Source organism: Xanthomonas sp. NCPPB 2866 (assembly GCF_041475745.2).
Taxonomy (GTDB): domain Bacteria; phylum Pseudomonadota; class Gammaproteobacteria; order Xanthomonadales; family Xanthomonadaceae; genus Xanthomonas; species Xanthomonas arboricola.
Window position 1 is genome coordinate 453631 of record NZ_CM192975.1, and the last position, 57671, is coordinate 511301.

The following is a 57671-nucleotide window of genomic DNA, read 5'->3' on the forward strand; positions in this document are numbered from 1 at the left end:
CGCCAACCTGGCGCGGCTGACGCATGCGCCGGATGTCACCCTGATCTACGAATCCGGCCCGATCGGCGCGCGCCCGGAAGTGCTGCCGTTGTCGATCGGCGACGGCGAGCTGGCCGAAACCGCCGACACCGTGGTCTCCACGCCGGAAATCTTCCGCTACTGGCTGCAGGGCGGGCGCGTGGACGTGGGCTTCCTGGGCGCGGCGCAGATCGATCGCCATGCCAACCTCAACACCACGGTGATCGGCCCATACGACGCGCCCAAGACACGGCTGCCCGGCGCGGGCGGCGCGCCGGAGATCGCGGCCAGCGCCAAACAGGTGTTCATCATCATTCGCCAATCCAGACGCAGCTTCGTGCCCGCGCTGGACTTCATCACCACGGTCGGGCATCTGGACGGTGGCGATGCGCGGCAGCGCGCCGGCCTGCCCGGCGCCGGCCCCACCGTGGTGGTCACCGACCTGTGCGTGATGGAGCCCGATCCGGTGACCCGCGAACTCACCGTCACCGCGCTGCACCCCGGCAGCACCCGCGAGCAGGTGAGCGCGGCCACCGGCTGGCCGATCCGCTTCGCCGCCGATCTGGCGCAGACCACCCCGCCCAGCGCTGCGGAACTGCAGGCGCTGCGCGCGCTGCAGGCACGCACCGACGCCGCGCATGGCAAGCAGGCAGCCGGAGCCGAGGCATGAGCGAGGTCTATCTGATCGATGGCATCCGCACGCCGATCGGCCGCTACGGCGGCGCGCTGGCCGGCGTGCGCGCCGACGACCTGGGCGCGATACCGATCGCCGCGTTGATGGCACGCAATCCGCAACTGGGGCCGGCACTGATCGACGATGTGTACCTGGGCTGCGCAAATCAGGCTGGCGAGGACAATCGCAATGTCGCGCGCATGAGTCTGTTGCTGGCGGGGCTGCCCAGCTCTGTGCCAGGCAGCACGCTCAATCGCCTGTGCGGCTCGGGGCTGGATGCGGTCGGCACGGTGGCGCGCGGCATCCGTGCCGGCGAGCTTGGCCTGGCGATCGCCGGCGGGGTCGAATCGATGACCCGCGCGCCGTGGGTCATGGGCAAGGCCGAGAGCGCGTTCGCGCGCACGCAACAGCTGGAAGACACCACCATGGGCTGGCGGTTCATCAATCCGCGCCTGAAGGGTGCCTATGGCGTGGAGCTGATGGGCGAGACCGCGGAGAACGTGGCACAGCGGCACGCCATCGCGCGCGAAGACCAGGATGCGTTCGCGCTGCGTAGCCAGCAACGCGCCGCCGCCGCACAGGCGGCCGGTTTCTTCGATGCAGAAATCACTCCGGTGCCGGTGGCCGCACGCAAAGGGGGCGAGGCGACCGCGGTCGATCGCGACGAGCATCCACGCCCGAACACCACCGCCGAGATGCTGGCCAAGCTCAAGCCGGTGTTCCGCCAGCCCGGCACGGTGACGGCCGGCAATGCGGCCGGTCTCAACGATGGCGCTGCCGCCCTGTTGCTGGCATCTGCGCAGGCCGTGCACGCGCATGGGCTGACCCCGCGTGCACGCGTGCTCGGCTTCGCCTCGGCGGGTGTGGAGCCGGCCTATATGGGCATCGGCCCGGTACCGGCCACGCAGCGCCTGCTGGCGCGCCTGGGCCTGCGCATCGAGCAGTTCGATGCAATCGAGTTCAATGAAGCCTTCGCCGCGCAAGTGCTGGCCTGCACGCGCGCGTTCGGCCTGGCCGACGATGCCGCGCACGTCAACGCCAATGGCGGCGCCATCGCGCTGGGTCATCCGCTGGGCATGAGCGGTACGCGGCTGGCGCTGACCTTGTTGCGGCAACTGGAGGCGGGCAATGGGCGGCTTGGGCTGGCCAGCATGTGCATCGGGGTCGGGCAGGGCGTGGCGCTGGCGATCGAGCGCGTGTAGTGCGCCGATTGCAACCGCCGCCGCCAAGACCGCACACCCACGTTTTGATCCTGCCGTAGCGCAACCGATGGAGATCCCGCATGCGCGACCCCAGCTCTGACACGTCGATCGATCCGCTGCTCGGCTATCGCCGGCCGCGGATCGGCACACAGCCGGCCTACCTGCATCTGCCCTACGCATCCACCGCATTGCGCGGCCCCACGCGTGCGCCGATCGATATCCCGGCCACGCTGTCGGAAGTCACCGGCCCGCAATTGAATCGGCTCACCCTGGGCGAGCATGCCGCCGACCTCACCGCCGGCTTTGCGGGCGAGCCATTGGGCGAGCGCATCATCGTGTCCGGTCGCGTGCTCGACGAAAATGGCAAGCCGGTGCGCAACAGCGTGGTCGAGGTGTGGCAATGCAATGCCGCCGGCCGCTATCAACATGCCGGCGACCGGCATGACGCACCGCTGGATCCCAACTTCCGCGGCACCGGCCAGGTGCTCACCGACGACCATGGCCGCTACGCCTTCAAGACCATCAAGCCGGGCGCGTATCCGTGGCGCAATCACTACAACGCCTGGCGGCCGGCGCATATCCATTTTTCGCTGCATGGCGATGGCATCGGGCAGCGGCTGATCACCCAGATGTACTTCCCCGGCGACCCCTTGCTGGCGCACGACCCGATCTACAACTGCGTGGACGATGCGCAGGCGCGCGAACGCATGGTGTCCAGCTTCGACTGGGAAAACGCGGTGAGCGAATACGCGCTGGCCTACCGCTTCGACATCGTGTTGCGCGGTCGCAAGCAAACGGTCTGGGAGTGAATCGATGAGCCTGCACACCACCCCGTCGCAAACCGTTGGCCCGTATTACCGGCTCGGGCTGGAGCCGCTGTATCGCGCGCAACTCGCGCCTGCGCAGGCCGTGGGTACACACGTGCAGGTCAGTGGTTGCGTGTTCGATGGCGCCGGCGTCCCGGTGGCCGACGCAGTGCTGGAGCTGTGGCAGGCCGATGCGGCCGGCATCTATGCGCATCCCGCCGATACGCGCTGCCAGGCGCACGATCCCGGCTTCGATGGCTGGGGCCGCGTGCCGACCGACGCGCAGGGGCGATTTTCCTTCAGCACCGTCAAGCCGGGCCAGGTCGCCGGGCCGGACGGCAAGCAGCAGGCAGCGCATCTGACCGTGCTGGTCTTCATGCGCGGGCTGTTGCGCGGCGTGTCGACGCGGCTGTACTTCGCCGACGATCCGCAGCTGGGCAGCGACCCCATCCTGGCCCTGGTGCCGGCCGAGCGCCGTAGCACGCTGCTGGCGCATTCGCGCGGTGGCAGCGATTACGTGTGGGACATCCATATGCAGGGCGATGCGGAAACGGTGTTCTTCAACTATTGATCGCGCGGTCGGTGCGCGGGGTGCCATGCATGGTTGTCTCCGTGCGAGCAGCACGCCTGCACCTGCGTGCAGGTGCGGTGCAGCTGTCGCCGCGCGCCGGGCAGGCAGGTGCCAGCGCGCGCTGCCCTCGGTGATCCATCGTGATCGCGTGGTAACCGCGCGCAATGCCGTGATCCCGCCGCGACACGCCTTGTCCAAACGTGCAGCACGCATGACCCGCACCGATCACCACGCGTGCACACCACCCGGCACCGCGCACGCCAGTTGGCACTCTTGCGCATCGGTGCCATGCTGCCGGCACGCCACCAGAGGCCATGCATGACTGCGACGTCTTCCCTGTTGGGATCCCTGTTTGGCGAGCCGGCCTGCGACGCGCTGTTCGACGACGCGGCGCGGGTGCAGGCAATGCTGCACTTCGAATCCGCGCTTGCCCGCGCGCAGGCGCAATGCGGCGTGATTCCCGCCGAGGCCGCGCAGGCCATTGCGGCCGCATGCGACGTGCAGCATTACGATCTGGCCGCGCTGGCCCAGGCCACCGCACTTGCCGGCAACCCCGCCATTCCATTGGTCAAGGCGCTGACCGCGCGCGTGGCCACCCACGATGCGCAGGCCGCGCGCTGGGTGCACTGGGGCGCCACCAGCCAGGACGTCATCGACACCGGCACGGTACTGCAGCTGCGCGCCGCGCTCGACCTGCTGCTGCCACGCCTGCAGGGCCTGTGCGCCGAGTTGGCTGCGCTGGCCGCGCGCGAACGCAACACCGGCCTGCCCGGACGTACCTTGTTGCAGCAGGCGGTGCCGGTCACGTTCGGGCTCAAGGTCGCCGCCTGGCTGGATGCGCTGCAGCGCGCGCACCAGCGCCTGCAGGCCCTGCAGCACGATGGCCTGGTGCTGCAGTTCGGGGGCGCTGCCGGCACGTTGGCGTCGTTGCAGGAGCACGGTCTGGATGTCGCCCAGGCGCTAGCAACCACGCTGGCGCTGCCGTTGCCCGCGATGCCGTGGCATACCGCACGCGATCGCCTCGTCGAGGTCGGCTGCGCGTTCGGCCTGCTGGCCGGCACGTTGGGCAAGATCGGCGGCGATGTGGTGCTGCTGATGCAGTCGGAAGTCGGCGAAGTGTTCGAGCCGGCCGCAGCCGGCAAGGGCGGCTCCTCGGCGATGCCGCACAAGCGCAATCCGGTCTCCAGCGTCGCCGCGGTTGCTGCTGCCACCCGCGTGCCCGGCCTGGTGGCGACCTTGTTCAGCGCGATGGCGCAGCCGCATGAGCGCGCCGCCGGCCAATGGCATGCCGAATGGGAGACCTTGCCGCAGATCGTGTGCCTGACCGCCGGCAGCCTGGCGCAGATGCAAGGCTGCCTGACCGACCTGCAACTGGACCGCGAGGCCATGCGCGCGCACCTGCACAGCCATGGCGGCGCGTTGTATGCCGAGGCAGCGGTGTTTGCGTTGGCACCACGGCTCGGCAAGCCGCAGGCGCATGCGCTGGTCGAACAGGCGGTGGCACGCGCCCAGGCGCAGCAGCGCCATCTGCGCGAGGTGCTCGGCGACGACGCGCAGGTGAGCGCGGTACTCACGCAGGCGCAACTGCAGGCGGTGTTCGATGTGGACAGCTGGCGCGGCATGTCCTCGGTCTGGATCGATCGCGTGCTGGCTGCTTCTTCATCCCGCTGACGGTGCTCCGATGGCTTATCTCCAGTTGCCCACGCATCGCCTGCACTACCGCCTCGACGGCACCGAGGGCCGCCCCTGGCTGACCTTCTGCAACTCGCTGGGCACCGACCTGCACATGTGGGATGTGCAGATCGCCGCGTTTGCGCCGCATTACCGCATCCTGCGCTACGACCGCCGCGGCCATGGCGATTCGGACACGCCGTCCGGCCCGTATCGGGTTGCCGACCTGGGCCAGGACGTGCTGGCGCTGTGGGATGCGTTGCAGATCGCGCAGAGCGACTTCTGCGGCCTGTCGATCGGCGGACTCACCGGGCAATGGCTGGGCCTGCATGCGCCGCAGCGCCTGCGCCGGCTGGTGGTGTGCGCCACCGCGCAGAAGATCGGCAGCAGCGAGAGCTGGAACGCGCGCATCGAGCAGGTGCGCAGCGAAGGCCTGCCGGGGCTGGTCGATGCCACCTTGCAGCGCTGGTTCACGCCACCGTTTGCCATCAGCCATGCGCAGCGCCTGGACATGATCGTGGCCGCCTTCGTCTCGACATCGCCGCAGGGCTATATCGCCTGCTGCCAGGCGGTGGCCGACGCCGATTTCCGCGGCGCGCTGGACACGCTGGAGCTGCCACTGCTCGCACTGGCCGGCGACGACGACCCGGTCTGTCCGCCGGCCGATCTGCGCGAGATCGCCTACGCCGCCCCGCACGGCCACTACGCACAGGTACCCGGCCGGCACATCTGCAACCTGGAGTCGCCGGCCGCGTTCAACCATAGCGTCCTGGGCTTTCTGCAGGCCGACCACGTGTGACCCTCCGCCCGGCCAGGCAGCTGCCGGACGCATGCAGCCGTCACCCCGATCCGGCACACACGACGCTCGGCATTCCCGCTCATGCGTTGCATCTGCGCCAGCTGACCACGGCCAGCTGCCTGTCGCCAGCGACATCAATCGCAACCAATGCCCCTGATATCCCAGCGCTTGCCCTGTGATCGCCGCCAGCACTCCGATTCCCAATTCCCGATTCCCACGCAGGAGAGATTTCCGATGCACGAAGACGAGCGTTACCAGGCGGGCTTGCGCGAGCGCCGCCGCGTCCTGGGCGATGCGCATGTCGAGCGCTCGCTGGCTGCACGCACCGAGTTCACCGACGAGTTCCAGACGCTGATCACCCGCTACGCCTGGGGGACCATCTGGACCCGCGATGGCCTGCCCGCGCACACCCGCTCGCTGCTGACCCTGGCGATGATGGTGGCGCTGGGCCACGACGAGGAGTTCAAGCTGCACGTGCGCGCCGCGCGCAACAACGGCGTCACGCCCGAGCAGATCAAGGAGGTCCTGCTGCAGGCCGCGGTCTATTGCGGCGTGCCTGCCGCCAACCATGCCTTCGCGCTGGCCAAGCCCATCCTCGAGGAGCAGGCCGGCGAAGAACAGCCGGTGCGCGAAGGCTGACGGCCACGGCGACGCGTGAGTGCAGCAGGCACGCTGCGTTGGCGCGGCATGCGGCGCAAATGCGACCGGTTCGGTTGGCTGTGTCCCTGGCCTGCACTCAGGGCACGCCGGGCAGGGTGGCGATCCAGCGCGCGCACTGCGTTGCACCCTGGCCGTCCCGTAGGCACATCGCCGCTGATGACATCGCCCATCTACGACGGGATGATGCACGTGCCGCAACGGACCACCGCTTCCGTTCGCACAGGACATTCCCATGAGGTTGCCGATGCTGCTGCGTACCGTTTGTCTGCTTTTGCTGCTGCTCACCGTATCCGGGCTGCAGGCACAACCGCATCCCGGGCCAGGAACCGAGCTGGCGCAGGTGCGCGCCGACGATGGCCAGACGCTGGCGGTGTGGTCGCGCGTCCCGGCGCAGCCGCGCGGCACGATCCTGCTGGTGCATGGGCGCACCTGGAGTGCGTTGCCCAATTTCGATCTGCAGGTTGCCGACGAGCCGCGCGATGCGCGCTCGGTGCTGGCGGCATTGGCGCAGGCCGGCTATGCCGCCTACGCGGTCGATCTGCGCGGCTACGGCGGCAGTGCGCGCGATCGCAGCGGCTGGAACACGCCCGCGCGCGCCGTGGCCGATGTCGATGCGGTGCTGAGCTGGGTTGCCCACCAGCACCCGCAGCTGCCGCCGCCGGCGCTGGTCGGTTATTCCAATGGTGCGCGGGTGGCGCTGCTGATCGCCCAGCAACATCCGCAGGCAGTGTCGGCGCTGGTGCTGTACGGCTTCCCGGACGATGTCGACGCAGCGCCCGACACCACCCCGGCGCCGGCACAGCCATTGCGTGCGCGTACCACGGCCGCGGCGGCCGGCGAGGATTTCATCACCGCCAACGCCGCACCGCCTAGCGTGCGTGCGGCCTATGTGGCGCAGGCGGTATCGGCCGACCCGGTGCGTACCGACTGGCGCGCGATGGAGCAGTTCGCCTTCCAGCCCGAGCAAGTGACCACGTTGCCGGTCTTGCTGCTGCGTGGCGTCGACGATCCCATCGCGACCCAGGCGGACAACGCGCACCTGTACGCACGCCTGCGCAGCGAAGACCGCAGCTGGGTCACGCTGCCGCACGCCGATCACGTGGCGCATGTCGAGGACACCCATGCCGCCTGGGTGGATGCGGTGGTGAGCTTCCTGCGCCGGCCGCGCTGAGCGCGCCCGCCACCCACTAACTCAACAATGCACCCAGCCGCTGCGCCGCCTGCTTCAACGGCTCCAGCAGCGTCTGCATCGTCTGCAGGCTCACGCGCCCGGCCTGGGCGCCGATGTTGAGCGCGGCGATCACCTCGCCGCGCAGGTTGCGCACCGGCACCGCGATCGAGCGCAGGCCGATTTCCAGTTCCTGGTCGGTCAGGCACATGCCTTCGCGGCGCGTGCGTGCCAGCACTTCCAGCAGTGCAGATGCCTGGGTCACGGTGCGGTCGGTGCGCGGGCGCAGCGTGGTGCGCTCCAGGTACGCCTGCAGAGTGTCGCCGGGCAGGGCGGCCAACAGGACGCGGCCCATCGAGGTGCAGTAGGCCGGCAGGCGTGTGCCCGGGCGCAGCCCGATCGACATGATGCGCACCGTCTCGGCACGCGCCACGTACAGCAGGTCGTCGCCGTCCAGCACGCCCAGCGAGCAGGATTCGTGCAACTGGTCGCGCAGCCCGTCCAGCACCGGCTGCGCCGCCGCGGTCATCGACGAAGACGCCGCATACGCACCGCCGATCCCCAGCACGCGCGGCAGCAGCACGTAGCCGCGGCCCTGCTCGCCGACATAGCCCAGCCTGGCCAGGGTATGCAGCACCCGCCGCACCGCGGCACGCGAGATGCCGGTTTCCAGGCTGATCTGCGACATCGTCACCTCGCGCGCGTGCTGGGCGAACACGCTCAGCACCACCAGCCCGCGGCCCAGCGAGGTCATGAAGTCCGGGTCGCCCTGGGCGGCGGCGATCTGCTGCATCAGCTCATGCGGCAGGCCGCGTTCGCTCCCGGCGGTGGCCACGGTGATGGTGGGTTTGCGGCGGCTGGAGGCGGGCTCGGGCATCGGATCGCAGCTTGGACGGGTCCGTGCATGGTAAGCGCTCACGCCGATACATGCCCCCGGTCGCAGCTTGCGCCTGGACATGTAAGCGCTTCACCCTGGTTGCCGCATAATCGTTGCTGGTTTGTTTCGGATCGGTCTCCTTAGTCCATGAAAACCCCCAAGGGCCTGCAACCGCTGATCGACGACGGCATCATCGACGAAGTGTTGCGACCACTGAAGAGCGGCAAGGAAGCATCCGTCTATGTGGTCAGTACGGGCGCCGACATCCTGTGCGCCAAGGTCTACAAGGACATGGCGCAACGCAGTTTCCAGGCGCGCGTGCAGTATCAGGAAGGCCGCAAGGTGCGTGGCAGCCGCCAGGCGCGCGCGATGGGCAAGGCCACCAAGTTCGGCCGGCGCGAAGCCGAGACCGCATGGAAGAACACCGAAGCCGAGGTGCTCTATCAACTGATGGACGCCAGCGTGCACGTGCCTAAGCCGCGCGGCTATTTCCACGGCGTGCTGCTGATGGACCTGGTCACCGACGAGGCCGGCCACAGCGCACCGCGGCTGGGCGAGGTGGACCTGGAGCCGGAGCAGGCGCGCAGCTTCCACACCAGCCTGATCGGCGATGTGGTCAAGATGCTGTCGCTGGGCCTGGTGCACGGCGACCTGTCCGAATACAACGTGCTGGTCTCGCCCGAGGGCCCGGTGCTGATCGATTTCCCGCAGGTGGTCAGTGCTGCCGGCAACAACGCCGCACGCGACATGCTGCTGCGCGATGTGCACAACCTGCGCGACTGCCTCGGCCGCTTCGCCCCGGAGTTGCTGGACACCCATTACGGCGAAGAGATGTGGGCGCTGTTCGAAAAGGGCGAGCTGCGCCCGGACAGCGTGCTGACCGGCCGCTTCAAGTTCGACACCCGCCGCGCCGACGTGCGTGCCATCCGCGCCTCGATCGAGGACGCACGCCAGGAAAACCTCATCCGTCAGCAGGGCCGCGAGGCCGCTGCCGAGGACGACGACTAGGCCGCTGTTGCGTTCGCGCGCGATGCGGCGTCACAGCAGCGACACAGTTGGCGCGCATGCCGGCATGCATCGCTCACGACTGTCATGCAGGTGCGTGCCGATGCAGGCGCGCAGCCACGATGCAGTGCAGCAAAAAACCAACAGATGCTGATGATGCGACTGTTCGCCAGGCATCGCCATGGCAGGCGCATGCATCGGCAGCACGGGGTTTTTGCGGTACTGCCGCGCATCTCCGGCACCGCCATTGAAATAATTGATGGCGTTGAATGGTGATTGATCATAAGTATCTGGCAGGCTCAGCCATCGTCTCCTGGAGAGTCCGCCATGTCGTTTGATCCCGATGTCGTGCGCCTGTTCGCCCAGCTTCAACACGCCGCTCAACCACCGATGGAAACCCTGCCGATCGAGGGCGCGCGCGCAATGATGCGTGCACTCGGCACGCAGCTGGGCTTTTCGCGTGTGGAGATGGCCGAGGTGCGCGACCTGCAGGCCGGCACCGCTGCCGGCCCGGTGCGTCTGCGTCTGTATCGCCCGTCCGGGCTGGCTGCCGGTCCGGCCCCGACCTGCCTGTTCGTGCACGGCGGCGGCGGTGTGGTGGGCGACCTCGACTCCCACGACGACGTCTGCCGGCAACTGGCGGCGCGCGCCGGCTGCCAGCTGCTGGCGGTCGACTATCGCCTGGCGCCGGAACATCCCGCGCCGGCCGGCGTGGAGGACGTGATTGCGACCCTGCACTGGCTGGTTGCCCAGCCCGATGCGGTCGGTGCCGACGTGCAGCGCCTGGCCGTGGCCGGCGACAGCATCGGCGGGGCCATGGCCGCAGTCGCGGCGCTGGCCGCGCGCGATGCTGGGATCGCGTTGCGCTGCCAGGTGCTGGTGTATCCGCTCACCGATGCGCGCGAGGACAACGGCCAATACCCGTCGCGATCACATAACGCCGGCCTGCCGCCGCTGACCACAGAGGCAGTGCGCTTCTTCAATCGTCATCTGTTGCCCGACCAGGCCATTGCACAGGACTGGCGCGTCTCGCCGATGCTGGTGCCGGAGGTGGCCGGCGTTGCGCCCGCACTGGTCATCGTGGGCGAGCGCGACATGCTCTACGACGAAGGCCGCAGCTATGCCGAACGCCTGCGCGCCGCCGGTGTGGAAGTCACCCTGCACAGCTTTCCCGGCATGATCCACGGCTTCATCAATATGGGCGGCGTCCTGCGCGCCGCCGGCGAAACGCTGGAGATGGCAGCGCTGCTGCTGCGCCAGCGCTTGCTGCCCGCCGTCGAGCGCAGGGCGGCATAAGGGCGTGCGGTAGGCGTGCCATGCGCGCGCTGCCGCAGCGCTGCGGCCATGCCCGCATGTGGATCACCGCGCGAGGGAAAGACGACGATGCAGGCTTGCAGGTACGCAAGTCTTGCGGGCTGCCAGCAGGCTCAGAAGTTGAAGCGGAACGTGGTCATCAGCACGTGGTTTTCGCGGTCCACGGTGCTGGTGTTGACGAACTGATTCAGATAGCCGACGTCGACATTGGCAACGTCGTTGAACTTCCAGTTGATGCCGACGAAGACACGGTTCTGGTCGAGACCGCGTCGGGCGCCCCACTCGGTGTGGTCGAGATTGACGAACAGTTCGTTGAAGGCCACCCACGACAGTTGCGCAGACAATGCGCTGGGCCGGACCGCCCTGATCATCTGGCGCACCCGATACCCCTCGTCGCTGAAACCTTCGCGGTGCCGCTGCTCCAGGCGGGTGCGACTGGTGATGGTGATATTGGCAATCGGATCGAACTGATATTGAAACTGCCCCCACCAGCGATTTTCGCGGTTGGAGGATTGCCCGGCCGGGTGGCTGATGATGGTGTCGTAACCCATCCAGACACTGGCCTTGGGAGTGAACCGGTAAAACACCGCAGGGCGCAGGATCAACTGGTCGAACTGTTCGCCCTCTTCGCGCCAGCGTGGATGCACATCCATGCTCCAGTACAGGTTTTCGACCGGCAGCTTGCCCTGGGCATACACGCTCAGCCAGTAACGCCCGTCTTCCTCGGTCTGCGCGGCCGCTTGCGAGGTGCCGCCCAGCATCAGCAGCAGGGCGGGGCAGGCGATCCGGTAGCTGGCCGTCAGCAGCGCGCGCAGTCTGTTCATCGTCAGGAAGTCGTCGGTGGTGCCGGAGCATACCAACTCGTTCGCGACCTCCATCGCGCTTTTCGGCACCGCCGCTGCGATACCGGCGTGTTGCTTCGCTTGCGGCGACATGCCGTCGCGCCATGACATCCGCTGACAAACATTCACGCGTGTGCCGCGTGTAAACGCATGCGTCCGAACAGGCAGCCGCCATGCAGCTGCCCACGCACCGGCGAGCGCTTACGCCACCTGGCTGCGGCGCGCCCGCTCCAGATGCACCAGCAGCAACGAGATCGCCGCCGGCGTCATGCCGGCAATGCGTTGCGCCTGGCCGATGCTTTGCGGGCGCACGCGCTCGAGTTTCTGCTGCACCTCGATCGACAGCCCGCGCACGCCGGCATAATCGAATCCATCCGGAATCGGCGTGGTTTCGTGGCGCTGCTGGCGTGCGATGTCGTCGCGCTGGCGGTCCAGGTAACCGGCGTATTTGACGCTGATCTCCACCTGCTCGGCCACCTGCGCATCGTCCACGCCCGGTCCCAGCGTCGGCACGCGCATCAGCGCGGCGTAATTGAGTTCGGGGCGCTTGATCAGGTCCAGCACGTTGGTTTCGCGGCTCACCGCCACGCCCAGGGTCTGGGCCACTTCGCGGCCCAGTGCATTACCCGGGGTCGCCCACAGCACCGACAGGCGCGCGCTTTCGCGCTGCACCGCCTCCTGCTTGGCGGAGAAGCGCGCCCAGCGCGCATCGTCGACCAAGCCCATCGCGCGGCCGACGCCGGTGAGGCGCGCATCGGCGTTGTCCTCGCGCAGCTGCAGGCGGTATTCGGCGCGGCTGGTGAACATGCGATACGGCTCGGTGGTGCCGTGGGTGATCAGATCGTCCACCAGCACGCCCAGGTAGGCCTCGTCGCGGCGCGGCGACCACGCCGGCAAGCCCTGCACATGGCGCGCGGCATTGAGCCCGGCCAGCAGGCCCTGTGCGGCGGCCTCCTCGTACCCGGTGGTGCCATTGATCTGCCCGGCGAAGAACAACCCGCCCACCGCCTTGGTTTCCAGCGAGGCCTTGAGCCCGCGCGGGTCGAAGAAGTCGTATTCGATCGCATAGCCGGGGCGGGTGATATGCGCCTGTGCAAACCCGTGGATCGAGCGCACCAATGCCAGCTGCACGTCGAACGGCAACGAGGTGGAGATGCCGTTGGGGTAGATCTCGGCCACTTCCAGGCCTTCGGGCTCGACGAAGATCTGGTGGCTGCTCTTCTCGGCAAAGCGCACCACCTTGTCTTCGATCGACGGGCAGTAACGCGGGCCGATGCCCTCGATCTGCCCGGAATACAGCGGCGAGCGATGCAGCGCGCTGCGGATGATGTCGTGGGTCTGTTCGGTGGTCTGGGTGATCCAGCAGCTGACCTGGCGCGGGTGATCGCCGAGCTGGCCCATGAATGACATCACCGGCAGCGGATCGTCGCCGGGTTGTTCGGCCATCACGCTGTAGTCGAGCGTGCGCCCGTCGATGCGCGGCGGGGTGCCGGTCTTGAGCCGGTCGATCGCGAACGGCCGCTCGCGCAGACGCGCGGCCAGCGTGGTGGCCGGCGGGTCGCCCATGCGTCCGGCCGCGTACTGGGTCTCGCCGACGTGGATCTTGCCGGCCAGGAAGGTGCCGGCGGTCAGCACCACCGAAGGCGCTTCGAAGCGCAGCCCGGTCTGGGTGATCACGCCGCGCACGCTGTCGGCTTCGGCGGCGCCGTTGTGGATGATCAGATCGTCCACCGCCGCCTGGAACACGGTCAGGTTGGGCTGCGCCTCGACGATGCGGCGGATGGCGTTGCGGTAGAGGTTGCGGTCGGCCTGGCAACGGGTGGCGCGCACCGCTGGCCCCTTGGAGGCATTGAGCGTGCGCCACTGGATGCCGGCCTGATCCGCCGCCCGTGCCATCGCCCCGCCCAGCGCGTCGATTTCCTTGACCAGATGGCCCTTGCCGATCCCGCCGATGGCCGGGTTGCAGCTCATCGCGCCCACCGTCTCGATGTTGTGGGTCAGCAGCAAGGTGCGCGCACCGGCGCGCGCGGAGGCCAGCGCCGCCTCGGTGCCGGCATGGCCGCCGCCGATCACGATGACGTCGTAGCGATAGAAGGAGTCGGACATGGGCGTGGACCAGGAGCAGAAGGAGGTTGGCGGCCGCGAAAGTATCGGCTGAAGGGCGATTAAGGTGACTCGACGGATAAAAATGTGATGTAAATCACATTATCGAACACTGGCTCTCAAGTTGGCATGTTCCGTGCGGATATCCCTAGTGCACCCGTCGTGGCATTGCGACATGGGCGCAAGGCTGGAATTGGAACAGGGGCCAGCCACGCGTGCGATGGGGTAGCGTAAGGGTCGGTAGTCGGGGGACTGCCGACCCTTATTTTTTTTCCGCGCTCCACCGCCCGCCGCAGCCCTGGCTGCTCGAACGGGGTGCCCAGGCGCGCCAGAGCGGACCGCACGACAAAAACATAAAGCCCCGGCATGCCGGGGCTTTATGCGTTGGAGGCGCCGATATCCGACAGGGCCGGAACAGGGGGGATCCAGATTTCCCTGTCGGACATCGACATAAGTCGGTCAGTGCGCCCGGCCGGGTCAAAACATGACGTGGCGGGTCACACAGAGCGCCTAGCTTGCGACCAAGTGCCGGCTGAACGCAAGCCCCCAACATCGCCATTTGTGGGCCACGTCGCAGTCAGCAACTCAGGGAATCTGCTCACGCGTATTGCGCGGCGCGGTCTGCCGCTGAATCTCGCGGATCACTCGCGGCGGCGCACCGATACGAGGTGGCCGCGACGGCGGAGCGCCAGTCGCCGGTGGGCGATTGGGCTGTTGCGGGCGCGGGCCGTTGGGACGGGGCCCATTGTTGAACGAGCCGTGCGGACGTGGCGGCCGGTACTGCGGGCGGCGATCGTTCTGGCGGTAGTAATAGCCACCGCGGTAGACCGGATACGCCGGGTAGTCGTACAGCCCGATCGAACCGGCGCCGTAAGGGTAACCGTAGGGGTTGCCGTAGAAATATGGCGAGTACCCCGGCGGGTAGCGGTACTGCACCGCGGGCGCGCCGCGGTAATAGCCGCCCGACCCCGCACCGGTGTAGTCGTAGGTTGCGCAGCCGCCCAGGGCCAATAGCCCGGCGGCGAAGATCAGACGGAATTTCATGGATGGTGCCCTCCTGCAACCATGGTGTCACTTTCGAACCGATGCATTGAATCGGTCCTTAACTGTGCCGCAATGTGGTGCTTCTGCATCGATCCAGCATGCGCGGGTGCCGCGCGTGCAGCCGTGAAGGCGGGGACGATACGTTAATCTTGCAGGCATGATCGAGACGGTCCCGCTTGCCCATTCTGACGTCCTGCAAGCTGCTGCGCGCATCGCGCCGCAGTGCGTGCCGACACCGCTGCTGACCTCGCACAGCCTGGATACCCTCTGCGGTGCGCAGCTGTTCTTCAAGGCCGAACACCTGCAGCGCAGCGGCGCCTTCAAGTTCCGTGGCGCCTGCAACGCGGTGTGGTCGTTGCCGGAGGAGCTGGCCGCGCGTGGGGTGGTCACCCATTCGTCCGGCAATCACGGCGCCGCACTCGCGCTCGCCGCGCGCACGCGCGGGATCGGCTGCCACGTGGTGGTGCCCGAAGGCGCGGTGGCCGCCAAGCTGGCCAATATTTCCCGTCACGGCGCCACGCTGTGGCGTTGCGCGCCCACCATCGCGGCGCGCGAGCAGATGTGTGCCGACGTCCAGGCCGGCAGCGGCGCGACGCTGGTGCATCCGTATACCGACCCGGCGGTGATCGCCGGGCAGGGCACCGCCGCGCTGGAGCTGCTGCTGCAGAGCGGCGGGCTGGATGTGCTGGTGGCACCGGTCGGCGGCGGTGGGCTGGCCGCCGGCACTGCGCTGGCGCTGCAATCGGCGCCGGGCTGTGCGCTGGTGCTGGCCGAGCCGAGCGGGGCGGCCGATACCGCGCGCTCGCTGGCGGCCGGCGAGCGCCTGGTCGACTTCGTGCCCGACACGCTCTGCGACGGCCTGCGCGGCACCCTGGGGGCGCCAAATTTCGCAGTGTTGCAGGCCGCCGGCGCGCAGGTGATCACCGTGGACGATGCGGCGGTGGTGCAGGCGATGCGGCTGATCTGGCAGGTGCTCAAACAGGTGGTGGAGCCGTCCTCGGCGATTGCGCTGGCAGCGGTGCTGGCCGACCCGGCGCGCTTTGCCGGGCGGCGGGTCGGGCTGATCCTGTCCGGGGGCAATGTCGATCTGGATGCGCTGCCGTGGGCCGCGGCGTGAGCAGGCGGTCGCGTGGGATCGGTCTGTGGGGCTGGTGCTGGCGCCTGTGCATGCTGACGCTGATCTGGCTGGTGGGCGTGGCCGGCTGGATCGTCTGGGTCGGCGATCGCGACCAGGCCGCGCCGGCCGACGTGATCATCGTGCTGGGCGCGGCTGCCTACGACGCGCGCCCTTCGCCGGTGTTCGAAGAGCGCATCCGGCATGCGCTGGACCTGTACGCGCAGGGCTACGCGCCGCGGCTGCTGTTCACCGGCGGCTTTGGCAATGGCGCGCGCTTTGCCGAATCGCAGGTGGCGCGGCGCTACGCGCTACGCCACGGCGTACCGCCGGAGGCGATCGTGATCGAGACGGTCTCGCGCACCACCCGGCAGAATCTGCAGCAGGCACGCGCGCTGATGGACCGGCACGGCATGCACCGGGCGATCATCGTCAGCGACCCGTTGCACATGGCGCGCGCGCTGCGGCTGAGCGATGAGCTGGGGATGGACGCGCTGGCCTCTTCCACGCCCAGCACGCGCTTTCGCAGCTTCCACACCAGCTGGCGCTTCCTGCTGCAGGAGGTCTATTACTTCCATCGCGACCTGGTGGTGCAGGGCGCCTGACGCCGGGTATGCCTCAGGGCAGGCGTGTTGAAGCGCAAAACGCGCTCTATGATGCGGCTTTCCCAGCGGCAGGTTCGAGCATGAGCGAGCGCAATCGGCAACACGCCACCGGCCTGGTCCAGGCCTATTACGCGGCATTCAACCGCAGCGATTGGGACGCCATGCTGGCGTTCCTGGCCGAGGACGTCGCGCACGACCTCAACCAGGGCCCGCGCGAGATCGGCCGGGCGGAATTTGCCGCCTTCCTGCAGCGCATGAACGACAGTTACCGCGAGCAGCTGCGCGACATCGTGATCACCGCCAACGAGGATGGCACCCGGGTCGGTGCCGAGTACGTGGTGCACGGGGTTTACCACACCACCGACGAAGGCCTGCCGGAAGCCAATGGGCAGACCTATGTGCTGCCGGGCGGCGCGTTCTTCGATGTGCGCGACGGCAGGATCACCCGCGTCACCAACTACTACAACCTGCAGGAATGGATCGCGCAGGTGTCGCGCTGAGCGCATCGACCGCCACGGCGTAGGCGCGCACCCGGGCGCGATGAGGCGTTACCGGCGATGCCTGGTCGCGCCCGGGTGCGCTCCTACGTGATTGGTGCGGTGTTGCGGCCGGAGCTGTGCCTATGTAGGAGCGCGCTTGCGCGCGATGGGGCGTTACCGGCGATGCCTGGTCGCGCCCAGGTGCGCTCCTACGTGGGTGGGGGTTACAGCAACACGATCCCGACCACCACCAGGATGAAGATGCCCCACTTGAGCGTCTGGTACAGCGGGTTGTTGCGTTCCTTCAACGCCTTGGCCTTCAGGCGCGCGGCATAGAAATAGCGGAACACGCGGTTGATGCCGCCGGTCTTGTCGCCTTCCTGATTGGGCGAGGCACCGGCCGAGAGCAGGCTGCGACCGACGAAGCGGTTCACCGCCGCGGCCCAGCGCCAGCGCATCGGGCGCTCGATGTCGCAGAACAGGATGATGCGGTCCTGGTCGGTGTCGTTGCGCGCGTAGTGGATGTAGGTCTCGTCGAACATCGTCCACTCGCCGTCGCGCCAGCTATGGCGCTGCCCGTCGACATCGATGAAGCAGCGGTCGTCGTTGGGCGTGGCCAGCCCCAGGTGCAGGCGCATGGACCCGGCGAACGGGTCGCGGTGCGGGCGCAGTTCGCTGCCCGGCGGCAACTCGGCGAACATCGCGGCCTTGACCGTGGGGATGGACTTCAGCAACGCAGTGGTCTGCGGGCACAGTTCGGACGCCGACGGGTGCGCGGTGCCGTACCACTTCAGATAGAAGCGCTTCCAGCCACGGCGGAAGAACGAGTTGAAGCCGATGTCGGTGTAGCCGTCGGCAGCGCGGATCTTCTGCATCTGCTGCAGCGCCACCGCTTCATCGCGGATCAGCGGCCAGTTGGCGCGCAGCGGCGCCAGCTCCGGAAATTCCTTGCCGGGATCGATGAACGGCGTGGTCGGCACGCGCGAACACAGATACATCAGCGTGTTGATCGGCGCCATGAAGGTGGAATGGTCCAGCAGCTGCCGGCTGAGCCGGTGCCGCACACGACCGCGGTAATGGATGTACAGCGCCGATGCGATGAACAGCGCGATGATGAGCCACTTCAACATTGGGAAGGCCGATTGGGGAACGGGGGCCGCAAACCTAAGAGCGGCTATCAAAACGTCAGTGCAGCAGCCGGGCGGGGGCGCTGCCGGTACTCGGAACCGGCATGTACCACGCGTACATGCAGATTCCTGCGCGCCGTCTGCAGCTACCTGACGGCTGCGTGCTGCGTTTTGCTAGCCACGCCGGTTCAGGCGTCGAAAAGGCAAGCCGCAACAGGAACATGCGGCCATTGACTGCTGAATTCTACCGGGTGTGGCGACCGAGCCTGACAGGTCCGCATTGGTGCCGTCGCAAAACTGTGTGTCTCGCCGGCAACGGCTGCGTTGCTGCCGGCGATCTGCACCACCGCTAGTCGATGCGGCGGCGGATCGGGATCGAGGCCACCGGGACGCTGGCGACATCGTGTCCCTGCTCGCGGACGGGCGCGCCCGGCGCCGGTGCCCAGGCGTGGGCATAGATCACTTCCCAGGAGCTGGGCAGGGTGCCGTCCGGCCGCCGCAAGGGCTCGTAGGCGGCGCTGGCGGCGGCAAAGCGGCCGCGTCCGGTCAGGGTGGCGCGGCGATTGCTGAGTGCGTTGGTGGCGCCCATTGCGCGTAGCTCGCGCATCAGCGCGGGCAGGTCGCTGTAGGTCAGCGTGAACAGGTCGCGGTCCAGTACCGGGTCGCGGAAGCCGGACATAAGCAAGGCATCGCCGAACTGGGCGATCGGCGGAAAGCGGCTGACATGCGGTGCCGGGTCGGCCTGGGCGAAGGCCTCGCGCAGCTCGATCAGCGTCTCCGGGCCGAAGGTGGAGCACAGCAACAAGCCGCCCGGCCGCAGCGCGCGGCGGAAACCGGCGAATACCGCGGGCAGGTCTTCCACCCACTGCAGGCACAGGTTGCTGAAGATCACGTCCACGCTGCCGTCGGCCACCGGCAAGGCGCGTGCATCGGCGCAGACCTGCGCGAACGGCTTCCACCAGCCCGCCGCCTTGCGCGCCTGGCGCAGCATCGGCATGGCCTGGTCCAGCGCGATCACCTGCGCCTTGGGCCAGCGCTTCTTGATCGCGCCGCTGGCGTGGCCGGGGCCGGCGCCGACATCCAGCACCACCTTGGGCACCTGGTCGCCCAGGTAATCGAGCGATTCGAGCAGGCGCGCTTCGGCTTCGCGCTGTAGCGCGGCGGCGGCGGCATAGCTGCTGGCGGCACGCGCGAAGGCGCGCCGGACGTGGCGGGGGTCGAAAGTACTGTTCATGAGCGGCGCTATTGTCGCCTGTGGCCGGGGCGGAGGGAATCGATGGGTGGCCTGGTATCGGCCTGGCGAGTCTGCAGACGTTCGGTCTGCCGGTGGCTGCGCGGCGAGCGGCAAGGGGCTCAACGGAAAACCCACCGGATGTCCGCGGCGGTCGCCACCACTCGCCGCGTGGCCGAGGCGCTCTAGAACGTGCCGGGATAGCTGCCGCCGTCGATCAGCAGGTTCTGCCCGGTGATGTAGCCGGCCTGCGCGCTGCACAGGAACGCGCAGGCCGCGCCGAATTCGTCCGGCTCGCCGAAGCGTGCGGCGGGAATGCCCGCACGCTTGCGCTCGGCGACATCTTCGGCGCTGCTGCCTTGCTGTTGCGCGATCGCCGCGAAGTTGCCGTGCAGGCGGTCGGTGGCGAACTGGCCGGGCAGCAGATTGTTGATGGTGACGTTGTCGGCCACCGTGCTGCGCGCCAGCCCGGCGACGAAGCCGGTGAGGCCGGCGCGCGCGCCATTGGACAGGCCCAGGATGTCGATCGGCGCCTTCACTGCACTGGAGGTGATGTTGACGATGCGGCCGAAGCGCCGCGCGCGCATCGCATCGACGCTGGCGCTGATCAGTTCGATCGGCGCCAGCATGTTGGCGTCCAGTGCGCGCAGCCAATCGTCGCGTTCCCACTGGCGAAAATCGCCGGGCGGCGGGCCACCGGCATTGTTGATGAGGATATCCAGCTGCGGGCAGGCGGCGAGCGCATCGCTGCGTCCTTGCGGGGTGGCGATATCGGCCACCACACTGCGCACTTCGCCGGCGCCTGGCAGTGCGCGCAATGCCTCGGCGGACTGCTCCAGGGCAGCGCGGCCGCGCGCGACGATCACCACGTTGACGCCTTCGCTGGCCAGCGCGCGTGCGCAGCCCAGCCCCAGGCCCTTGCTGGCGGCGCAGACCAGTGCCCAGCGCCCGGCGATTCCCAGATCCATGCGTGTGTCCTCGATCAGCGATGCCGCATGATCGACGATCCGCTCATGGCACGGACGCAACGAAGCGTTGCAGCGCCTCGGCGACCTGATCGGCATGGCCAAGAAACGGTGCGTGCCCGCCACCGGCGATGGTCAGTGCCTGCGCGTGCGGCGTCAGCGCGGCGGCAGCCTGCATGCCGGCCGCCGGCACCAGCCGGTCGCGCTGGCCGGCGATCCACAGGCTGGGGCGCGCGAGTTGCGGCAGCGCGCGGCGCAGGTCGCTGCGTTCCAGCAGCTGCAGGCCTTGCTGCAGTGCTTCGGCGGCCGGTTCGCCGCGTGCCACCAGCGTCTCGCGCAGGCTGCGCAACTCGCTGCGGGCATGCGCCGAGCCCAGCGTATCCAGCGCCAGAAACCGCTCCAGCGTGCCGCGATAATCCCGCGCCAGGTCCTGGCCGAATTGCACGAACACCTCGCGCTCGACGGCGTCGGGCCAACCGTTGCCACGCACGAAACGCGGCGTGGCCGCGATCATCGCCAGCCCGCGTACCTTGGGCTGGGTGGCCGCGGCATGCAGCGCGAACAGCCCGCCCAACGACCAGCCCACCCACACCGCCGGCGGCGTGGCGGCGGCGATGCCGGCGACCACGTCCGGCAGCGCCAGCGGCGTGCTGTCGTCGCGGCTGAAACCGTGCCCGGGCAGATCCACCAGATGCAGTTGATGCTGCGCGGCCAGGCGTTCCACCAACGGCGCGAACACGCCGCCGTGCAACGCCCAACCGTGCAGAAGAACCAGCGCGGGCCCGTGGCCGATGACATCGATATGCATGCGGGGATTGTCGCTGATGGCGCTGACCGGCGCATGGGTCGGCGTGTGCGGCGCAAGGTGTCTTGCGTCAGCCTGCGCCGCGCGTGGAGCCGATCTGCGCGGCACGCCAAGCCGGTTGCGGACGCGCAGGACCGCACCGACAGCAGCGATCCGGCAACATCAGCGACGCGGACACTGCCACGTCGAGCACGGCCGCCGCCGCGCGGCTACTGCGCAATCGTCTGGATCGTCGCCCTCAGGCAGACGCACGCAGCGGTTGCCGGCTGACCACATCGCGCGCCTGCACGATGGCCTCGATCAAGGCCTGCACCTGCTGCGGTGTATGCAGCGCGGACAGGGTCACACGCAGACGCGCCTTGCCTTCGGGCACGGTGGGTGGGCGGATCGCGCCGACCAGGAAGCCGGCCTGTTCCAGCGCGGCGGACATCGCCATCACCGTGGTTTCTTCGCCGCATAGCAGGGGCTGGATCGGCGTATCCGAGGCCATCAGCTCGAAGCCATGCCGGCGTGCGCCATCGCGAAAACTGCCGATCGACTCGACCAGCTTGGCGCGCCGCCAATCGTCGCGACGTGCCAGCCGCACTGCCGCCAACGTCGCAGCGACCTGCGCCGGCGGCAACGCGGTGGTGTAGATGTAGGGGCGCGCGGTTTCGGCCAGATGGCGCACCAGCGCTGCATCGCCGACCACCACCGCGCCATAGCCGCCGAGCGCCTTGCCCAGGGTCACCAGCTGCAGCGGCACTTCGGCCACGCCCAGTCCGGCATCGGCAACGCAACCGCGCCCCTGCGGGCCGAGCACGCCCACGCCATGTGCGTCGTCGACGTAGAACAGCGCCTGCTGCATGCGCGCCACCAGGCTCAACGCACGCAGCGGCGCGACATCGCCATCCATGCTGAAGACGCCATCGCTGGCCAGCATCGCCGCGCCCTCGGGCGAGCCCTTGAGCTGACGCATCGCGCCTTCCACATCCAGGTGCGGATAACGGCGCAACCGGCAGCCGGCCAGGCGTGTGGCATCGAGCAGGCTGGCGTGGTTGAGCCGGTCCTGCACGCAGACATCGTCGTCCTCGCTGAGCAGGGCCTGCTGCACTGCCAGGTTGGCGATGAAGCCGCTGCCGAACAGCAGCGCCGATGGATAGCCGAGCCACTCGGCGATCTCGCGCTCCAGCGTTTCGTGCGCGGTGTGGTGGCCGCAGATCAGATGCGAGGCGGTGGCGCCGGCACCATCGCGCGCGGCGGCGTCCTGCAACGCGGCGACCACTTCGAACTGCTGCGACAGGCCCAGATAGTCGTTGGAGCAGAAACCGGTCAGCCAGCGGCCATCGACTTCCAGCCGCACGCCATCGCGACGGCCCACCAGCCGCCGTACCCGCACCCGTTCCTGGGCCACGCGCAAGGTGCGCAGCGACGAAATCCGTTCGTGCAGATCGGGGCGGGCCATGGGGGCGTTCAACGGCAGAAGGGGGCGTTAGCGTAGCCTGCCGCGCCCGACACGCCCAGCCGGCACCGACGACCGGTGCCGGGCGTTCGATTCGCGGTTAGGCGGCGTGCTCGCAGGCCGTGCTGCGGGTGATTTCCGCATGCACGGTGCCGGGGTGGTCGTGGTCGGCGGCGTCGACGGTGATCTGCATCGGGCGCAGGCCCAGGCGCTGGAACAGGGCCTGGTCGCGTTCGGTGTCCGGGTTGCCGGTGGTGAGCAGTTTCTCGCCGTAGAAGATCGAGTTGGCGCCGGCCAGGAAGCACAGCGCCTGCAGTTCGTCGCTCATCGCTTCGCGGCCGGCGGACAGGCGCACCATCGAACGCGGCATCGTGATGCGGGCGACCGCGATCATGCGCACGAACTCGAACGGATCCAGTTGCTGGGTGCCGTGCAGCGGGGTGCCGGCAACCTGGACCAGCTGGTTGATCGGGACCGAATCCGGATGCGCCGGCAGCGTGGCCAGCGCCAGCAGCAGGCCGATGCGGTGCTCGCGGGTTTCGCCCATGCCGACGATGCCGCCGCAGCAGGTCTTCAGGCCGACATCGCGCACGTGCTCCAGCGTGTTCAGGCGATCCTGATACTGGCGGGTGTGGATGATCGAGTCGTAGTAATCCGGCGCGGTGTCCAGATTGTGGTTGTAGTAGTCCAGCCCGGCGTCCTTGAGCGCGCGTGCCTGGCCGGCGTCGAGCATGCCGAGCGTGGCGCAGGTTTCCAGGCCCATCGCCTTGACCTCGCGGATCATCGCCGCGACCTTGGGGATGTCGCGCTCCTTGGGCGAGCGCCAGGCCGCGCCCATGCAGAAGCGCGAGGCGCCGGCGGCCTTGGCCTGGCGTGCCTTGGCGACGACCTCTTCGGTCTCCATCAGCTTCTGCGCGGTCACGCCGGTGTCGTAGCGCTGCGCCTGCGGGCAGTACGCGCAGTCTTCCGGGCAGCCGCCGGTCTTGACCGACAGCAGCGTGGACACCTGCACCTGCGCCGGATCGAAATGGGCGCGATGCACGCTGGCGGCGCGGTGCAGCAGCTCCGGAAACGGCAGATCGAACAGCGCCTGCAGCTCGTTGCGATCCCAGTCATGGCGTACGACAACAGACATCGGGGTTTCCTGACAGTCAGCGGCTTGGAAGCCAGGCAGTCTGGTGAGCATGGAAGAGGCTGTCAACTTCGAAGAGGTCAACTCGGTTTACAGGTGGCCGCGCCGGGTGTTGCGGTTGCTGCTGCCGAGCCGGTGCCTGGTGTGCGCGGAACCCGGCAGCGCCGATTGCGATCTGTGCCCGTCGTGTCGCGCCGCATTGCCGGATCACGGGCACGCCTGCCTGCGTTGCGCAACGCAGCTGTACGCCTGCGGTGACGCGCTGCTGTGCGGGCAATGCCTGCTGCATCCGCCAACGCTGCAACGCGTGCATGCGTGTTTCACCTATCGCTGGCCGGTGGATGGCTTGCTGCGGCGTTTCAAGTTCCATCAGGACCTGGCCGCCGGACGCTTGCTCAGCGAGTTGATGGCCAAACGTTGCGCAGGCCTGCCGCGTCCGCAGGCGCTGGTGCCGGTGAGTCTGCACCGGCAGCGCTTGCGCCAGCGTGGTTACGATCAGGCGCTGGAGCTGGCCAGACCGCTCGGCCGCGCGCTGCGGCTGCCCTGCCTGCCATTGCTGCGCCGGGTCCGCGCGACCGCGCCGCAATCGGAGCTGGATGCAGCCGAGCGTCAGCGCAATCTGCGCCAGGCCTTTGTCGCGCGTGGCGCCTTGCCCGCGCATGTGGCCCTGGTGGATGACGTGATGACCACCGGTGCGACGCTGCATGCGGCGGCGCAGGCCTTGCAGCGGGCCGGTGTGCAGCGGGTGGATGCGTGGGTATGCGCGCGGGTGCCGTGAGGCCTGGTGGGCTGCGGGTTGCGAGCTGCAGCGTGGGGCTTCGCCCGTACCCTCACCCCCAACCCCTCTCCCGCGGGGGAGAGGGGCTGAAGCCGAGGCGATTGACCTGTGTGCGCGTCAGCGCATTGCCAGCGCCGCGGCGATGCCGACGAAGATCGCCAGGCCCACCCAGTTGTTGTGCAGGAAGGCGCGGAAGCACGGGCCGCGTTCGCGGTGGCGGGCGAGCCGGAACTCGTAGGCCACCAGCAGTGCGGCCACGCCCAGCCCCGCCCAGTACGCGATACCGAGACCGGCGCGCAGGCCGACCAGCGCCAATGCCGCAAACATCGATGCGTACAGCAGGCCCTGCGCGATCAGGTCGAACCTGCCGAACAGGATGGCGGTGGACTTGCTGCCCATGCGGATGTCGTCCTCGCGGTCGACCATCGCATACCAGGTGTCGTAGGCCGTGGCCCAGAGGATGTTGGCCGCATACAGCAGCCAGCCCAGCAAAGGCACGCTGCCCTGCACCGCGGCGAAGGCCATCGGGATGCCCCAGCCGAAGGCCATGCCCAGATAGACCTGGGGCAGGTGGGTGTGGCGCTTGAGATAGGGATAGCTGGCGGCCAGGAACACGCCCGGCACGCTCAGGGCCACGGTCAGCCAGTTGAGCGTGAGCACCAGCGCGAATGCCACCAGCATCAGCACCACGAACACCCACAGCGCCTCGCGCCCGGACACCGCCCCGGTGGCCAGCGGGCGCGACTTGGTGCGCTCCACGTGCGGGTCCAGCCAGCGGTCGGCATAGTCGTTGATCACGCAGCCGGCCGAGCGGGTCAGCCAGACCCCGGCGGTGAACACGAACAGCGTCCACAGCGGCGGCAGGCCACCGGCGGCCAGCCACAACGCCCACCAGGTGGGCCACAGCAACAGCAGGCTGCCGATCGGACGATCGCCGCGGACCAACGTCCAGTACTGCCCCAGTCGCTGCGGCCAGGTCAGCGCGGGCGCTGTGGGCAGCTGTTCAACACCATGCTTGCTCATGCTGCAAAGGGTAGCAGCGCGGCTCGGCTGCGGTCATGCGCTGGGTGACGATCGAGCCAGGCATCCTCCAACCTTCTGGCGGCTGCGCGAGGTCGCGCAAAGCGGCCCCGCGCTGGCGCAGGCTCCGGGCTGGGGCTCCATCGGCAACGCAGCGGTGTCCGGCCGTTCGGCAGGCTCCGCGTTGCGGGTGTCACGCGCGCGGCGGCGGTTCTGGCATAATGCCCGGCCAGGCGCTCGTAGCTCAGCCGGATAGAGTAGTGGCTTCCGAAGCCATTGGTCGGGGGTTCGAATCCCTCCGGGCGCACCAGATCAAAACCCATCGGCCCGCTGCAGTGACACTGCAGCGGGCCGATGGCGTTTCTGGATCAGGGGTTGGTGCCGGCTGATGTATCAATGCGTCATTGCGCTGCGGTGCCAACGATGCACCGGCTGGCAGGGGGCGCCTGGCGCCACCCTGCCCAGGCGCGGATCAGAGCGCTTCCGGCGGCGGTGTGGTGGCCTTGGCGTGCTGCTTGCCACGTGCGTGTTCGATAGCGGTGCGCAGCTTGCGTGCGGCGCCGGTGACGGCCGAGGCGGTGGTTTCGGCGCTATTGGTGGCTGCGATCGGCGGCAGGCCGGCGACGTGCGCCTCGATGCTGCAGGTTCGATCCGCTGCGCCGCCGCGCTGGCCGTTTTCATCGCGCAAATGCACTTCGACGCGGGTGATGTCGTTGGCGAAATGCGCCAGCTGGGCGGAGCAGGTCTTCTCGACATGCTGCACGACTGAGGGGTCATGCGGCACGTGCTTGTCGGTCTGGATCTGAATCTGCATAGAGTGTTCTCCTTCGCGGTCATCCGCTGCGTCTGCCGTAGCGGTGACTCGATTCTGCGACAGCGCACCGTTGCCGCGAGGTGACAAGCTGCACCGCGTTCATGCTCAGGTCGGGATGACCGGACGGTGCATCCATTGCGACGGGCAGCGCTGTCACCGCAATCGCGAAAGAACCTGCGATCGCGCAGTAACAGCCGCTGCTGGCGAGCTCTGCCAGGCTGAACCCGCACGGCAGCGTCGATCCGCCTGGCTGGAAGCAGTGGATTAAGATGCCGGCACCGCGCTGGTGTGCGCCTGTCCGATCTCTGCCTGTGTCCGAATTCCGAGTTGCCCTGGGTGCCCGTCGCGGCGTGTTGCAGCGTGTGCTGTTGCTGGTCGCGTTGTGGATGGTGTGTGTGGGCGCCGCCGTGGCGCAGGACGACGACACGCTGCTGGAGACCGCACAGACTCAGCTCGACAACATGCAGAAGGTGCTGACCCAGGCCGACGCGGGCATGGAGAAGGCCGACACCGAGCAGCTCGGCAAGCTCACCGACGATGTCGCCGGCGCGCAGCGGCAGGCGCAGGATCTGGTGCGCACGCTGGAGCAACCGCTCAAGGAGCTCAACGGGCGACTGGAGGGGCTCGGTGTCGCGGCGCCGAACGAACTGACCGACCTGGCAAAACAGCGCAAGGCGCTGACCAAGGAGCGCGATCAGCTCAATGCCGAGTTCATCCGGGCCACGCTGCTGGTCTCCAATGCCAAGGACCTGGCCGACCGGCTCGAACGCGAGCGCGTGCAACGCTTCAGCGTGAAGCTCTCCACGCGGGTCGCCTCGCCGCTGTCGCCGACCTTGTGGAAACAGATCGCGCAGCAATGGCCCGACGATCGTGCCCGCCTGCAGGCCTTGTCCGACAAGACGGTGCAGATGGTGCAGGCCGGCATCGCCGCCAGCGGCGTGGGCGGGCTGATGACCGCTGCCGTCATCGCGTTGCTGCTGGCGCTTCCGCTGCGCATCTTCCTGCGCCACCTGGGGCGTCGCTACGCGGCTTCACGTGCGCCCGGCGGACGCCTGCGGCGCTCGGGGCTGGCGCTGTGGTTTCTGCTGGTCGGCACGCTGACTCTGGGGATTGCGGCATTCGTGCTGGTCGAGGGCATCCGCGCGCTCGGCGAGCTGCCGGACGATCTGGACCAGTTGCTGACCGGATTCGTCGCCATCAGCGTGGTGGCTGCATTCGTCGGTTCGCTCAGTGCCAGCCTGTTGATGAAACACCAGCCCAGCTGGCGCCTGTTCCCGTTGGACGATGCCACTGTCGACCGCCTGCGCGTGCATTGCCTGGCCACCGCGGCGGTGATCTGGTTCAGCGGCATGGCGATGAAGATCAACGAGGTGGCCGGCAGCAGCCCCGCACTGACCACCGCCACCGATGCGCTGGCCGCGTTGCTGTACGCAGGGTTGATCCTGTCGGCGCTGGCCGGGCTGAGCCTGTCCTTGCGCGCGCATGCGGCAAATGCCGGTGTGGCCGATCCGGACAGCGATGCGCCGCCGCCGGTGGTCTCGCGTGGTGGCGGCTTCATTGTGCTGATCCGCCTGCTGGGCCATCTGGCGGTGATCTTTGCGCTGATCGCGGCCTTGTTCGGCTATCTCAATCTGGCCTTGTTCGTGGAGCGGCAGATCATCTGGATCACCCTGGTATGCAGCCTGCTCGGCCTGCTGGTGGTCTTTGCCGACGATCTGATGACCTGGCTGTTCAAGCCCGACGGCCGCTTCAGCCGGGCCTTGTCGCATGCGCTCAGCATCGGCAGCGGACGCTTGGTGCAGCTCGGGCTGCTGATATCGGCGGCGACTCGCGTGCTGCTGGTGCTGCTGGGCATCGCGGTGCTGCTGACGCCGTATGGCGCCAACATCAGCGTGGTCACCGACTGGGCGGAGAACATCGCCCACGGCATCACCATCGGCAAGGAGCTGGTGATCACCCCGGGCGATGTGCTCAGGGCGCTATGCGTGTTCCTGCTCGGCATGGGGCTGGTGCACGTGGTGCAGCAGTGGTTGCTCAACACCTATCTGCCCAAGACCGAGCTCGATGACGGTGCACGCAATTCGATCAGTACGGTGGCGCGCTATCTGGGCTGGCTGATCGTGGTGGTGTGGGGCCTGACTGCATTGGGCCTGGATCTGAAGCGGCTTGCGCTGGTGTTGAGCGCGCTGTCGGTGGGTATCGGTTTCGGTCTGCAGGCGATCACGCAGAACTTCGTGTCGGGCCTGATCCTGCTGGCCGAGCGGCCGGTGAAGATCGGCGATTGGGTGCGTATCGGCGACCAGGAAGGCGACGTACGCAAGATCAGCGTGCGTGCGACCGAGATCCAGGTCGGCGACCGCTCCACCCTGATCGTGCCCAACTCGGAATTGATCACCAAGAGCGTGCGCAACATGACCCTGTCCAACCCGATGGGGCGGGTGCAGCTGCAGTTCTCGGTGCCGTTGGAAACCGACGTGGCAAAGGTGCGCAACATGCTGCTGGAGCTGTTTGCCGAGCACACCAAGGTGCTGGCCGATCCGGCCCCCTCGGTGTTCATCGATTCGCTGGCCGGCGGGCACGTCAACTTCAATTCGTTCGCCTATGTGCGCAGCCCGCGCGATTCGTACGGGGTGCGCAGCGAGCTGTTCTTCGCGTTGTTGCAGCGGATGGAAACGGCGGGGATTGCGCTGCAATCGCCGCAGGAAATTCGCTTCAGCCGTGCAGGTGCCGCGGTGGCGCGCGATCCGGCCGATGGCACGCCTGCATCGGAAGATTGAGTCGACACGTGGATGCAGTGCGCGGTAAAGGATGCTGGTCGCACCCACAGTGATCGAACAACGTACGTCTTGCTTTGCCTTCACCACACACACCGACCATCCCGACAGGTCCTTGCCCGCTCACCGTCGCGGGACCTTACGCGGCATGGATGCCGCGTAAGAGCCTACAAGGACGTACTTGCGGCGTGTCCTGCGATGGTGGGCGGGCAAGGACCCCGCAGTCAGGCCGCAAATCGCACGCTTCGACGTTGCTCTTGAGCTTTGCCTTCGCCGTTGCTTCATACAGGGCGACAGCCAGACTCAGGAGCGATCCGCGACCTGGGTCTGCTTCACCAGGGCCAGGTCGTCCACGCTGACGTCTTCGGTGTAGTCCAGCCAGGCGCGGATTTCCAGATCGTCCACCGCATGTTCCAGGCCTACCGGCATGCGGATGCGACCGGCCGCATCGGGCACCACCCATTGCTGGGCCAGCACCACCTTGCGCTCCGACGAGACTGCCTCCACCCAGAATGCACGCGTCGGCCGGCGCTTGGCGTACAGCTCCAGCATGTAACGACCGGCTTCGGTCTTGCGCGCGGCCTGCGTGAGCATGATTGGCTGGCGCACGCGTGGGCGCGGGCCTTGCTGGCTGGCCTCCAGCGGCGCATCCACGGCGATGCCGCGGGTCAGGTCCGGGTCGCGGTACAGCTTCATGCTCTGGTGGCGGTCGACCACCAGCGCGCACCAGTCGCCATCGGCCGAGCCGTCCTCGAACGCCGTGCAGCGATCCACATAGGCCAGCGTGCCCTCGGTGTGGGTGCGGTCGAACTGGCGCGAGGTGTTTTCCAGATAGACGGTTTTGAGGTTGGTGTCGTCGTCGTATTCCAGCAGCACCGGCGGGCGCACCTGCTGCACGCCCACCACCACATCGCCATTGCCGTTGATGCGCAGCATGCGGGTGCTGCGCCCGGTCCACAGCGTGCGTGCGTAAGCGAGATAGCGCGGGTAGTCCTTGCCGCTGTCGCGGCTGGCCGCAACGCTGGCGCTGGGGGGCGCATCGTTGGCCAGCAGCGAGCGGCCGAAGCCCAGCGTGCGCATGCCCGGCTCCAGCAACTGCAGCAGCGTCGCCCCTGAATCCAGCGTGCTGCCGGCGCGCGTGACCACTTGCTGCGGAGCGATGTCCTTGCCCAGGAACAGCAGCAGATTTTCGCGCTTCTGCTTGGCCAGGACATCGCTGAGATCGTTGGGCATCGCCAGGTGGTCGGAGGCGATCACGATGATGGTGTTCTTGCCGTAGCGGCTGTTGCGAATGCGTGCGACCAGCTCGCCGATCAGCCGGTCGCTGCACTTGAGCGCATGCAGCAGCCCGATGTCGCCCAACGCGCTGTCGTAGTGCTGGCCCTTGCACGCCAGCGGCAGATGGCCGGCAGGGTGGTGGGTGTCCATGGTCAGCGTGGTGAGCATGAACGGCTGGCCGGCGCGCGACAGCGTCTGGAAGCTGTCCCAGGCATCGTCCAGCAGCACGTCGTCATGCACGCCCCAGGCGGAAAAGTGGTTCGGCGCCACGCCTTTGTCGCGGAAGTAGCTGACGTCGTGCACCACATCGAAGCCATGGCTGGACAGGAAACTGCCCTTGCCGGCAAAGCTGGCATCGGCGCCGCCGACATAGTGATTGCGGTAGCCCTGATCCTTGAGATAGTCGCCCAGGCAGCGCGCTTCGGGCAGGAACAGGCCCATGCGGCCCATGCTGTTTTCATCGCCGGGCGCGGTGGTCAGCGGCACGCCGCACATCGAGGCGACCATGCCGGCGATGGTCCAGCCGCTGCCTTCGGTGGAGGTGAGGTTGCGCACGTCCACCGCCTCGCTGGCCAGCGCGCGCAGGTTTGGCATCAGGCCGGGAAACACGTCTTCGTCGAAGTAAGTGCGTTCCAGGCTCTCGCCGTAGATCCACACGATGTTCTTGCGCTTCTGCAAGGGCTGCTGCGGCACCAGATATTCCGGTACCACGGTGGCGTAATCCACCGGGCGCAGCTGGTAGTACAGGCGCTTGCCGTCGCGGTACAGGGGGCTGACCGCGATGCTCACCAACAACATCACCACGAAGCCGCCGAATACCGCATTGCCGCCACGCGGGCGACGGAAACGCCGCACCCTGAGTAACACCAGCGGACTGAGCGACAACAGCACCATGCCGATAAACACGGCGATATAGCCGGAGAAATCGCTGACGCCGGCACCGTCCATGTCCGCGCGCAGGTGATACAGCGTGGCAGCATTGATGCCGTCGCCGCTGAGCCGATCCACCAGACCCCAGGCGCTGAGCAATAGCAGCAGCAATGACAACAATCCGGCCTTCAGCCACGCCAGACGCGGCGAGGCGACCAAGAGCCAAAGCAGGAGCAACAGCGAAAACAACAACATCCAATGCATGCGGCAGCGTCCGTGGGGGAATGATGCGAGCGCGTACCGGACGCCTTGCTCGCCATGTCCTGTGCGCCACACCCAATGTGACACCCGGATGACGGACTATGCCGCGCTGAAGCTGACTGAAATGTTTGTTGGAGTTGCGTGCTTGCCGTAGCGCGGCACAGCGTGCGCGGTGAGGATCAGCTGGTCGCGGTGGCGCTCGCCAAGGGATCCACGGTTTCTGCACTCCGCATCTGCGCGGCTCTCGCACGTCGGCGACGTCTCGATAACGCCACATCGCCCGATCCACTTTGATCGCTGGACGCGGCGGTCTTTGCATGCGACGCCGGTTAAGCCGCGTCGCGCCCGGGTGCGCTCCTACGCATGTGTGTGGCGCTATCGATGCCCGCGTTCTTCGCGCGCACGCACGCGGCGGTCGAACAGCAGCGCACTGAGCACGATGCCCAGGCCCAGCACGACGCCGAGCAGGAACAGCACCATCGCGATCGCCGGATAGCCCCATAGCTTCAGACCGGTTTCGATACGCATCATCTGCGCCGAGGCCATGATCAGCGCCGCAGTCACGATGCCGGCCGCCACGCGGTTGGCGATCTTCTGCAGGCTTTCCATCAGATGCGATTCTTCCAGCCCGGTGACGCGCATCTGCAGGCGGTTTTCCGCCGCCAGCGACAGGATCTCGGACATGCGGCGCGGTCCTTCGCGCACCAGATGCTGCAGTTCCATCGCCTCGCTGGCCAGATTGGCCGCCGACAGGGATTTTTTCAGGCGCGCGCGCATCACATGCTGCAGGTGGCGCTCGACGATGCGCCGAGTGTCCAGGTGCGGCGACAGCGTGCGGCACACGCCTTCCAGGTTCAACAAGGTCTTGCCGAGCAGGCTCAGCTCCGGCGGCGTGCGCAGGCCGTTGGCGGTGGCGATGCGCACCAGATCCAGTACCACACGGCCCTCGGAGGTGGTGTCGTGCGCGGCGTAGCGGGCGATCATCTGCCCGGTTTCGCGCTGGTAGCGGTCTTCGTCGTAATCCTCCAGGCGCGTGCTCAGCGCGATGGTCTCTTCGGCGACCTCTTCGCCACGGCCGTCGACGGCGGCGAACAGCAGCTTGAGCAAGCGCTCGCGCAGGCGCGGTGGCACGTGCGCGACCATGCCCAGGTCGAAGATCGCCAGGCGCCCGTCCTGCAGCACGCGCAGGTTGCCCGGATGCGGGTCGGCATGGATCTCGCCATGCACGAACATCTGGTCCAGGTAACCCTTGACCAGTTCTGCGGCCAGCTTGTCCATTGGCTGCTCGGTGCGGCGCAGGCCGGAGATCTTGTCCACGCGCACGCCTTCGGCCAGCTGCATGGTCAGCACCTTGCGGCTGCTCAGGTCCCATACCGGTTGCGGGATCCACAACAGCGGAAACGGCTTGAGATGCTTGCCGAAGCGCACCAGCGTCTCGGCCTCGTCCTCGTAATTGAGCTCGGCGCGCAGGGTCTTGCCGAATTCGCCCAGCCAGTCGGCAAAGCGTACGCGCCGGCCGATGCCGGTCAGGCGGTCGGCGGCGGTGGCAAAACTCTTGAGCACGTCCAGATCCGAACGTACCTGGGCAGCGACTTCGGGCTTTTGCACCTTGACTGCCACCGGGGTGCCGTCGCGCAGGGCGGCGCGGTGCACCTGCGCCAGCGAGGCGCAGCCCAGCGGCACCGGATCGAAAAACGAGAACGCCTTGTTGACCGACACGCCGAGTTCTTCTTCGATGATCTGGCGGATGCGCTCCACCGGCACCGAACTGGTGTTCTCCTGCATGCGCTCCAGCGCCGTGGCGAACTCCGGCGGCACGATGTCCGGCCGCGTGGACAGCATCTGGCCGAGCTTGACGAAGGTGGGACCGAGCGCTTCCAGGTCGGAGACGAACTGGTCGGGCGTGCCTTCGGCGGGCACTTCGTACTCGTTGATCGCAGCCGGATCCAGGTTCATGCCGGCAAACACGCCCGACCCGCGATACCGCAGCAACAGGCGCAGGATCTGCGTGCGACGGCTCATGCCGCCCACCACGCCGGTGTCGGCGGGGATCGCGGCCTGGGCCGGTGTGCGGTACGGGTCGTTCGGACTCAAGGCCATCTCCGGCGGTCGTGCAAGAGCGCGAGTGTGGCCAGCGGCGGGTCGTCGGGCGGTGAATCCAGACAAGCGGCTACGGCGCGGTCGTGTGCGGCGAGGCCGACGGGCATGGCCGAATCATGCGGTCGGCGGGCGTCGGGATCGCCCACCAACGGTCGGCAACGGCGTGCAACCGCCTGCCATCACCCCATACGGGCGCAGGATCGGCGAGAATCCACCGCCACTCACGAAGGACCCCCGCATGGCCGGTGCCAGCCTGTTCACCCTGCTCGACGACATCGCCACGCTGCTGGACGACGTTTCCATCCTGACCAAGGTCGCGGCCAAGAAGACCGCCGGCGTCCTGGGCGACGACCTGGCGCTCAATGCGCAGCAGGTCACCGGCGTCACCGCCGACCGCGAGTTGCCGGTGGTGTGGGCGGTGGCCAAGGGCTCGCTGATGAACAAGGTGATCCTGGTGCCGGCGGCGCTGGCGATCAGCGCCCTGGAGGCCTGGCTGCGCGGGCGCAGCTACAACGTGCCGCTGGTGATGCCGCTGATGATGATCGGCGGTGCCTACCTGTGCTTCGAGGGCGTGGAGAAGCTGGCGCACAAGTTCCTGCACAACCAGGACGAGGAAGCGCAGCGGCATGCCGAGCGCACCCGCGCGCTGGCCGACCAGAACGTGGACGTGGTGGCGCTGGAAAAGGACAAGGTCAAGGGCGCGATCCGCACCGACTTCATCCTGTCGGCGGAGATCATCGTGCTGTCGCTGGGCGTGGTGGCCGGGGTGTCGTTCGGCCAGCAGGTCGCGGTGCTGGTGGCGATCGCGCTGGCGATGACCATCGGCGTGTACGGTCTGGTCGCGGCCATCGTCAAGCTGGACGACCTGGGCCTGTACCTGAGCAAGAAGGGCGCGGCGTTGGCGGCGCTGGGCCGCGGCATCCTGGTGGCTGCGCCGTGGCTGATGAAGTTCCTGTCGGTGGCCGGCACGCTGGCGATGTTCCTGGTCGGCGGCGGCATCCTGGTGCACAACATCCCGGCACTGCATCACCTGGTGCAGGACCTGGCCAAGTCGGCCGGCGGCATGGGCTGGCTGGTCGATGCACTGGGCAACATGCTGGTCGGCGTGGTTGCGGGTGCGATCGTGCTGGGCGCGGTGATGCTGTTCCAGAAGCTGCGCGGGAAGCCGGCGGCGCACTGACGCCGTCCCGCGGCGGGCCAGGGGAGCACCTGGCCGCCGCACGGAAGCGGTTGGTCGTAGTGGGGCCCGGCGGCAACCGAAAGATCGGCGGCGTCTCTGCGTCGTGCGTCGGTGATCCGGTCAGGCCGGTCGATGCGGCAGGCCGCGTTCGCGGCTAGTCGGCGCTGATCACCCGATTCTTGCCGGCCGCCTTGGCGTCGTACATCGCGCGGTCGGCACGGCGGATCACATCGTCCTGGGCCTCGTCGAGATGGCGCAGTGCCACGCCGCCGCTGAAGCTGACGAACACGCGCACGTCCTCGTGCAGCAACGAGCGCTGGGCCAGTGCGCGCTGCAGGCGGATCACCGCCGCGCTGGCTTCGAAGATGGTGGAGTCCGGCAACAGCAGCACGAACTCCTCGCCGCCGAAGCGGGCAATGGCGTCGGTGGTGCGCAGCACCGACTTGGCCACGTCCACGGTATGGCGCAGCGCGGCGTCGCCACCGGCGTGGCCGTGGGTCTCGTTGAGGCGGCGGAAGTCGTCCAGATCCAGCATCGCCACGCACAAGGGTTGCCCGCCGCGCTGGGTGCGTGCGGCCTCGCGCTGGAACAGTTCCTCGAAGCCACGGCGGTTCAGCGCGCCGGTCAGCTGGTCTTCGCGCACCAGCCCGGCCACGTCCTTGAGTTCCTGTTCGAGCGAGGCGATGCGCTGCTCGGCGTCCTCGACCTGGCGGCGTGCGGCCAGCAGCTCGTCGCGTGCGGCCAGCGCCTGCGCCTGCACCCCGGCAGTGTCCTGCAGCACGTCCTGCAACAGCCGGTTGAGGTCGGGAATGCTGCGAGCGTCGCCGATCGCCTGCGAATAGCCGGCAACGCGATCGTGGTACTCGCCGGTGCTGGTGGCCATGCCGTCGAGCCGGTCGACGAAGGACACCATCATCTCGCGCATCGCGGTCTTGGAGTCGGCAATGCCTTGCTTGAGCAGGCCCTGCTTGTAGATGACCTCGCGCAAGGTGCCGCGTGCCTGTTCGATCGAGCCGACATCCAGCGGCCCGGAGATCAACTGCCGCACCACCGAGATCTGCCCCTGCAGCCAGCTGCGATCGTCGAGCAGTTCGCCGACGTTCTCCAACAGCAAGTCGAACAGGCCGAGCAGCAGGTTCTGCTGCTCGCTGGCATCTTCGGCACGCAGGCCGATCTGGTGACTCAGTTCGCGCAGGCGCTGTTCCAGGGTGATCAGCTCATGGCCGGGGCGCCAGTGGCGCAGTGCCGATGCCAGGGTCTGCGCTTCCTCGGCCAGTTCCGGGCTGCGTTGCAGCAGTGTGGCCAGGGCATTGCCCAGCGCGTGCCGCAGCAGGTCGCGCAGTTGTTCGGCTTCGGTGCGTCCTTCGGCCAGCGAGTCGCCGGTATCGATGGTGCGGATGTACTTGTCGATCAGTTGCCGCAGGGTGCGGCCGTAGCCGGGCCAGTCGCCGGCCGCATAGGCTGCGCTCAGGCGCACGCCCATGTCGCCGAGTTCGCCATGCAGGCTGGTGATGCCTTCGGCGAAGGCCAGCAGCAAGGCCTCCGGATGCGCGGCATGCGAGAACAGGCGCATCAACAGGGCGGTGGCGGCCGCCGGGTCGTGCGCGCCGGACTTGTTCTTGGCCGGCACCAGCTGATGCGCGGCCAGGCCATGCCCGCCGCGCTCGCTGCCGATCACGCTGGGCAGGGCGGCGGCCGGGCGCGCGCTGTCCGCGCCGCCCCAGGGCAACAGGCGGCGCAGCCCGCCACGTGGGCGGCTTGGGAGTTCAGGCTGGTCTGCCATGCGCCGGGGTCTCGGAAAGTCGTGGTGCCATTGCGGGTTATCGGCGCGCGGGCGTCGCGCTTAAGCGGTCTGGGCAGGTCTGCGCAGTTCCGGCAGGCAGCCCCGATGTCAGGCAGTGGACGACAGCGGTCCTGCGTGCGCGGCTGAACAAGTCATGCGGGTGATGGCGGGCGCCGCCGTCGTTGCCCGCTTTCGGTGCGTTTCAACAACCGCGCACCACGGCAGGGATGTCATCGCACTGCAATGCGCCGCTTATGCCTTTGGAGCTACGCAACCATGCGCAAGGGAATGTAGATGTCGCAGAAAAGTCAGCACGTATTCACGCATATTTTATTTGCCCGGGGTGTAGATTCGTTCCAAGGACAACGTGGAGTACGCGCGTTGGCCCCGCTCCTCATTCGTAGCAGGTCGTCTGGCTGAATCGGCAGATGATGGTTGTCGCTTCGCTGTTTTTCCGTCTCCACCCACTTTACGACGGACGTTTAGATGGTTGCCATGATGCCGCTTCACGCCACTACCGCACGCTTAGAGCGCAGCACGATGCTCCCGACTCTGAAGAAGAGCGGGCGACCGCGTGATGCACGTGGCCGCTTCATTCGCCATCACGAGCGTCTGCCGGTGTCGCCGGCCGATACCCGCGGCGCCTTGTTCGTGGTGTCGGAGATGGCGGACTTCATCAAGGCGGGCGGTCTGGGCGATGTGGCCGCGGCGCTGCCACGCGCGCTGCGCCATCGCTACGACGTCCGTGTGCTGATCCCCGGCTACCGGGCGGTGCTGGCGCGGGCGGGCAAGGTGGAGATCGTCGGCCGGGTGCTGGCGCATGCCGCACTGCCGGCCTGCGACATCGGCCGCATCGTGCAATCGGACGGGCTGCCGATCTACATCCTGCTGTCCAAGGAATTGTTCGAACGCGACGGCTCGCCCTATGTGAGCACCAGCGGCTCGGAGTTCGAAGACAACGCGATCCGCTTTGCCACCTTGTCGCATGCCGCCGCGCAGATCGCCGCCGGCCATGCCGGGCTGGGCTGGAAGCCGCGCCTGCTGCACCTCAACGACTGGCCGTGCGCGCTGGCTGCCGCCTATGTGCGCTGGTCCGGCGGCACCACGCCGTGCCTGTTGACCATCCATAACCTGGCCTACCAGGGCCTGGTGCCGTATTCGATGGCCGCTGCGCTGGGCATCCCGGCCGAGCGTGTGGCCGAGCTGGAGTTCTACGGGCAGATGTCATTCCTGCGCGGCGGCATCGTGCATGCCGACCACGTCAACACGGTCAGCGTCAGCTATGCCCAGCAGATCACCGGCCCGGCGCAGGGCTGTGGCCTGGACCGCCTGCTGGCCGGCCGGGCCGCCAAGGGCGCGCTGACCGGCATCGTCAACGGCATCGACGCCAGCTGGGACCCGCGTACCGACGAATATCTGGACACGCACTTCAGCGTCAATCAGTGGCAGGGCCGTCAGGCCAACGCCGCGCAGGTGCGCAAGGCCTTCGGGCTGCGCGAGAGCACCGGCCCGCTGTTTGCGGTGGTGTCGCGGCTGGTGCATCAGAAGGGCCTGGACCTGATCTGCGAGGTCGCCCCGCAGATCGTGGCGGCCGGCGGCCAGATCGCGGTGATCGGCGGTGGCGAGCCGGAGATCGAGCAACAGGTCGCCGAGCTGACCCGGCGCTATCCGGGCCAGGTCGGTGCCTTCATCGGTTTCGAGGAGGGCCTGGCGCGGCGCATGTTCGCCGGTGCCGACTTCCTGCTGATGCCATCGCGCTTCGAGCCGTGCGGCTTGAGCCAGATGTATGCACAACGCTTTGGGTGCCTGCCGATCGCGCACGCCACCGGTGGTCTGATCGACACGGTGGATGACGGCGTCACCGGCTTTTTGTTCCAGCACGCCAGCGTGGAAGCGTTGCGCCGCTGCCTGGAGCGGGCATTCCGCACCTTCCGCCTGCCCAGCCTGCTGTCGGCGATGCGCCGCGCGGCGATGCTGCGTCCCAGTGGTTGGGATGTGGCGGGCAAGAAATACCTCTCGCTGTACGAACGCACCGCCGCAACCGCCCCCGCGCTTGCGACGGTGTCATGAGCGAACGGCTGGGCGTGCAGGGGCAGGAGACGGAAGCGACGGCGGTGACCATGGATGGGATGTCGGATCTGGTGCAGAGCGTGCAGGCGCTGGCCGATGGCCTGCCTGCCGATGCATTCGCGGTATTGGGCCCGCATTCCCAGGCTGATGGCCGCCGGCTGGTGCGCGTGCTGGCGCCCGGTGCCGAGGCGATGGGGCTGATCGACCCGCGTGGCAAGTTGCTGGCGCGCATGCAGGCCGGCCCGGTCGATGGCGTGTTCGAGGGCACGCTGGCGGTCGAAGGCCCGTATCGGCTGCGCATCGTGTGGCCGGACGTGGTGCAGGAGATCGAAGACCCCTACGCGTTTGCCGCCACGCTGGACGAATCCACCCTGCTGCAGATCGCTGCCGGCGACGGCCAGGCATTGCGTCGTGCCCTGGGTGCCCAGCACCTGCACTGCGACGACGTGCCCGGGGTGCGCTTTGCGGTGTGGGCGCCGCATGCGCAACGCGTGGCGGTGGTGGGCGATTTCAATGGCTGGGACGTGCGCCGGCACCCGATGCGCCCGCGCATCGGCGGGTTCTGGGAGCTGTTCCTGCCGCGCGTGGAAGCCGGCACACGTTACAAGTACGCCATCACCGCTGCCGATGGCCGCGTATTGCTCAAGGCCGACCCGGTGGCGCGCCAGAGCGAATTGCCGCCGGCCACCGCCTCGGTGGTGCCGGGCGCGGCTGCGTTTGCCTGGACCGATGCCGCCTGGATGGCCGCGCGCGATGCCAATGCCACGCCAGCGCCGCTGTCGATCTATGAAGTGCATGCCGCGTCCTGGCGGCGCGATGGGCACAACCAGCCGCTGGACTGGCCAGGGCTGGCCGCACAGCTGATCCCCTATGTGCAGCAGCTCGGTTTCACCCATATCGAGTTGCTGCCGATCACCGAACATCCGTTCGGCGGCTCCTGGGGCTATCAACCTTTGGGGCTGTACGCACCGACCGCGCGCCACGGCAGCCCGGATGGCTTTGCCCAGTTCGTCGATGCCTGTCATCGCGCAGGCATCGGCGTGATCCTGGACTGGGTCAGCGCGCACTTTCCCGATGATGCACACGGCCTGGCGCAGTTCGACGGCGCCGCGGTGTACGAGCATGCCGACCCGCGCGAAGGCATGCATCGCGACTGGAACACGCTGATCTACAACTACGGCAGGCCCGAAGTGACCGCCTACCTGCTGGGCAGCGCGCTGGAGTGGATCGATCACTACCACCTCGACGGCCTGCGCGTGGATGCAGTGGCCTCGATGCTGTATCGCGACTATGGCCGTGCCGAAGGCGAGTGGGTGCCCAACGCGCATGGCGGCCGCGAGAATCTGGAAGCGGTCGCCTTCCTGCGCCAGCTCAACAGCGAGATCGCCACGCGCTTTCCCGGTGTGCTGAGCATCGCCGAAGAGTCCACCGCCTGGCCGGGCGTGACCGCGCCGATCAGCGAGGGCGGCCTGGGCTTCACCCACAAATGGAACATGGGCTGGATGCACGACACGCTGGGCTACATGCAGCGCGATCCGGCCGAGCGCGCGCAGCACCATAGCCAGCTCACCTTCGGCCTGGTGTACGCGTTCTCCGAGCGTTTCGTGCTGCCGCTCTCGCACGACGAAGTGGTGCACGGCAGCGGTGGCCTGCTCGGGCAGATGCCCGGCGACGACTGGCGGCGCTTTGCCAACCTGCGCGCGTATCTGGCGTTGATGTGGGCGCATCCGGGCGACAAGCTGCTGTTCATGGGCGCCGAGTTCGGCCAGTGGAACGACTGGAATCACGATCAATCGCTGGACTGGCATCTGCTCGACGGCGCCGCGCATCGCGGCGTGCAGCAACTGGTCGGCGACCTCAACGCCGCGTTGCGACGGGTGCCGGCGCTGTACCGCGGCACGCATCGTGCCGACGGCTTCGACTGGAGCGTGGCCGACGACGCGCGCAACAGCGTACTGGCATTCATCCGCCACGATCCCGATGGCGGCGCACCGTTGCTGGCGGTGAGCAACCTCACCCCGCAACCGCATCACGACTATCGCGTTGGCGTGCCGCGTGCCGGCGGCTGGCGCGAAATCCTCAATACCGACAGTGCCCATTACGGTGGCAGCAACCTCGGCAACAGCGGTCGCCTGGCGACCGAGCCGATGGGCATGCACGGGCACGCACAACGCCTGCGCCTGACCCTACCGCCGCTGGCCACGATCTATCTGCAAGCGGAGAAATAAGAATGAACGAGCGCAACGACACCACGCCGGCATGGGGTGCATGGCCAGCGGGTGAGGGACAGGTGCGCTTCGCGCTCTGGGCACCGGACGCCAAAAGTGTGGAAGTGGTCTTCGACGACGGCGCGCGCGTCGCGTTGCAGGCCGCGCAGGATGGCTTCTTCAGCGCGGTGATCGAATGCGCGGCGGATGCGCGCTATCGCTACAGCGTCGATGGCGGCGAACCGGTGCCGGATCCGGCCTCGCGCTGGCAGCCCGAGGGCGTGCACGGCCCCAGCGCCGTGCAGCGCAGCGATGGCTACGCCTGGCAGAACACCCAGTGGCAGGGACGGCCGTGGGGCGAGGCGGTGATCTACGAACTGCACGTTGGCACCTGCGGCGGCTATGCCGGGGTGCAGGCGCAACTGCCGCAGCTGGCGGCGATGGGCATCACCGCGATCGAGCTGATGCCGCTGAGCGCATTTCCGGGCGCGCATAACTGGGGCTACGACGGCGTGCTGCCGTATGCACCGGTAGAAGCCTATGGCACGCCGGACCAGTTGAAGGCGCTGATCGACGCCGCGCACGGACACGGCCTGATGGTGTTGCTGGACGTGGTCTATAACCACTTCGGCCCGGACGGCAATTATCTGCACAGCTATGCCGCCCCGTTCTTCAACGAGGACAAGCCCACGCCATGGGGCGCGGCGATCGATTTCCGCAAGCCGCAGGTGCAGCGTTACTTTCTCGACAATGCGCTGATGTGGCTGCACGAATACGGCTTCGACGGCCTGCGCCTGGATGCGGTGCATGCGATCACCCCGAACGCCTTCCTGGATACCTTGCGGCAGACCGTGCAGGCCAGCCTGCCGGCCGGCCGCCATGTGCATCTGGTGCTGGAAAACGAGGCCAACCAGGCGTCGCAGCTGCAACGCGGCTACACCGCGCAGTGGGACGACGATTTCCACAACGCCCTGCATGTGCTGCTGACCGGCGAAGAGGAAGGCTATTACGCCGCCTTTGCCGACAAGCCCACCCAACACCTGGCGCGCGTGCTGGGCGAAGGTTTCGCCTACCAGGGCGAGCCGGACCCGCGCGGGCATGTGCGCGGCGAGCCCAGCGGGGCGCTGCCGCCGCACAAGTTCGTGGTCTTCGCGCAGAACCACGACCAGATCGGCAACCGTGCGCGCGGCGAGCGGCTGAGCGTGCTGGTGTCGCCGCAACGCCTGCGTGCTGCGCTGGCACTGACCACGCTGACGCCGATGATTCCATTGTTCTTCATGGGCGAGCCGTGGGGCGCCACGCAGCCGTTCCTGTTCTTCACCGACTTCGGCCCGCCGCTGGACGATGCAGTGCGCGAAGGGCGCCGTCGCGAGTTTGCGCACTTCGCCGCATTCGCCGACGAAGCGCAGCGCGCCACCATTCCCGATCCAAACAGCCACGATACCTTCGCCGCCTCGCGTTCGCCGATCGAAGACGCCGCGCAGGGCGAAGGCGTGCAGTGGACAGCCTGGTTCAAGGCGCTGCTGGGCGTGCGTCGCCAGTGGCTGGTACCGGGGCTTGCACAGGCACGCGCGGTGGGCGCCAGCGTGCTGGCCGACGGCGCAGTGACCGCCAGCTGGGAGCTGCCCGACGGGCTGTGGCATATCGCCTTCAACGTCGGCGCCTCGGCGGTGCCGATGCCGCCGCTGCGCGGCCGCGTGGCGCATGTCGAAAACGTCGCCGCCGACGCGCAGCAGTTGCCGGTCGATGGCTTCATCGCCTGGCACGAGGCGCGCGCATGAGTACCCGTGATCTGAGCAGGAGCGATCTGCATGCGCTGGCCGGCGCGGCCGGGGTGATGGTGGACTGGGTGGATGCCAGCGACCAGCCACGCCAGGTGTCCGACCAATCGCTGCATGCGGTGCTCACCGCGCTGGAACTGCCTGCCGGCACCGCTGCGCAGCGCGAAGACAGCCTGCGTCGTTGCAAGGCGCACGCCACCGAGCCGGCGCCGCTGCTGACCGTGCAGGTGGCCGGGTTGCTGCCGGTGTCGGTCGCCGCCAATGCCAGCGGCCGTTGGCTGGACGACAGCGGCGCCAGCGAGCCGGCGCATGCCGATGCGCAGGGGCAGGTGCGTGCGCCGCAGCGTTTCGGCTACTGGACGCTGCAGATCGGCAGCCTGACCCAGCAGGTCGCGGTCGCCCCGCAACGCTGCTTCAGCGTGGCCGATGCCTGTGGCCTGCCGGCACCGCGTGCCTGGGGCATGGCGCTGCAGGTGTATTCGGCACGCAGCATCGACGACGCCGGCATCGGCGACGCATCCGGCACGGTGGAATGGGTGCGGCATGCCGCACTGGCCGGCGCCGATGCCCTGGCCCTGAGCCCGGTGCATGCCGCGCGCCCGGTCACCGGCGGCTACAGCCCGTATTCGCCCAGCGACCGGCGTTTTCTCGATCCCCTGCATGCCGCACCGGTGCGCGTATTGGGCGAGCTCGCACTGGAGGCGATCAACGAGGTGCCCGGCCTGCGCGAGCGCTTCGATACGCTGCACCACAGCGCCCTGATCGACTGGCCGGCCTCGGCGCAGGCCAAGTGGCAGCTGCTGCGCCATCTCTACACCCGCGTGCCCGCCGATCATCCCGATCTGGCTGCCTTCCGCAGCGAGGGCGGCGAGGCGCTGGAGGGCTTTGCACGGTTTGCCGCGCAGGATTTCGGCGACGGCGATCCGCAGCTGCACGTGTTCACGCAATGGCTGGCGGCGCGCAGCTGGTCCGATGCGCAACGCGAGGCGCACGAGCGCGGCATGAAGATCGGTTTGATCGCCGATCTGGCCGTCGGATTCGATCCCAATGGCGCCGAAGCCGCAGCGGCCGCCGACACCGTGCTGCGCGGCCTGGTGCTGGGCGCGCCGCCGGATGCCTTCAATGCCGACGGCCAGCACTGGGGCATCGGTGCGTATTCGCCCACCGCATTGCGGCGTAGCGGCTATGCGCCGTACATCGCGTTGCTGCGCGCAGTGCTGCGCGACCGCGGCGGCATCCGCATCGACCATATCCTGGGGTTATTGCGGCTGTGGGTGGTGCCGGAAGGTGCCAGCTCCAACGAAGGCGCGTATCTGGCCTATCCGCTGCACGATCTGCTCAACCTGCTCGCGCTGGAATCGTGGCGGCACCGGGCGATCGTGATCGGCGAAGACCTCGGCGTGGTGCCGCCGGGCATCCGCGAGGAACTGTCGCGGCGCGGGGTGATGGGCATCGATGTGTTGATGTTCACCCGCGACGACGATGGCGCCTTCGTCTCGCCGGCGCTGTGGCGGCCGGATGCGGTGGCCACCACCACCACGCACGATCTGCCCACCCTGACCGGCTGGCGCGAAGGCCGCGATATCGACTGGCGACGCAAGCTGGAGCTGATCCAGCCCGCGCAGGCCAGCGATGACGCCACCGCGCGCAGCAAGGATCTGGCACGCCTGGATGCGGCGGTCGAACACGCCGGCCTGACCGCGGCGGACGACCCGCTGCTGGGCGCGCTGCGCTTCACCGCCACCAGCGTCTCGCCCCTGGCCTTGCTGCCGGTGGAAGACGCGTTGGCGCTGGAAGAACAACCCAATCTGCCGGGCACCGTCGAGGTCCATCCCAACTGGCGTCGACGCCTGCCCGATCCCTTGCCGCATGCGCGCCTGAGTACGGCGCTGCAGGGCTTTGCCGAGGCGCGTCGCGTCGCGGCCGTTTCGGAACCGCATCCATGATCGAACTTCGCGCCACCGCCCGCCTGCAGCTGCATGTCGGCTTCACCCTGCACGATGCGCTCGCGCAGGTGCCGTATTACGCCGGCCTCGGCATCAGCCATCTGTACCTGTCGCCGATCGGCACTGCAGTGCCGGGCTCGACGCACGGCTACGACAATATCGACCCGACCGTGGTCAATCCCGAACTCGGCGGCGAAGACGCGCTGATCGCCCTGTCGCAGGCCGCGCGCGAGCACGGCATGGGCCTGATCGCCGACATCGTGCCCAACCACATGGCCACCCATGCGGACAACGCATGGTGGTGGGATGTGCTGCGCAATGGCCGCAGCGCCAAGCATGCCGACTGGTTCGACATCGACTGGCGCGCGCCCGGGCGCGACGGCAAGTTGTGGCTGGCGGTGCTGGACCGCCCGTATGCCACCGCACTGGCCGAAGGCCTGATCACGCTGGTGGTGGAGGACGACGGCAGCGCGGCACTGGCGCATTACGACCAGCGTTACCCGATCCGTCCGCAGACGCTGGAGGTGCCGGAAAAGACCGCACGTGCGCAATGGCTGCGCGACTATAACGACGGCGCCAAGCGCGGCGATGGCCGCCTGCACAAGCTGATCGAGCGCCAGCCGTACCGCCTGAACTGGTGGCGCGTGGGCAACGACATGCTCAACTACCGTCGTTTCTTCGATATCACCTCGTTGGTGGCATTGCGCGTGGAGCTGCCGGCGGTGTTCGACGCGGTGCATGCGCTGCCGCTGCGGCTGGTGGCCGAAGGCCATCTGGATGGCTTGCGCATCGACCATGTGGACGGGCTCACCGACCCCACCGGCTATGTGCGCAAGCTGCGCAGCCGGCTGGATGCGGCCGGCCGCACGCGTGGCCTCAAGCCCGGCACGCTGGGGTTGTATCTGGAAAAGATCCTGGCGCCCGGCGAAGCCTTGCCGGCCGACTGGCCCTGCGATGGCACCACCGGCTACGACTTCATGGACCAGGTCGGCGGCGTGCTGCATGACCCGGCCGGCTTCAAGCCATTGGCGCGTGCCTGGCAAAAGGTGAGCGGGCGCAGTGGCGACTTCGCACAGGAAGAACGCAGCGCACGCGACGAGATCCTGCGCGGCCCGCTGCAGACCGAATTCAATCGCGCCGTGGGTGCGTTGTCGGCACTGGCGCGACTGGACCCGCCAACGCGCGAGTTCAGCCCGCAGATGCTGGCGCGCGGCCTGTGCGTGTTGCTGCGCTGGTTTCCGGTATACCGCACCTACGCCGGTGCCAAGGGCGTGACCGGCAGTGAAGCCGAGCGCCTGCGCGCCACTGCCGCGCGTGCGCGCGAGGGCATGCCGGAGTCGATCGTTGCGGCCGTCGACGCGATCGAGCGCTGGCTGCTCGACGATGCCGGCGCCGATCGCGCGCAGGTCGCCTTGCGGCGCATCCTGCGTCGTCGCGTGGAGCAGTTGTCCGCACCGCTCAATGCCAAGTCGGTGGAAGACACCGCGTTCTACCGGCATGGCGTGCTGCTGTCGCGCAACGAGGTCGGCAGCCATCCGACCCACTTCGCCAACGACGCGGCCGAGTTCCACGCGCAGAATCTCGAACGCGCCAAGCACTTCCCGCGCGCGTTGCTGGCCACCGCCACGCACGACCACAAGCGCGGCGAAGACCTGCGCATGCGGCTGGCGGTGCTGTCCGAGCAACCGCGCTGGTGGATCGAGCAGAGCAGCCAGTTCGATGCCTTGACCGAGACGCTGGACTCGCCGGCCTTGGCCGGTGGCGACCAGCAGATGCTCTGGCAGACCCTGGTGGCCGCCTGGCCGATCGGACTGGGCGCCGACCAGACCGAGCCGCTGGCCGAGTACGCCGAGCGCATTGCGCAGTGGCTGCTCAAGGCGGTGCGCGAAGCCAAGCTGCACACCAGCTGGACCGATGGCTCGCCGGCCTACGAGCAGGCCGTGCAGGCCACCGTGGAGCAGGTGCTGTGCAGCCGCGCCGGGTTGCCGCTGCGGCGGGCGCTGCTGCGCGCCAGCAACCACATCGCCGCCGCCGGTGCGCGCAACGCGCTGGTGCAGACCACGTTGCGTCTGACCGTGCCGGGCGTGCCCGACCTGTACCAGGGCACCGAAGGCTGGGATCTGTCGCTGGTGGACCCGGACAACCGTCGCCCGGTCGACTACGCGCAGCGCCAGCAGTGGCTGCAGCAGGCGCGCGACTGGAACACGCTGCTGCGCAGCTGGCGCGATGGCGCAGTCAAGGCACGTCTCACCGCACTGCTGTTGCAGCTGCGTGCCGACCATCCGTCGCTGTTTGCGAAGGGCGACTATCAGCCCTTGACCGTGGCGGTCAGCGGCTATGCGCAGGTGCTGGCGTTCCGCCGCCAGTACCGCGGCCAGTCGCTGGTGGTGGCAGTCACGCGGCTGGGTGCCGGCAACCAGGGCGATGGCGACCTGCCGCTGCTGGTGCCGCCGGCCAACTGGGGTCAGGCGTCGTTGGCATTGCCGCCCGCCACGTATCGTAATGTGCTCGATGGCAGCACGCTGCAGCCGCAAGGCGGCCGCGTGGCGATATCCACGCTGTTTGCACGTGCGCCAGTGGCAGTGTTATTGACCCCCTAAGAGAACGTAAGCAATGAACGACACGGAACGGCAAGCGCGGCTTCGCCAGTTGGCACAGGAGATCTGGGAGGCCGAAGGCCGCCCGGACGGCCACGCAGATCGGCATTGGGCCATGGCCGAGCGGCTGGTGGACGCCGAAGAGCGCGCCGCCGAACAGGCCGGCCCGCCGGTGACTGCACGCCAGTAACGGTGCCTCTGTCACCTTGCATGGTTCACCCTGCAGGCTGTGCCGTGCCAGGGTGAGCGTGCCCAGGCACACAGGCACCCGCATTCGCTCAGCGTTTTGAGTTCACCGTTCTCAGGAGTTACCGATGGCCACCCGCAAGTTCACTCAGCGCTCGCGCATTCGCGAAGGCCGTCCCAACCCGCTCGGCGCCACCTGGGATGGCCTGGGGGTCAATTTCGCGCTGTACTCGCGCAACGCCACCCGGGTGGAACTGTGCCTGTTCGACGAGCGTGGCCGCGAGCAGGAGCGCCTGGCGCTGCCCGAATACACCGACGAGGTCTGGCACGGCTATCTGCCTGACGCACGCCCCGGCCAGCTGTACGGCTACCGCGTGCATGGACCTTATGCGCCCGAGGCCGGGCATCGCTTCAACCACAACAAGCTGCTGTTGGACCCGTATGCCAAGCAGATCGTCGGCGAGCTCAAATGGGCGCCGCATCTGTTCGGCTACACCATCGGCCACCGCGACAAGGATCTGAGCTTCGACCGTCGCGACAGTGCCGCGTTCATGCCCAAATCGGCGGTGATCGACCCGGCTTTCACCTGGGGCCAGGACCGCCCGCCGCAGACGCCGTGGAACCGTACGGTGATCTACGAAGCGCACGTGCGCGGGCTGAGCATGCTGCATCCGGCAGTGCCGCCGGAAAATCGCGGCACCTTCTCGGCCCTGAAGACCGATGAGCTGATCGACCACATCAGCTCGCTCGGCGTCACCGCGGTGGAGCTGCTCCCGGTTCACGCCTTCGTCGACGACCAGTACCTGCTGGAAAAAGGCCTGCGCAATTACTGGGGCTACAACACGCTGGGCTTCTTCGCGCCGCAGGCGCGCTACATGTCCACGCGCACCGTGGCCGAGTTCAAGCAGATGGTGGCGCGCCTGCATCATGCGGGGCTGGAAGTGCTGCTGGACGTGGTCTACAACCACACCGCCGAAGGCAACGAGCTGGGGCCGACGCTGTCGTTCAAGGGCATCGACAATGCCAGCTACTACCGCCTGGCCGACGATCGCCGCTTCTACATCAACGACACCGGCACCGGTAACACCTTCGACCTGACCAACGTTGGCGCGTTGCGCATGGTGATGGACTCGCTGCGCTACTGGGTGCAGGAAATGCATGTCGACGGCTTCCGCTTCGACCTGGCCAGCATCCTCGGCCGCGAGCGCTATGGCTTCGATCCGTCGGGCAGCTTTCTCGATGCGGTGCGCCAGGATCCGGTACTGAGCCAGACCAAGCTGATCGCCGAGCCGTGGGATATCGGCCCGGGCGGTTACCAGGTCGGCAACTTTCCGCCGGGTTGGGTGGAATGGAACGACAAGTTCCGCGACAACGTGCGCGCGTTCTGGCGTGGCGACGGTGGTCAGCTGGCCGAACTGGCCACGCGCCTGACCGGCTCGGCCGACCTGTTCAACCATAGCGGCCGCCGCCCCACTGCGTCGGTCAACTTCGTCACCGCGCACGACGGCTTTACCCTGCGCGATCTGGTCAGCTACGAAGGCAAGCACAACTTCGCCAACGGCGAAGAGGGCAGGGACGGCAGTGACCACAATATCTCGGCCAATTACGGCGTCGAAGGCGACACCAACGACCCGGCCATCAAGCAGCTGCGCCGTCAGCAGATGCGCAACCTGCTGGCCACGTTGTTGCTGTCGCAGGGCACGCCGATGCTGCTGGCCGGCGACGAGTTCGGCCACAGCCAGAACGGCAACAACAACGCGTATTGCCAGGACAACGAACTGACCTGGATCGACTGGACTGCCGCCACCAAGGCCGCCGCCGCCGATCAGGCTGCGTTCGTGCGGCGGTTGATCCGCATCCGCCAGCGTTACCCGCTGCTGCATCGCGCCCGCTTCTTCGATGGCAAGTTCGACGAAGCGCTGGGCCTGAAGGATCTCACCTGGCTGGCACCGGACGGCCACGAGATGGACGAAGCCGGCTGGCACGACCCGGAAGCGCGCGCGCTGATGCTGCGCCTGGATGGCCGCTCGCCGACCACCGGTTTGCGCGAGATCGCCGCCAACGTGACCTTGCTGATGCTGATCAATGCCGCCTCCACCAGCGTGTCGTTCACGCTGCCGGCGATGCACGACGAACATTGGCGCGTACTGGTCGACACCGCACGCCATGGCGGCCGCGTGGTGGCCGGCGGCAGCGAATGGAAGGCGCCGGCGCACTCGCTGACCTTGCTGGCGGTGGAGCGCGATCGCATCGCCAGCAGCGCACGCATCGTCTCCGAGGGCGCACGCTGATGGCAGGGGCGGTCTGATGGACGTGCTGCTGGCAGGGGCCACCGGTCTGGTCGGCGGACATGTTTTGCAACAGCTGCTGGCCGACGCGCGCTGTACCGGCGTGGTGGCGATCACGCGCCGGCCGCTGTCGCAGATCCATCCCAAGCTGCGCAACCAGGTGATCGATTTCGAGCGCCTGGACCACTGGACCGCGCCGCGCATGGAAGCGGCCATCTGCGCCCTGGGCAGCACGATGAAACAGGCCGGCTCGCGCGAGGCGTTCTACCGCATCGATCACGACTACCCGATGGCGTTGGCACGCGCCGCCTGCGCGCAGGGCACCTCGGTGTTCGTGCTGAATTCGGCGGCCGGTGCCGATGCGCACTCGCGCATCTTCTACAACCGCGTCAAGGGCGAACTGGAACGCGACCTGCGCGCGGTCGGCTTCCCCTCGCTCACCTTCGTGCGCCCGGGCCTGATCGGCGGCGAACGCGAGCAGCGGCGCACCGGCGAACACATCGGCAGCCTCGTGCTGGGCGCGCTCGGCCCACTGCTACCACGCCGCTTCCGCATCAATCCAGCCGAACGCATCGCCGCCGCCATGGTGAGCGCCGCGCTGGCACCGGCACGTGGCGAGCACAGCGTCGAGGCTGCGGAGTTGGTTGGCTAACGCCGCCTCATCGCCTCGTCGCGAGGCAGCCGGATAGAGGTGAGACGCCGCCGTATCGTAGGAGCGTGCCTGGGCGCGACGGGGCGTTACCAGTAAAGCTTCATCGCGCGCAGGCACGCTCCTACAGGTTCACGCGCAGCCGATTGCCGTCTTCGTAAGCATAAATACCGTGCGCACTCCCAACTACTGTCCATCATCCATCAGCACCCACCCGTCGTCACGAGGGCGTTACGGATAGAGGAACGGGTGCCCGCTGTTCGTAGGAGCGTGCCTGCGCGCGACGGGGCGTTACCGATAAAGCCTCATCGCGCGCAGGCACGCTCCTACAGAGTCACGCGCAGCGGATCGGCATCTTCGCCAGCACAAATCCTCGCTCACACCCCCAACGACTGCCCGCCATCCACCGCCAGTACCTGTCCGGTGATCCAGCGCGCCTGCGGCGATGCGAGAAACAACGCCGCATCGGCGATGTGCTGCACTTGACCGAATCCGCCGAACGGGATGCTGTCGCGGATGTGGGCATACAGCTCCGGTTCTTCATCGCGGCGGCGGGCCCATAGCCCGTCCGGAAACTCGATAGAACCCGGTGCGATTGCGTTGACGCGGATACGCTCGCGTGCGAGCTCGGCGGCCAGCGTGGTGGTGTAGTAATTCAGCGCTGCCTTGGCGGTGGAATAGGCGATCGCACGTGGTGTGGGGCGTTGCGCATTGATCGAGCTGATATTGAGGATCACTGCCGCATCGCTGTTGCGTAGGTACGGCAGCGCGGCGCGATTGCAACGCACGGCGGCCATCAGGTCGACATCCAGACCGGCCTGCCAGCTTGCGTCGTCGTTGCCATGCCCATAGCCGGAGGCATTGTTGATCACAACGTCCAGCCCATCCAGCGCCTGTGCTGCGGCCTCCACATACGCCTCGATTTGCGCAGCGTCCGACAGGTCGCAGGCGAAGGTGTGTACCGGGGCTCCATGAGGCGCCAACGCGTGTGCGGCCTGTGCCAGGCCATCGGCTTTGCGTGCGCATAGCGAGACCTGCGCGCCGTTGCGGACGAACGCTTCGGCAATCGCCAGGCCGATGCCACGGCTGCCGCCGGCGATCAGCACGCGTTGATTGCGCGGCGAGATTTGCGTGGGTGCTGTGGAAATGGACATGGCGGACACTCGATCGGAAACCGACATTATCGAGCAGCCCGGTCATGACGCGGTGCTCGGTACCGTTGCAGTGTTGAACGCAGCATCGCAAGGTCTGCTGTTCGTTTCACTACTTCCATCGCTTCTGCCAACGACGCGCCGGCCACCGCGCGTAGCGGGCTGGCGATCTACTGCACTCATCCCCAGGCGCGCGCGGGCTGTGCTCGGAACTGCCATGTGCCACTCGTACACCCAGGTGTTGAGCGCGCCGTCCACACGTCCCGAGCGATTGTTCGCTACGTGTTGTCAGCCACCCCAAATCGCGGTGCGCAGCGCTGCGCTGCGAGCCAGGTTGGGAGCCATGCATTGGCACCTGGCTGCGGTCGCGTGTGCTGTCATCTTTGTGCAATGCCGTCCGCAGGCCGCTTGCGACGCAAGCCTCATCACCAAGCATGATCAGCTCATGCGTTTTCGGTTGCTCGCCGCTAACCATTTGTTTACACGTTTGCGCCGCGCTGCGGGCACAACGTGCGGGTCATTCAGTGGGAGTTGCACATGGAAACCCATATCACCGTCATCGGTGCCGGCTTTTGCGGCACCGCGCTGGTCCGTGCGCTGGCGCAGACGGCCGATGCGCAGGTGCGCATCACCCTGGTCGGCGTGACCGAGACCTTCGGCAGCGGCATCGCCTATGGTGCGGCGCGGCCGGAGCACCTGCTCAACGTGCGCGCCAAGGACCTGGGCATCGATGCGCAGGCGCCAGGTGCCTTCGCCGACACCCTGCATCTGGGCGACAGCGGGCGACTGGAATTCCTGCCGCGCCTTGCCTATGGCGATTATCTGCGCAGCGAGCTGGATACCGCGGTCAGTGGCGCGCAGGCGTCGATCGTGCGGCTGTCGCAGGAAGCGGTGGCGGTGGAGCGTGCACGCAAGGGCTTTCGCGTGTTCCTGGCCAATGGCGATGCCTTCCACAGCGATCGGGTGGTGCTGGCGGTGGGCGCACTGCAGCCGCAGGCGTTGGCCGGGATCGGCCCGCGCCTGAGCGTGCATCCGCGCTATATCGGCTGGCCGTGGCAGGGCGATGCCCTGGCGCTCCTGTCGCCGGACGACGATGTGCTGATCGTCGGCACCGGGCTGACCATGGTGGATGTGGCATTGACCCTGCACACGCGCGGGCATCGTGGCCGCCTGCTGGCGATCTCGCGACGCGGCCTTGCGCCGCAGGCGCATCTGCGCCAGCCGGGTGCGGCGCTGGAATTGCCGCCGCATCTGCAGCGCGCACTCAAGGATGCCGACCTGCGTGGCCTGCTGCGCGGTGTGCGTCAGCTCAGTGCGGTGGTCGACGACTGGCGACGCGTGGTGGATGCCTTGCGCCCGCATCTGCAACCGCTGTGGCAGCGGCTGGAGTTGCGGCAGCGTGCGCGTTTCCTGCGCCATCTGCGCCCGTATTGGGAGGTGGCGCGGCACCGCGTTGCGCCGGGCGCAGCGGAACAGCTGGCGCAATTGCAGCAATCGGGGCAACTGCAGATCGTCGCAGCGCGCCTGCTGCGTGCGCGTTGGGTGCCCGATGGCGTGGAAGCGGTGATTCGCCCGCGTGGATCGGCCGACGCGCAGACCGATCATTACGATGCGGTGATCCGCGCCACCGGGTTGGACACCGATATCGACCGCACCAGCGACCCGCTGATCGCCGGCATGCGCGAAGCGGGCCTGTTGCGTGCCGACCCGCTGGGCCTGGGCGTGGACACCGATGCGCAACTGCGCGTGCGCGATGGTGCCGGGCAGATCGTGCCAGGGCTGTATTGCGTGGGCCCGCTGCTACGCGGGCGCTATTGGGAAATCACCGCCGTACCGGAGTTGCGTGTGGCCACACGTGCCCTGGCAGACCGTCTATTGCTGGGCGCGATGCCGGCGTTACAGCCGGAGCCGGAACAGCTGCCGCGCGAGGTCAATGCGCGCTTGTAGCTGGGGGGGATTTGCATTGCAGCTTCCTGATGGTTGTATGAAATTGAAGCTGTGACGAGTGCGAGTTTGAGCCTTCTCTCATCGAGAGAGTGCCCCATCACCCTGCATCTTGAACCCTTCTCCCATCGGGAGAAGGTGGCGCGCTAGCGCCGGATGAGGGTACGTGTGCAACCCCGTGGGGTTGGGTGATGCCTTTTTGAAAAAGTTACTTCCGGTCGACGCTCGCCAGTAGCAGCATTTTTTTGTGTGTGCATCAGACGTTTGCGTAATGCTCGTGTCGTCTGTCGTCTGTCGTCTGTCGTCTGCTGACATTTCTTCGGCTTTTTTTCTGGCGATAGAAGCGCCCGATCACGCAACAAACAGCCTCTGCGCGCGCAGGCATAGCCCGCACGGCGCAATCTCGCGCGGACTTCGCCAAACAGCGCAATCATGCCGCGTGATGCGTAGCGCAGTGCGCCGTTGCAGACAGGACTGGGTCATGTTGACGGCCCTGGGCTGATTACAGTCCAGGTCGCTTCTTTCCCTCATCCTGGAGTTCGCCATGCCCCGTCTTGCTCCCGCTGCCCTGCTCGCCACGCTGTGCGCTTGCGCGCTGCCCGCCTGGGCCAGTGAATCGCTCAATACCCGTGCGGAAGTGCTCGCAGCCCTGGAATCCGGTTACGACGTCAGCCTGACTACCGATCTTGGCCGCTGCACCCCCGAACAAGGCACGCCGGTCACCCAGACCCGTGGCGGCCGCCATATCGATGCGTACCGCATCACCGAGGACGGCACTGCCGCGTTCTCCGGTTCGCACTTTACCGTGGCCAACGACGGCAAGCCGATCCAGCAGTTCATGCGCTATCAGCTGCGCCCGGATGGCAGCGTGCGTTTCACCACCTACATGTACGACCTGCCGGGTCTGCAGCAACGCGGGCCGGTGCTGGCGTATCAATGCACGATCAATCAAGGCATCCGTTTCCACGCCGATTGACCACATGACGACTGCGCGGGCTGCAGCAGCCATCGCGTGCACGGCGACGCGCAGTCGTTATCCGCACCCGGGTCGCGGTGAGGACAGCGAGTTTTCTTCCGCCAAGGATGCAGGACCCGCTTGGCGCACAGACGACGCCCACCGATATGAGGCAAGCGCCGCAGTTTGCGGTTGCCCGGTAGCGACCTTGTCCGTGCTTGCGTCAGCGCGGTGACGACTGATGCAGCGCAACTGCGTTGGCGGTGCTGGATTGCCAGCCGCCACCCAGCGCCCTGAAGGTGGCCACCGCACTGCGCGCGGCATCCGTGCGCGCCTGCACCTGCGCATCGGACGCGCGCAGCAGCTGCTCGTCGGCATTCAACACTTCGATCAGGCTGACCACGCCCTTTTCGTAGGCCAGCGCCGACGCGGTGCGCGCCTTGCCCAGTGCGTCCACGCCTTGCGCGAGCACGCTGGCTTGTTGCTCGCGTTTGACCAGTGCGGTGAATGCATTTTCGACGTCCTCGGTGGCGCGCAGGACCGCCAGGCGATATGCCGCCAGCTGCTCGGCTTCCTGGCCCTTGGCCTGGGCGATCTGCGCATTGATGCGGCCGAAGTCGAACAGCCGCCAGCGCAGGCCCAGCACGCCGGCGGACTGGCTGGCATCGCCGGTGAACAGGTTGGCGCCGGAGATCGCGGTGGCGCTGCCGAGCAGTCCACTGAGCGAGAATTTGGGGTAGTACTCGGCCATCGCCACGCCGATGCGCGCGTTCGACGCGGCCAGCCTGCGTTCGGCCGCGATCAGATCGGGGCGGCGGCGCAGCAGGTCGCCGGGCGTGCCCGTCTCGGCGATCCGCGGTGCAAGCGGAATCGGTTTGGTGGCGGCCAGTTCCGCGCGGTGCGTGCCAGGCGGCACACCCAGCATCACGTCCAGGGCGTTCATCGCCGCGACCAGGCCGCTTTCGATGCCGGGCACCGAGGCCTGCGCCTGTGCCAGCGCGCCTTGCGCCTGGTGCAGTTGCAACTCCGGCGCGAGCCCCTTGCCATGCAGCAGCGTCACCATCGACAGCAGGCCCTGCTGGGTGGCGACCTGGCGCTGCGCCACCTCCAGCCGTGCCTGCAGGCCGCGGATGCTGATGTAGATATCGGCGGTCTGCGCCGCCACCGCCAGGCGGGTGGCGGCGGCGCCGGCTTCGCTGGCCTGGTAGTCGGCCAGTGCGGCCTGGCGCCCGCGACGCAGGCCGCCGAACAGATCCAGCTCCCAGCTCGCGCCCAGGTTGGCTTCGTAGGTGCTGGCGTAGCGGTCGAAGTTGGGCGTGCTGTTGAGCACCTGGCCGAGCGGCGTCTCCAATGACTGGTAGGCGCGGGTCGCGTTGCCGCTGATGTTGCCTGAAGGCAGCAGCGCAGCAGTGGCGGCGGTCAAGCCGGCGCGGGCCTGGGTGACGCGCGCGGTGGCCTGGGCCAGGTCCAGGTTCTGCGCCAGCGCCTGGGTGACGTAGCGGCTCAGGTCCGCGTCGTCGAAGCCGGTCCACCAGGTCGAAAGCTCGGCCGGTCGCGCTGCCGGGCGCACTTCGACCGCCGCCTGGCCTGCATAACGGTCTGGCAGGGGCGCTGCGGGGCGGGTGTAGGTCGGACCGACTGCGCAGCCCGTGGCAAGGCTGGCAACGACAAGCAGGGCAACAGGACGGAACGGGGACATGGCAGACCGGGCGGGCAGGGATGAGGTGTGACTATAATACGAAATGGTCACTTTTGTATGTGAGACGCCGGGGCGCTAAGCTGGCGGCATGAGCAAGACACCCAGCTATCCGGTTTCGGGCCGCGGCCCGGCCGACCATGACGTGCGCGATCAGATCGTGATTGCGGCCACCGAGCATTTCAGCCGCTACGGCTACGAGAAGACCGCGGTTTCGGACCTGGCCAAGGCGATCGGGTTCTCCAAGGCCTATATCTACAAGTTCTTCGAATCCAAGCAGGCCATCGGCGAGATGATCTGCAGCAACTGCCTGCGCGAAATCGAGACCGAGGTGCGTGCCGCGGTCGACGAGGCGGAGCAGCCGCCGGAAAAATTACGCAGGCTTTTCAAGGTGATGATCGAGGCGAGCCTCCGGCTGTTCTTCCAGGATCGCAAGCTGTACGAGATCGCCACCTCGGCGGCCACCGAGCGCTGGCAATCGGTCCGCGCCTATGAAGTGCGCATCCAGACACTGCTGCAGGACGTGCTGCAGCAAGGCCGGCAAAGTGGCGATTTCGAGCGCAAGACGCCACTGGACGAGGCCACGCAGGCGATTTACATGGTGCTGCGCCCTTACATGAACCCGCTGCTGCTGCAGCACAGCCTGGAGCAGGCCGACGAGGTGCCGGTGCTGTTGTCGAGCCTGGTGCTGCGCAGCCTGTCGCCCTAAATTCGTTTGTGACTATTGACTGATTTAGTCACAAGTATCAGGATGCGAGCCTTCATCAGCTCGCTCCTGGATTTGCCATGCTTCGGCGCCTCGTTACCTCTGCCGCTTTCTGTGTGCTGCCGCTGGCATTGATCGCCTGCGGCAAGGCGCCCCCCTCCGATCCACGCACCGCGGACCCGTTGGTGCGGGTGGCCATCGTCGAAGACGCCGGTGCAGCGGCGCGCAGCTTCTCCGGCACGGTCGCGGCCCGGGTGCAGAGCGACCTGGGGTTCCGGGTCGCCGGCAAGGTGCAGGAGCGTCTGGTCGATGCCGGCCAGCGCGTGAAGCGTGGCCAGCCGCTGCTGCGGATCGACCCGGTCGACCTCAAGCTCGCCGCGCGGGCGCAGCAGGACGCGGTGGCGGCCGCGCAGGCGCGCGCCCAGCAGGCGGGTGAGGATGAGGCGCGCTACCGCGATCTGCGCGGCACCGGCGCCATCTCGGCTTCGGCCTACGACCAGATCAAGGCCGCCGCCGACACCGCCAGGGCGCAGCTGAGCGCGGCCCAGGCGCAGGCCGAAGTGGCCCGCAACGCCAACCGCTACACCGACCTGCTGGCCGACGCCGATGGCGTGGTGATGGAGACGCTGGTCGAACCGGGCCAGGTCGTCGCGGCCGGGCAGCCGGTGGTGCGGCTGGCGCATGCCGGCCGCCGCGAGGCGGTGATCCAGTTGCCGGAAACCTTGCGCCCGCAGGTCGGCTCGGTAGCGCAGGCCACCTTGTTCGGCAATGCCGCTGTCACCGTGCCGGCGACCTTGCGCCAGCTGTCCGAAAGCGCCGACCGGCTGACCCGCACCTTCGAGGCACGTTACGTGCTCGATGGCGCACTGGGCGATGCGCCGCTGGGCACCACCGTCAGCCTGCGCATCGCCGATGGCACGGCCGCCGGCACGCAGGCCGGGCTGCAGGTGCCGCTGGCCGCGCTGTTCGATGCCGGCAAGGGGCC

At 67.8% G+C, this 57671-nt stretch carries 46 protein-coding genes, 1 tRNA gene and 2 other RNA genes (2 of these 49 only partly in view); 31 read left to right on the forward strand and 18 right to left on the reverse strand.

Features of this window, described 5'->3' with window-relative positions:
- The 8 genes from ACCQ04_RS01950 to ACCQ04_RS01985 form a co-directional block, all read left to right on the forward strand.
- Positions 1-688, forward strand: the 3' portion of a protein-coding gene (locus tag ACCQ04_RS01950; protein ID WP_039517333.1) for a CoA-transferase subunit beta. It extends 101 nt beyond the left edge of the window; 688 of the gene's 789 nt are visible here — the last part of the coding sequence; the start codon falls outside the window, past its left edge; its stop codon occupies positions 686-688.
- Positions 685-1893, forward strand: coding sequence for a 3-oxoadipyl-CoA thiolase (gene pcaF / locus ACCQ04_RS01955; protein ID WP_226426970.1), 1209 nt, complete (start codon positions 685-687; stop codon positions 1891-1893). Before ACCQ04_RS01950 ends, pcaF begins: the two co-directional genes overlap by 4 nt.
- A gap of 80 nt (positions 1894-1973) precedes the next feature.
- Positions 1974-2702, forward strand: a complete 729-nt coding sequence (pcaH, locus tag ACCQ04_RS01960) for a protocatechuate 3,4-dioxygenase subunit beta (RefSeq protein WP_024938790.1) — start codon at positions 1974-1976, stop codon at positions 2700-2702.
- A 4-nt stretch (positions 2703-2706) separates the two neighbouring features.
- A complete protein-coding gene (gene pcaG, locus ACCQ04_RS01965; RefSeq protein ID WP_226426969.1) occupies positions 2707-3270 on the forward strand; it encodes a protocatechuate 3,4-dioxygenase subunit alpha in 564 nt (187 codons plus the stop codon).
- Between the two features lie 318 nt (positions 3271-3588).
- Positions 3589-4941, forward strand: a complete 1353-nt coding sequence (locus tag ACCQ04_RS01970) for a 3-carboxy-cis,cis-muconate cycloisomerase (RefSeq protein ID WP_104569222.1) — start codon at positions 3589-3591, stop codon at positions 4939-4941.
- Positions 4942-4951: 10 nt separating this feature from the next.
- Positions 4952-5740, forward strand: coding sequence for a 3-oxoadipate enol-lactonase (gene pcaD / locus ACCQ04_RS01975; RefSeq protein ID WP_226426968.1), 789 nt, complete (start codon positions 4952-4954; stop codon positions 5738-5740).
- Positions 5741-5974: 234 nt separating this feature from the next.
- Positions 5975-6379 (forward strand): 4-carboxymuconolactone decarboxylase, encoded by a 405-nt coding sequence (gene pcaC / locus ACCQ04_RS01980; protein WP_184432373.1) that lies wholly within the window; start codon positions 5975-5977, stop codon positions 6377-6379.
- A gap of 265 nt (positions 6380-6644) precedes the next feature.
- Positions 6645-7571, forward strand: coding sequence for an alpha/beta hydrolase (locus tag ACCQ04_RS01985; RefSeq protein ID WP_226427146.1), 927 nt, complete (start codon positions 6645-6647; stop codon positions 7569-7571).
- A gap of 16 nt (positions 7572-7587) precedes the next feature.
- Here ACCQ04_RS01985 and ACCQ04_RS01990 read toward each other — a convergent pair whose 3' ends face one another.
- Complete coding sequence (locus ACCQ04_RS01990) at positions 7588-8445, reverse strand: IclR family transcriptional regulator domain-containing protein (RefSeq protein ID WP_226426967.1); 858 nt, start codon at positions 8443-8445, stop codon at positions 7588-7590.
- 147 nt (positions 8446-8592) lie between these two features.
- On the opposite strand from ACCQ04_RS01990, the gene ACCQ04_RS01995 reads away from it, so the two are divergent.
- A complete protein-coding gene (locus ACCQ04_RS01995; protein WP_039528778.1) occupies positions 8593-9453 on the forward strand; it encodes a PA4780 family RIO1-like protein kinase in 861 nt (286 codons plus the stop codon).
- 30 nt (positions 9454-9483) lie between these two features.
- Here the strand turns inward: ACCQ04_RS01995 and ACCQ04_RS02000 are convergent, their stop codons facing one another.
- Complete coding sequence (locus tag ACCQ04_RS02000) at positions 9484-9822, reverse strand: hypothetical protein (RefSeq protein WP_126965388.1); 339 nt, start codon at positions 9820-9822, stop codon at positions 9484-9486.
- Between ACCQ04_RS02000 and ACCQ04_RS02005 the strand changes: the two genes are divergently transcribed.
- A complete protein-coding gene (locus ACCQ04_RS02005; protein ID WP_226426966.1) occupies positions 9778-10746 on the forward strand; it encodes an alpha/beta hydrolase in 969 nt (322 codons plus the stop codon). The genes ACCQ04_RS02000 and ACCQ04_RS02005 overlap by 45 nt on opposite strands.
- A gap of 131 nt (positions 10747-10877) precedes the next feature.
- On the opposite strand, the gene ACCQ04_RS02010 is transcribed toward ACCQ04_RS02005, so the two are convergent.
- From ACCQ04_RS02010 to ACCQ04_RS02020, 3 genes are all read right to left on the reverse strand, one after another.
- Positions 10878-11588 carry a DUF2490 domain-containing protein gene (locus tag ACCQ04_RS02010; protein WP_102580317.1) on the reverse strand — a complete coding sequence of 237 codons (711 nt, stop codon included), beginning with the start codon at positions 11586-11588 and terminating at the stop codon, positions 10878-10880.
- A gap of 219 nt (positions 11589-11807) precedes the next feature.
- Positions 11808-13712, reverse strand: a complete 1905-nt coding sequence (gene mnmG / locus ACCQ04_RS02015) for a tRNA uridine-5-carboxymethylaminomethyl(34) synthesis enzyme MnmG (RefSeq protein ID WP_226426965.1) — start codon at positions 13710-13712, stop codon at positions 11808-11810.
- A 582-nt stretch (positions 13713-14294) separates the two neighbouring features.
- A complete protein-coding gene (locus tag ACCQ04_RS02020) occupies positions 14295-14753 on the reverse strand; it encodes a hypothetical protein (RefSeq protein ID WP_024938779.1) in 459 nt (152 codons plus the stop codon).
- Between the two features lie 157 nt (positions 14754-14910).
- Between ACCQ04_RS02020 and ACCQ04_RS02025 the strand changes: the two genes are divergently transcribed.
- From ACCQ04_RS02025 to ACCQ04_RS02035, 3 genes are all read left to right on the forward strand, one after another.
- Entirely contained in the window at positions 14911-15870 is a 960-nt protein-coding gene (locus ACCQ04_RS02025; protein WP_154831291.1) for a pyridoxal-phosphate dependent enzyme, read from the forward strand.
- A complete protein-coding gene (locus ACCQ04_RS02030; protein ID WP_049818085.1) occupies positions 15855-16472 on the forward strand; it encodes a YdcF family protein in 618 nt (205 codons plus the stop codon). The genes ACCQ04_RS02025 and ACCQ04_RS02030 overlap by 16 nt, the downstream gene beginning before the upstream one ends.
- Positions 16473-16552: 80 nt before the next feature.
- Positions 16553-16972, forward strand: coding sequence for a nuclear transport factor 2 family protein (locus ACCQ04_RS02035; protein WP_167708276.1), 420 nt, complete (start codon positions 16553-16555; stop codon positions 16970-16972).
- A 203-nt stretch (positions 16973-17175) separates the two neighbouring features.
- Here ACCQ04_RS02035 and lpxO read toward each other — a convergent pair whose 3' ends face one another.
- Entirely contained in the window at positions 17176-18081 is a 906-nt protein-coding gene (gene lpxO / locus ACCQ04_RS02040) for a lipid A hydroxylase LpxO (RefSeq protein WP_016903250.1), read from the reverse strand.
- Between the two features lie 101 nt (positions 18082-18182).
- Here lpxO and ACCQ04_RS02045 point away from each other — a divergent pair.
- Positions 18183-18258: non-coding RNA, sX9 sRNA (locus ACCQ04_RS02045), on the forward strand.
- 169 nt (positions 18259-18427) lie between these two features.
- Here the strand turns inward: ACCQ04_RS02045 and bioC are convergent.
- From bioC to bioB, 5 genes are all read right to left on the reverse strand, one after another.
- Positions 18428-19312 (reverse strand): malonyl-ACP O-methyltransferase BioC, encoded by an 885-nt coding sequence (gene bioC, locus ACCQ04_RS02050; protein ID WP_226426964.1) that lies wholly within the window; start codon positions 19310-19312, stop codon positions 18428-18430.
- Positions 19313-19494: 182 nt separating this feature from the next.
- Complete coding sequence (locus tag ACCQ04_RS02055) at positions 19495-20277, reverse strand: SDR family oxidoreductase (RefSeq protein ID WP_226426963.1); 783 nt, start codon at positions 20275-20277, stop codon at positions 19495-19497.
- 43 nt (positions 20278-20320) lie between these two features.
- Positions 20321-21082, reverse strand: a complete 762-nt coding sequence (bioH, locus tag ACCQ04_RS02060; protein WP_226426962.1) for a pimeloyl-ACP methyl ester esterase BioH — start codon at positions 21080-21082, stop codon at positions 20321-20323.
- A gap of 235 nt (positions 21083-21317) precedes the next feature.
- Positions 21318-22523: an 8-amino-7-oxononanoate synthase gene (gene bioF, locus ACCQ04_RS02065; protein ID WP_166771578.1), complete on the reverse strand. Its 1206-nt coding sequence runs from the start codon at positions 22521-22523 to the stop codon at positions 21318-21320.
- A 97-nt stretch (positions 22524-22620) separates the two neighbouring features.
- Positions 22621-23655 carry a biotin synthase BioB gene (gene bioB, locus ACCQ04_RS02070; RefSeq protein ID WP_154831294.1) on the reverse strand — a complete coding sequence of 345 codons (1035 nt, stop codon included), beginning with the start codon at positions 23653-23655 and terminating at the stop codon, positions 22621-22623.
- Positions 23656-23704: 49 nt separating this feature from the next.
- On the opposite strand from bioB, the gene ACCQ04_RS02075 reads away from it, so the two are divergent.
- Entirely contained in the window at positions 23705-24430 is a 726-nt protein-coding gene (locus ACCQ04_RS02075) for a ComF family protein (RefSeq protein WP_184381039.1), read from the forward strand.
- Between the two features lie 117 nt (positions 24431-24547).
- On the opposite strand, the gene ubiA is transcribed toward ACCQ04_RS02075, so the two are convergent.
- Positions 24548-25453 carry a 4-hydroxybenzoate octaprenyltransferase gene (ubiA, locus tag ACCQ04_RS02080; RefSeq protein WP_104543893.1) on the reverse strand — a complete coding sequence of 302 codons (906 nt, stop codon included), beginning with the start codon at positions 25451-25453 and terminating at the stop codon, positions 24548-24550.
- 230 nt (positions 25454-25683) lie between these two features.
- Between ubiA and ACCQ04_RS02085 the strand changes: the two genes are divergently transcribed.
- Positions 25684-25760, forward strand: a tRNA-Arg gene (locus ACCQ04_RS02085).
- A gap of 162 nt (positions 25761-25922) precedes the next feature.
- On the opposite strand, the gene ACCQ04_RS02090 is transcribed toward ACCQ04_RS02085, so the two are convergent.
- Positions 25923-26264 carry an HPF/RaiA family ribosome-associated protein gene (locus ACCQ04_RS02090; RefSeq protein WP_024938247.1) on the reverse strand — a complete coding sequence of 114 codons (342 nt, stop codon included), beginning with the start codon at positions 26262-26264 and terminating at the stop codon, positions 25923-25925.
- A gap of 353 nt (positions 26265-26617) precedes the next feature.
- Between ACCQ04_RS02090 and ACCQ04_RS02095 the strand changes: the two genes are divergently transcribed.
- Positions 26618-29041, forward strand: a complete 2424-nt coding sequence (locus ACCQ04_RS02095) for a DUF3772 domain-containing protein (protein WP_164738868.1) — start codon at positions 26618-26620, stop codon at positions 29039-29041.
- 300 nt (positions 29042-29341) lie between these two features.
- On the opposite strand, the gene ACCQ04_RS02100 is transcribed toward ACCQ04_RS02095, so the two are convergent.
- Positions 29342-31450: a phosphoglycerol transferase I gene (locus ACCQ04_RS02100; protein ID WP_102580300.1), complete on the reverse strand. Its 2109-nt coding sequence runs from the start codon at positions 31448-31450 to the stop codon at positions 29342-29344.
- Between the two features lie 372 nt (positions 31451-31822).
- Positions 31823-33547, reverse strand: a complete 1725-nt coding sequence (locus tag ACCQ04_RS02105) for an ABC1 kinase family protein (protein WP_024938244.1) — start codon at positions 33545-33547, stop codon at positions 31823-31825.
- Positions 33548-33785: 238 nt separating this feature from the next.
- Between ACCQ04_RS02105 and ACCQ04_RS02110 the strand changes: the two genes are divergently transcribed.
- A complete protein-coding gene (locus tag ACCQ04_RS02110) occupies positions 33786-34727 on the forward strand; it encodes a DUF808 domain-containing protein (RefSeq protein ID WP_226426961.1) in 942 nt (313 codons plus the stop codon).
- Between the two features lie 154 nt (positions 34728-34881).
- Here the strand turns inward: ACCQ04_RS02110 and ACCQ04_RS02115 are convergent, their stop codons facing one another.
- Entirely contained in the window at positions 34882-36510 is a 1629-nt protein-coding gene (locus ACCQ04_RS02115) for a GGDEF domain-containing protein (protein ID WP_226426960.1), read from the reverse strand.
- A 486-nt stretch (positions 36511-36996) separates the two neighbouring features.
- Here ACCQ04_RS02115 and glgA point away from each other — a divergent pair, with 486 nt between their 5' ends.
- From glgA to ACCQ04_RS02155, 8 genes are all read left to right on the forward strand, one after another.
- Positions 36997-38580, forward strand: coding sequence for a glycogen synthase GlgA (gene glgA, locus ACCQ04_RS02120; protein WP_047127915.1), 1584 nt, complete (start codon positions 36997-36999; stop codon positions 38578-38580).
- On the forward strand, positions 38577-40808 hold the full coding sequence (locus ACCQ04_RS02125; RefSeq protein WP_226426959.1) for a 1,4-alpha-glucan branching enzyme: 2232 nt from the start codon (positions 38577-38579) through the stop codon (positions 40806-40808). The genes glgA and ACCQ04_RS02125 overlap by 4 nt, the downstream gene beginning before the upstream one ends.
- A gap of 2 nt (positions 40809-40810) precedes the next feature.
- Positions 40811-42568, forward strand: a complete 1758-nt coding sequence (gene treZ / locus ACCQ04_RS02130; protein ID WP_226426958.1) for a malto-oligosyltrehalose trehalohydrolase — start codon at positions 40811-40813, stop codon at positions 42566-42568.
- Positions 42565-44514, forward strand: a complete 1950-nt coding sequence (gene malQ, locus ACCQ04_RS02135; RefSeq protein WP_181097799.1) for a 4-alpha-glucanotransferase — start codon at positions 42565-42567, stop codon at positions 44512-44514. Before treZ ends, malQ begins: the two co-directional genes overlap by 4 nt.
- Positions 44511-47114: a malto-oligosyltrehalose synthase gene (treY, locus tag ACCQ04_RS02140; protein WP_226426957.1), complete on the forward strand. Its 2604-nt coding sequence runs from the start codon at positions 44511-44513 to the stop codon at positions 47112-47114. The genes malQ and treY overlap by 4 nt, the downstream gene beginning before the upstream one ends.
- A 13-nt stretch (positions 47115-47127) precedes the next feature.
- On the forward strand, positions 47128-47301 hold the full coding sequence (locus ACCQ04_RS02145) for a DUF2934 domain-containing protein (RefSeq protein WP_005993048.1): 174 nt from the start codon (positions 47128-47130) through the stop codon (positions 47299-47301).
- A 124-nt stretch (positions 47302-47425) separates the two neighbouring features.
- The gene (gene glgX / locus ACCQ04_RS02150) at positions 47426-49588 is read left to right on the forward strand and encodes a glycogen debranching protein GlgX (RefSeq protein ID WP_016901662.1); all 2163 of its coding nucleotides are present in this window, start codon (positions 47426-47428) and stop codon (positions 49586-49588) included.
- A gap of 16 nt (positions 49589-49604) precedes the next feature.
- Complete coding sequence (locus ACCQ04_RS02155) at positions 49605-50237, forward strand: NAD(P)H-binding protein (protein WP_102250780.1); 633 nt, start codon at positions 49605-49607, stop codon at positions 50235-50237.
- 374 nt (positions 50238-50611) lie between these two features.
- Here ACCQ04_RS02155 and ACCQ04_RS02160 read toward each other — a convergent pair whose 3' ends face one another.
- Entirely contained in the window at positions 50612-51388 is a 777-nt protein-coding gene (locus ACCQ04_RS02160) for an SDR family NAD(P)-dependent oxidoreductase (protein ID WP_226426956.1), read from the reverse strand.
- Positions 51389-51602: 214 nt separating this feature from the next.
- Here ACCQ04_RS02160 and ACCQ04_RS02165 point away from each other — a divergent pair.
- The 3 genes from ACCQ04_RS02165 (at position 51603) to ACCQ04_RS02175 (ending at position 54305) form a co-directional block, all read left to right on the forward strand.
- Positions 51603-51679: non-coding RNA, sX9 sRNA (locus tag ACCQ04_RS02165), on the forward strand.
- A gap of 243 nt (positions 51680-51922) precedes the next feature.
- Positions 51923-53332 (forward strand): FAD/NAD(P)-binding protein, encoded by a 1410-nt coding sequence (locus ACCQ04_RS02170; protein WP_226426955.1) that lies wholly within the window; start codon positions 51923-51925, stop codon positions 53330-53332.
- A gap of 541 nt (positions 53333-53873) precedes the next feature.
- Entirely contained in the window at positions 53874-54305 is a 432-nt protein-coding gene (locus ACCQ04_RS02175; RefSeq protein WP_046345433.1) for a VirK family protein, read from the forward strand.
- A 202-nt stretch (positions 54306-54507) separates the two neighbouring features.
- Here the strand turns inward: ACCQ04_RS02175 and ACCQ04_RS02180 are convergent, their stop codons facing one another.
- Positions 54508-55983 (reverse strand): efflux transporter outer membrane subunit, encoded by a 1476-nt coding sequence (locus tag ACCQ04_RS02180; protein ID WP_226426954.1) that lies wholly within the window; start codon positions 55981-55983, stop codon positions 54508-54510.
- Between the two features lie 88 nt (positions 55984-56071).
- Between ACCQ04_RS02180 and ACCQ04_RS02185 the strand changes: the two genes are divergently transcribed.
- Both ACCQ04_RS02185 and ACCQ04_RS02190 read left to right on the forward strand, forming a co-directional pair.
- Complete coding sequence (locus ACCQ04_RS02185; RefSeq protein WP_016901656.1) at positions 56072-56689, forward strand: TetR/AcrR family transcriptional regulator; 618 nt, start codon at positions 56072-56074, stop codon at positions 56687-56689.
- Positions 56690-56766: 77 nt separating this feature from the next.
- Positions 56767-57671, forward strand: the 5' portion of a protein-coding gene (locus ACCQ04_RS02190; protein ID WP_226426953.1) for an efflux RND transporter periplasmic adaptor subunit. 241 nt of this gene lie beyond the right edge of the window; 905 of the gene's 1146 nt are visible here — the first part of the coding sequence; its start codon is at positions 56767-56769; its stop codon lies beyond the right edge, outside the window.

Excerpts from the sequence above, each read along its gene's own strand:
- pcaF (WP_226426970.1), top strand. The coding sequence starts at position 685 with ATGAGCGAGGTCTATCTGATCGATGGCATCCGCACGCCGATCGGCCGC.
- pcaH (WP_024938790.1), top strand. The coding sequence starts at position 1,974 with ATGCGCGACCCCAGCTCTGACACGTCGATCGATCCGCTGCTCGGCTAT.
- pcaG (WP_226426969.1), top strand. The coding sequence starts at position 2,707 with ATGAGCCTGCACACCACCCCGTCGCAAACCGTTGGCCCGTATTACCGG.
- ACCQ04_RS01970 (WP_104569222.1), top strand. The coding sequence starts at position 3,589 with ATGACTGCGACGTCTTCCCTGTTGGGATCCCTGTTTGGCGAGCCGGCC.
- pcaD (WP_226426968.1), top strand. The coding sequence starts at position 4,952 with ATGGCTTATCTCCAGTTGCCCACGCATCGCCTGCACTACCGCCTCGAC.
- pcaC (WP_184432373.1), top strand. The coding sequence starts at position 5,975 with ATGCACGAAGACGAGCGTTACCAGGCGGGCTTGCGCGAGCGCCGCCGC.
- ACCQ04_RS01985 (WP_226427146.1), top strand. The coding sequence starts at position 6,645 with ATGCTGCTGCGTACCGTTTGTCTGCTTTTGCTGCTGCTCACCGTATCC.
- ACCQ04_RS01990 (WP_226426967.1), bottom strand. The coding sequence starts at position 8,445 with ATGCCCGAGCCCGCCTCCAGCCGCCGCAAACCCACCATCACCGTGGCC.
- ACCQ04_RS01995 (WP_039528778.1), top strand. The coding sequence starts at position 8,593 with ATGAAAACCCCCAAGGGCCTGCAACCGCTGATCGACGACGGCATCATC.
- ACCQ04_RS02005 (WP_226426966.1), top strand. The coding sequence starts at position 9,778 with ATGTCGTTTGATCCCGATGTCGTGCGCCTGTTCGCCCAGCTTCAACAC.
- ACCQ04_RS02010 (WP_102580317.1), bottom strand. The coding sequence starts at position 11,588 with ATGAACAGACTGCGCGCGCTGCTGACGGCCAGCTACCGGATCGCCTGC.
- mnmG (WP_226426965.1), bottom strand. The coding sequence starts at position 13,712 with ATGTCCGACTCCTTCTATCGCTACGACGTCATCGTGATCGGCGGCGGC.
- ACCQ04_RS02020 (WP_024938779.1), bottom strand. The coding sequence starts at position 14,753 with ATGAAATTCCGTCTGATCTTCGCCGCCGGGCTATTGGCCCTGGGCGGC.
- ACCQ04_RS02025 (WP_154831291.1), top strand. The coding sequence starts at position 14,911 with ATGATCGAGACGGTCCCGCTTGCCCATTCTGACGTCCTGCAAGCTGCT.
- ACCQ04_RS02035 (WP_167708276.1), top strand. The coding sequence starts at position 16,553 with ATGAGCGAGCGCAATCGGCAACACGCCACCGGCCTGGTCCAGGCCTAT.
- lpxO (WP_016903250.1), bottom strand. The coding sequence starts at position 18,081 with ATGTTGAAGTGGCTCATCATCGCGCTGTTCATCGCATCGGCGCTGTAC.
- bioC (WP_226426964.1), bottom strand. The coding sequence starts at position 19,312 with ATGAACAGTACTTTCGACCCCCGCCACGTCCGGCGCGCCTTCGCGCGT.
- ACCQ04_RS02055 (WP_226426963.1), bottom strand. The coding sequence starts at position 20,277 with ATGGATCTGGGAATCGCCGGGCGCTGGGCACTGGTCTGCGCCGCCAGC.
- bioH (WP_226426962.1), bottom strand. The coding sequence starts at position 21,082 with ATGCATATCGATGTCATCGGCCACGGGCCCGCGCTGGTTCTTCTGCAC.
- bioF (WP_166771578.1), bottom strand. The coding sequence starts at position 22,523 with ATGGCCCGCCCCGATCTGCACGAACGGATTTCGTCGCTGCGCACCTTG.
- bioB (WP_154831294.1), bottom strand. The coding sequence starts at position 23,655 with ATGTCTGTTGTCGTACGCCATGACTGGGATCGCAACGAGCTGCAGGCG.
- ACCQ04_RS02075 (WP_184381039.1), top strand. The coding sequence starts at position 23,705 with ATGGAAGAGGCTGTCAACTTCGAAGAGGTCAACTCGGTTTACAGGTGG.
- ubiA (WP_104543893.1), bottom strand. The coding sequence starts at position 25,453 with ATGAGCAAGCATGGTGTTGAACAGCTGCCCACAGCGCCCGCGCTGACC.
- ACCQ04_RS02090 (WP_024938247.1), bottom strand. The coding sequence starts at position 26,264 with ATGCAGATTCAGATCCAGACCGACAAGCACGTGCCGCATGACCCCTCA.
- ACCQ04_RS02100 (WP_102580300.1), bottom strand. The coding sequence starts at position 31,450 with ATGCATTGGATGTTGTTGTTTTCGCTGTTGCTCCTGCTTTGGCTCTTG.
- ACCQ04_RS02105 (WP_024938244.1), bottom strand. The coding sequence starts at position 33,547 with ATGGCCTTGAGTCCGAACGACCCGTACCGCACACCGGCCCAGGCCGCG.
- ACCQ04_RS02110 (WP_226426961.1), top strand. The coding sequence starts at position 33,786 with ATGGCCGGTGCCAGCCTGTTCACCCTGCTCGACGACATCGCCACGCTG.
- ACCQ04_RS02115 (WP_226426960.1), bottom strand. The coding sequence starts at position 36,510 with ATGGCAGACCAGCCTGAACTCCCAAGCCGCCCACGTGGCGGGCTGCGC.
- glgA (WP_047127915.1), top strand. The coding sequence starts at position 36,997 with ATGGTTGCCATGATGCCGCTTCACGCCACTACCGCACGCTTAGAGCGC.
- ACCQ04_RS02125 (WP_226426959.1), top strand. The coding sequence starts at position 38,577 with ATGAGCGAACGGCTGGGCGTGCAGGGGCAGGAGACGGAAGCGACGGCG.
- treZ (WP_226426958.1), top strand. The coding sequence starts at position 40,811 with ATGAACGAGCGCAACGACACCACGCCGGCATGGGGTGCATGGCCAGCG.
- malQ (WP_181097799.1), top strand. The coding sequence starts at position 42,565 with ATGAGTACCCGTGATCTGAGCAGGAGCGATCTGCATGCGCTGGCCGGC.
- treY (WP_226426957.1), top strand. The coding sequence starts at position 44,511 with ATGATCGAACTTCGCGCCACCGCCCGCCTGCAGCTGCATGTCGGCTTC.
- ACCQ04_RS02145 (WP_005993048.1), top strand. The coding sequence starts at position 47,128 with ATGAACGACACGGAACGGCAAGCGCGGCTTCGCCAGTTGGCACAGGAG.
- glgX (WP_016901662.1), top strand. The coding sequence starts at position 47,426 with ATGGCCACCCGCAAGTTCACTCAGCGCTCGCGCATTCGCGAAGGCCGT.
- ACCQ04_RS02155 (WP_102250780.1), top strand. The coding sequence starts at position 49,605 with ATGGACGTGCTGCTGGCAGGGGCCACCGGTCTGGTCGGCGGACATGTT.
- ACCQ04_RS02160 (WP_226426956.1), bottom strand. The coding sequence starts at position 51,388 with ATGTCCATTTCCACAGCACCCACGCAAATCTCGCCGCGCAATCAACGC.
- ACCQ04_RS02170 (WP_226426955.1), top strand. The coding sequence starts at position 51,923 with ATGGAAACCCATATCACCGTCATCGGTGCCGGCTTTTGCGGCACCGCG.
- ACCQ04_RS02175 (WP_046345433.1), top strand. The coding sequence starts at position 53,874 with ATGCCCCGTCTTGCTCCCGCTGCCCTGCTCGCCACGCTGTGCGCTTGC.
- ACCQ04_RS02180 (WP_226426954.1), bottom strand. The coding sequence starts at position 55,983 with ATGTCCCCGTTCCGTCCTGTTGCCCTGCTTGTCGTTGCCAGCCTTGCC.
- ACCQ04_RS02185 (WP_016901656.1), top strand. The coding sequence starts at position 56,072 with ATGAGCAAGACACCCAGCTATCCGGTTTCGGGCCGCGGCCCGGCCGAC.